Origin of the sequence: Mesorhizobium captivum (assembly GCF_033977165.1) — a bacterium.
Taxonomy (GTDB): domain Bacteria; phylum Pseudomonadota; class Alphaproteobacteria; order Rhizobiales; family Rhizobiaceae; genus Mesorhizobium; species Mesorhizobium captivum.
Window position 1 is genome coordinate 114,894 of the sequence record NZ_JAVIJB010000013.1, and the last position, 44,187, is coordinate 159,080.

General features: G+C 63.6%; 38 protein-coding genes (1 of these 38 cut by a window edge). 22 read left to right on the plus strand and 16 right to left on the minus strand.

The features are described 5' to 3' along the window. The 5 genes from RFM40_RS13830 to RFM40_RS13850 form a co-directional block, all read left to right on the plus strand. Positions 1-575, plus strand: partial view of an ABC transporter permease gene (locus RFM40_RS13830; protein WP_320277699.1) — the 3' portion only. 367 nt of this gene lie to the left of the window's left edge; 575 of the gene's 942 nt are visible here — the last part of the coding sequence; its start codon lies off the left edge, out of view; its stop codon occupies positions 573-575. 13 nt (positions 576-588) lie between these two features. Continuing rightward, complete coding sequence (locus RFM40_RS13835; protein ID WP_320277683.1) at positions 589-1,785, plus strand: amidohydrolase family protein; 1,197 nt, start codon at positions 589-591, stop codon at positions 1,783-1,785. 7 nt (positions 1,786-1,792) lie between these two features. Then, positions 1,793-2,812, plus strand: a complete 1,020-nt coding sequence (locus RFM40_RS13840; RefSeq protein WP_320271690.1) for an ABC transporter ATP-binding protein — start codon at positions 1,793-1,795, stop codon at positions 2,810-2,812. After that, positions 2,809-3,783 carry an ABC transporter ATP-binding protein gene (locus RFM40_RS13845; protein ID WP_320226146.1) on the plus strand — a complete coding sequence of 325 codons (975 nt, stop codon included), beginning with the start codon at positions 2,809-2,811 and terminating at the stop codon, positions 3,781-3,783. The genes RFM40_RS13840 and RFM40_RS13845 overlap by 4 nt, the downstream gene beginning before the upstream one ends. A 277-nt stretch (positions 3,784-4,060) precedes the next feature. Continuing rightward, a complete protein-coding gene (locus RFM40_RS13850) occupies positions 4,061-5,344 on the plus strand; it encodes an O-antigen ligase family protein (protein WP_320226147.1) in 1,284 nt (427 codons plus the stop codon). A 276-nt stretch (positions 5,345-5,620) separates the two neighbouring features. Here the strand turns inward: RFM40_RS13850 and RFM40_RS13855 are convergent, their stop codons facing one another. The 3 genes from RFM40_RS13855 to RFM40_RS13865 all read right to left on the minus strand — a co-directional run bounded on the left by RFM40_RS13855 (position 5,621) and on the right by RFM40_RS13865 (position 8,871). Then, entirely contained in the window at positions 5,621-6,712 is a 1,092-nt protein-coding gene (locus tag RFM40_RS13855; RefSeq protein WP_320277684.1) for an acyltransferase family protein, read from the minus strand. 118 nt (positions 6,713-6,830) lie between these two features. After that, positions 6,831-8,021 (minus strand): polysaccharide biosynthesis/export family protein, encoded by a 1,191-nt coding sequence (locus RFM40_RS13860; RefSeq protein WP_320277685.1) that lies wholly within the window; start codon positions 8,019-8,021, stop codon positions 6,831-6,833. Positions 8,022-8,193: 172 nt separating this feature from the next. Further along, the gene (locus RFM40_RS13865) at positions 8,194-8,871 is read right to left on the minus strand and encodes a sugar transferase (RefSeq protein ID WP_320226150.1); all 678 of its coding nucleotides are present in this window, start codon (positions 8,869-8,871) and stop codon (positions 8,194-8,196) included. A gap of 607 nt (positions 8,872-9,478) precedes the next feature. Between RFM40_RS13865 and RFM40_RS13870 the strand changes: the two genes are divergently transcribed. Further along, entirely contained in the window at positions 9,479-9,745 is a 267-nt protein-coding gene (locus RFM40_RS13870) for an exopolysaccharide production repressor protein (RefSeq protein ID WP_320226204.1), read from the plus strand. On the opposite strand, the gene RFM40_RS13875 is transcribed toward RFM40_RS13870, so the two are convergent. The 6 genes from RFM40_RS13875 to RFM40_RS13900 all read right to left on the minus strand — a co-directional run bounded on the left by RFM40_RS13875 (position 9,716) and on the right by RFM40_RS13900 (position 15,608). Beyond that, positions 9,716-11,629 carry an ABC transporter ATP-binding protein gene (locus RFM40_RS13875; protein ID WP_320226151.1) on the minus strand — a complete coding sequence of 638 codons (1,914 nt, stop codon included), beginning with the start codon at positions 11,627-11,629 and terminating at the stop codon, positions 9,716-9,718. The genes RFM40_RS13870 and RFM40_RS13875 overlap by 30 nt on opposite strands. 8 nt (positions 11,630-11,637) lie before the next feature. Then, positions 11,638-12,510: a serine kinase gene (locus RFM40_RS13880; RefSeq protein ID WP_320226152.1), complete on the minus strand. Its 873-nt coding sequence runs from the start codon at positions 12,508-12,510 to the stop codon at positions 11,638-11,640. A gap of 101 nt (positions 12,511-12,611) precedes the next feature. After that, positions 12,612-14,531: a lasso peptide isopeptide bond-forming cyclase gene (locus RFM40_RS13885; protein ID WP_320277686.1), complete on the minus strand. Its 1,920-nt coding sequence runs from the start codon at positions 14,529-14,531 to the stop codon at positions 12,612-12,614. Between the two features lie 3 nt (positions 14,532-14,534). Beyond that, on the minus strand, positions 14,535-14,897 hold the full coding sequence (locus RFM40_RS13890; protein WP_320226154.1) for a lasso peptide biosynthesis B2 protein: 363 nt from the start codon (positions 14,895-14,897) through the stop codon (positions 14,535-14,537). A 100-nt stretch (positions 14,898-14,997) separates the two neighbouring features. Beyond that, positions 14,998-15,297, minus strand: a complete 300-nt coding sequence (locus RFM40_RS13895; protein WP_320226155.1) for a PqqD family protein — start codon at positions 15,295-15,297, stop codon at positions 14,998-15,000. A 158-nt stretch (positions 15,298-15,455) separates the two neighbouring features. Next, positions 15,456-15,608, minus strand: coding sequence for a lasso peptide (locus RFM40_RS13900; protein ID WP_128088895.1), 153 nt, complete (start codon positions 15,606-15,608; stop codon positions 15,456-15,458). 498 nt (positions 15,609-16,106) lie between these two features. Between RFM40_RS13900 and RFM40_RS13905 the strand changes: the two genes are divergently transcribed. The 8 genes from RFM40_RS13905 to RFM40_RS13940 all read left to right on the plus strand — a co-directional run bounded on the left by RFM40_RS13905 (position 16,107) and on the right by RFM40_RS13940 (position 24,523). Beyond that, the gene (locus RFM40_RS13905; RefSeq protein ID WP_320277687.1) at positions 16,107-17,261 is read left to right on the plus strand and encodes a nucleotidyltransferase family protein; all 1,155 of its coding nucleotides are present in this window, start codon (positions 16,107-16,109) and stop codon (positions 17,259-17,261) included. A 61-nt stretch (positions 17,262-17,322) separates the two neighbouring features. Continuing rightward, positions 17,323-18,339, plus strand: coding sequence for a glycosyltransferase family 2 protein (locus RFM40_RS13910; protein WP_320226157.1), 1,017 nt, complete (start codon positions 17,323-17,325; stop codon positions 18,337-18,339). 127 nt (positions 18,340-18,466) lie between these two features. Beyond that, positions 18,467-18,859, plus strand: a complete 393-nt coding sequence (locus tag RFM40_RS13915) for a single stranded DNA-binding domain-containing protein (protein ID WP_320226158.1) — start codon at positions 18,467-18,469, stop codon at positions 18,857-18,859. A 134-nt stretch (positions 18,860-18,993) separates the two neighbouring features. Next, positions 18,994-19,860 carry an endo-1,3-1,4-beta-glycanase ExoK gene (gene exoK, locus RFM40_RS13920; RefSeq protein WP_430691668.1) on the plus strand — a complete coding sequence of 289 codons (867 nt, stop codon included), beginning with the start codon at positions 18,994-18,996 and terminating at the stop codon, positions 19,858-19,860. A 169-nt stretch (positions 19,861-20,029) separates the two neighbouring features. Further along, entirely contained in the window at positions 20,030-21,361 is a 1,332-nt protein-coding gene (locus RFM40_RS13925; RefSeq protein WP_320277688.1) for a UDP-glucose dehydrogenase family protein, read from the plus strand. Positions 21,362-21,470: 109 nt separating this feature from the next. Further along, entirely contained in the window at positions 21,471-22,916 is a 1,446-nt protein-coding gene (locus RFM40_RS13930; protein ID WP_320277689.1) for a GMC family oxidoreductase, read from the plus strand. 11 nt (positions 22,917-22,927) lie between these two features. Next, positions 22,928-23,371, plus strand: a complete 444-nt coding sequence (locus RFM40_RS13935; protein WP_320226161.1) for a hypothetical protein — start codon at positions 22,928-22,930, stop codon at positions 23,369-23,371. A gap of 72 nt (positions 23,372-23,443) precedes the next feature. After that, positions 23,444-24,523 (plus strand): glycosyltransferase, encoded by a 1,080-nt coding sequence (locus tag RFM40_RS13940; RefSeq protein ID WP_320277690.1) that lies wholly within the window; start codon positions 23,444-23,446, stop codon positions 24,521-24,523. A gap of 158 nt (positions 24,524-24,681) precedes the next feature. Here the strand turns inward: RFM40_RS13940 and RFM40_RS13945 are convergent, their stop codons facing one another. Continuing rightward, positions 24,682-25,704 carry a phosphoribosyltransferase gene (locus RFM40_RS13945; protein WP_320271680.1) on the minus strand — a complete coding sequence of 341 codons (1,023 nt, stop codon included), beginning with the start codon at positions 25,702-25,704 and terminating at the stop codon, positions 24,682-24,684. An 81-nt stretch (positions 25,705-25,785) separates the two neighbouring features. After that, the gene (locus RFM40_RS13950; protein ID WP_320277691.1) at positions 25,786-27,282 is read right to left on the minus strand and encodes a lipopolysaccharide biosynthesis protein; all 1,497 of its coding nucleotides are present in this window, start codon (positions 27,280-27,282) and stop codon (positions 25,786-25,788) included. A 199-nt stretch (positions 27,283-27,481) separates the two neighbouring features. On the opposite strand from RFM40_RS13950, the gene RFM40_RS13955 reads away from it, so the two are divergent. The 7 genes from RFM40_RS13955 to RFM40_RS13985 all read left to right on the plus strand — a co-directional run bounded on the left by RFM40_RS13955 (position 27,482) and on the right by RFM40_RS13985 (position 37,330). Continuing rightward, the gene (locus RFM40_RS13955) at positions 27,482-28,654 is read left to right on the plus strand and encodes a glycosyltransferase family protein (protein WP_320277692.1); all 1,173 of its coding nucleotides are present in this window, start codon (positions 27,482-27,484) and stop codon (positions 28,652-28,654) included. Positions 28,655-28,679: 25 nt separating this feature from the next. Next, positions 28,680-29,669, plus strand: a complete 990-nt coding sequence (locus RFM40_RS13960; protein ID WP_320277693.1) for a glycosyltransferase family 2 protein — start codon at positions 28,680-28,682, stop codon at positions 29,667-29,669. Beyond that, a complete protein-coding gene (locus RFM40_RS13965; RefSeq protein WP_320277694.1) occupies positions 29,666-30,604 on the plus strand; it encodes a glycosyltransferase family 2 protein in 939 nt (312 codons plus the stop codon). Before RFM40_RS13960 ends, RFM40_RS13965 begins: the two co-directional genes overlap by 4 nt. After that, the gene (locus RFM40_RS13970) at positions 30,594-31,544 is read left to right on the plus strand and encodes a glycosyltransferase family 2 protein (protein ID WP_320277695.1); all 951 of its coding nucleotides are present in this window, start codon (positions 30,594-30,596) and stop codon (positions 31,542-31,544) included. Before RFM40_RS13965 ends, RFM40_RS13970 begins: the two co-directional genes overlap by 11 nt. A gap of 74 nt (positions 31,545-31,618) precedes the next feature. Continuing rightward, positions 31,619-32,515 (plus strand): UTP--glucose-1-phosphate uridylyltransferase GalU, encoded by an 897-nt coding sequence (gene galU / locus RFM40_RS13975; RefSeq protein WP_292298496.1) that lies wholly within the window; start codon positions 31,619-31,621, stop codon positions 32,513-32,515. A gap of 167 nt (positions 32,516-32,682) precedes the next feature. After that, entirely contained in the window at positions 32,683-35,064 is a 2,382-nt protein-coding gene (locus tag RFM40_RS13980) for a polysaccharide biosynthesis tyrosine autokinase (protein WP_320226169.1), read from the plus strand. A gap of 400 nt (positions 35,065-35,464) precedes the next feature. Next, complete coding sequence (locus tag RFM40_RS13985) at positions 35,465-37,330, plus strand: adenylate/guanylate cyclase domain-containing protein (RefSeq protein WP_320226170.1); 1,866 nt, start codon at positions 35,465-35,467, stop codon at positions 37,328-37,330. Positions 37,331-37,364: 34 nt separating this feature from the next. Here RFM40_RS13985 and RFM40_RS13990 read toward each other — a convergent pair whose 3' ends face one another. Continuing rightward, a complete protein-coding gene (locus RFM40_RS13990) occupies positions 37,365-37,703 on the minus strand; it encodes a hypothetical protein (RefSeq protein WP_320277696.1) in 339 nt (112 codons plus the stop codon). Positions 37,704-37,801: 98 nt separating this feature from the next. Further along, complete coding sequence (locus tag RFM40_RS13995; RefSeq protein WP_320226171.1) at positions 37,802-38,734, minus strand: LysR family transcriptional regulator; 933 nt, start codon at positions 38,732-38,734, stop codon at positions 37,802-37,804. 152 nt (positions 38,735-38,886) lie between these two features. Here RFM40_RS13995 and RFM40_RS14000 point away from each other — a divergent pair, with 152 nt between their 5' ends. Further along, positions 38,887-39,879: an NmrA/HSCARG family protein gene (locus tag RFM40_RS14000; RefSeq protein ID WP_320277697.1), complete on the plus strand. Its 993-nt coding sequence runs from the start codon at positions 38,887-38,889 to the stop codon at positions 39,877-39,879. A gap of 104 nt (positions 39,880-39,983) precedes the next feature. Here RFM40_RS14000 and RFM40_RS14005 read toward each other — a convergent pair whose 3' ends face one another. The 3 genes from RFM40_RS14005 to RFM40_RS14015 form a co-directional block, all read right to left on the minus strand. Then, positions 39,984-40,697 carry a metallophosphoesterase family protein gene (locus RFM40_RS14005; protein WP_430691669.1) on the minus strand — a complete coding sequence of 238 codons (714 nt, stop codon included), beginning with the start codon at positions 40,695-40,697 and terminating at the stop codon, positions 39,984-39,986. Between the two features lie 263 nt (positions 40,698-40,960). Continuing rightward, positions 40,961-42,040, minus strand: coding sequence for an acyltransferase family protein (locus RFM40_RS14010; protein WP_320226174.1), 1,080 nt, complete (start codon positions 42,038-42,040; stop codon positions 40,961-40,963). Between the two features lie 131 nt (positions 42,041-42,171). Continuing rightward, a complete protein-coding gene (locus RFM40_RS14015; RefSeq protein WP_320226175.1) occupies positions 42,172-44,079 on the minus strand; it encodes a propionyl-CoA synthetase in 1,908 nt (635 codons plus the stop codon). Positions 44,080-44,187 lie beyond the last annotated feature (108 nt).

Genomic DNA, 44,187 nt, shown 5'->3' on the forward strand with positions numbered 1-44,187 from the left:
GCCTGATCGCCGGCTATATCGGCCGCTGGGTCGACAATTTTCTCATGCGCGTCGGCGACCTCGTGCTGTCGATCCCGACCCTTTTGGTGGCGATCCTGGTCAGCGCGATCTTCCGCCATCTGCTGCCGATGTCGCTTCGCGACGCGTTCACGCCGGTCATCCTGATCATATCGATCTCCATCACGTCATGGGTGCAATATGCGCGCTTGGTGCGGGCCTCGGCGATGGTCGAGGCGAGGAAGGAATATGTGCTTGCCGCGCGCGTGCTCCGGGTCTCTTCGGCGCGCATCATGCTGTCGCATATCCTGCCGAACGTCATGACGCCGGTCCTGGTGACCGCGACCCTCAACCTCGGCCTCGCCATCCTGGCAGAGGCCACGCTGTCCTTCCTCGGCGTCGGCATGCCCGCCACCCAGCCTTCGCTCGGCACGCTGATCCGCATCGGCAACCAGTACTTCTTCTCGGGAAGCTGGTGGGTCGTGCTGTTTCCCGCGCTGCAGCTCAGCTTGATCATCCTCGCAGTCAATCTGCTGGGTGACTGGCTGCGCGACGCGCTCAATCCCAAACTTCACTGATCAGGAACCGATCATGGACCAGACCGTCATCCTTAAGAACGTTCGCCCCTGGGGAGAATCCGCCACCGATGTCCTCATCCGCGAAGGCCGCATCGCAGCAGTAGGCCCCGCTGCCGCTACGATGGAAGCTCAATCCGTCGACGGTCGCGGCGCGATCCTGCTTCCCGGGCTTGTCGAAGCCCATACGCATCTCGACAAGACCCTTTACGGAATGCCCTGGAACCGCAACAGCGTGCCCTCCAACCTGGTCGCCAAGATCACCAACGAGCGCAATTCCAAGAAACGCATCGGCCTCGATCCGGCACGGCAATCGGCAAGACAGGTGGCGCTTTCGGTGGGTCATGGCACCACCCACATCCGCAGCCATGTCGACGTCGATACCGAGCATGGCCTTGCCGGCGTCCACGGCGTCATGGCGACACGCGAGAAATACGCCGACGTGGTGGACATCGAGATCGTCGCCTTTCCGCAGTCGGGAATGCTGATCCGTGAAGGCACCAAGGAGCTGATGGACGAAGCGCTGAGCCTTGGCGCCGACGTCGTCGGCGGCCTCGACCCGTCCTCGATGGATCTCGATCCGAAGGGCCACCTCGACGTGGTCTTCGCGCTGGCGGAGAAGCATGGCAAGCCGATCGACATCCACGTGCACGAACCTGGCGAGCTCGGCATCTTCACCACGCGGCTCATCATCGAGCGGACGCGGGCTCATGCGATGGGCGGCAAGGTGACCATCAGCCACGCCTTCTGCCTTGGCCACAACGACTATCTGGCGATAGGCAGGCTGCTGGAGCAGCTTGCCGAGACCGGCATCGCCATCATGACTACCGGCCCGGCCGACTACGCCTGCCCGCCCCTGATCCGCACGCTCGACGCCGGGGTGAGGGTCTGCTCCGGTTCGGACGGCATCAGAGACTGCTGGGGACCGTATGGCAACGCCGACATGCTCGAGCGTGCCGTGTTCCTCGGCATGCGCAACGACCTCGATCGCGACGACGACATTCTTCGAGCGGTCGAGGTGGTCACCACCGGCGGCGCGACGGTGCTCGGCCTGGAAGGCTATGGCGTCAAAGTAGGCGACGTGGCCGACCTCGTGCTGATCGACGGAGAAACGCTCACGGAGGCCGTGGTGTCGCGGCGCCCGCGGCCGCTGGTGATGAAACGCGGCAGGGTCGTGGCCCGCGACGGCGCTCCGCTGTTCACGACGGAGTAGCGGACCCATGGCGCCCAAGCCCGCACCGGATCACGTCACGCAGGCCGAACCTGTCCTGGATATCCGCGACCTCGTCGTCGAGTTCCCGACACGCCGCGGCGTTCTGACCGCCATCCGGGGCATTTCCCTGACGATAGCGCGCGGCGAGATACTCGGCATCGTCGGTGAATCCGGCGCCGGAAAGTCCCTGACCGGCGCTGCGGTCATCGGCCTGCTCGAGCCGCCCGGCCGTGTCGCCGGCGGCCAGATCCTTGTCGGACAGAAGCGTATCGACACGCTGTCCAGGAGAGCGATGGCGGCGCTGCGCGGAAAGGTGATCGGTGCGATCTTCCAGGATCCTCTTACCTCGCTCAATCCGCTGCTCACGATCGGTGATCAGCTCGTCGAGACGATCCGCCGTCATCTTCCGCTCTCGTCGGCTCAGGCGGCCAGGCGCGCCGTCGACCTTCTGGCCGAGGTCGGCATTCCTTCTCCGGAACTGCGCGTCCAGCAATATCCGCATCAGTTCTCGGGCGGAATGCGGCAGCGCGTGGTGATCGCGCTGGCCCTTGCCGGCGAGCCCGATCTGGTCATAGCGGACGAGCCGACCACCGCGCTCGACGTGTCCATCCAGGCCCAGATCACCGCGCTTGTGAAGCGCATATGCCGGGATCGCGGAACGGCGGTCATGCTCGTCACGCATGACATGGGCGTGATCGCCGAGACGGCCGATCGCGTGGCGGTGATGTATGCCGGTCGCATCGTCGAGGTTGGTCCGGTCGAGGACATCATCCGGCGGCCGAAACACCCCTACACGCAAGGGCTGATCGGATCGATACCGAGCATTGCCGGGCACCGGGACAGACTCTCGCAGATCGACGGCGCCATGCCGCGCCTGAATGCCATGCCTGAAGGTTGCGCCTTCAGTCCGCGCTGCGCCTTGGCCGACGCGCGCTGCCGCAGCGCTCAGCCGACGCTGGCCGCCATCGGACGCGGCCTGGCGGCATGCTGGAAGGCGCCCAGCGCCAAGACCGTGGAGGCCGCATGACAGATCTAGCCGTGGATCAAGCCGCGCTCGACGTCGACAACGTCGCCTGCTGGTTCGACATCCCGCCGCCCTGGTTCGAGCGCGCAGTCCTGCGCAAACCCGTGGTCAGGCTCAAAGCCGTCGACGGCCTCTCCTTTTCGATCAGGCGCGGTTCCACACTGTCGATCGTCGGGGAGTCCGGCTGCGGAAAATCGACCCTGGCCCGGCTGGTGGTCGGGCTCTACCGGCCGACACATGGTTCGCTGTCCTTCGCCGCGGGCAACGGGAGCGACGGCAAGGTCCGCACCCAGATGATCTTCCAGGATCCCTTCGCCAGCCTCAACCCTCGCTGGCGTGTGGGTGCGATCATCGCCGAACCGATCCGCCAGATGAGGTTGCGGGAACCCGGCATCGAGACCGACCGCCGCGTGCGCGAGCTGCTGGAAACGGTCGGCCTGTCAGGACGCGATGCGAGCCGGTTTCCGCATGCGTTTTCCGGTGGCCAGCGCCAGCGTATCTCGATCGCCCGCGCATTGGCGGCCGAGCCGGAATTTCTCGTCTGCGACGAGCCGACTTCTGCGCTCGACGTTTCCGTGCAGGCACAGATACTCAACCTGCTCAAGGATCTGCAGCGCGATCTCGGCCTTACCTACCTGTTCATCAGCCACAATCTGGCCGCGGTGCGCCACGTCTCGGATCGTGTCGCGGTGATGTACCTGGGACGCATCGTGGAAGAGGGTGCGGTCGACGAAGTGTTCGACAGGCCGAAACATCCCTATACGCGCTTCCTCCTCGACACGGTGCCCAATCTCGACCAGCCGAAGCGCGACCGCGTCTCGGCGGCGATCGACCTGCCGAGCCCGATCAACCCGCCGCCCGGCTGCAGCTACAATCCCCGCTGTCCGCTCGTCACCAGCCTGTGCCGGACGCAGGCGCCCGAGGTTCGCCCGATCGGCGGCGCCCTGGTGCGCTGCCACAACACGTCGGCCTAGCGCAATTCCAGGCAAAGTGCGCAGCGGTTTTCCGTCTGGAATTGACCGTCCCTGTCTTTGAGCGATGGCCGGACTCCCGCCCCATTCCGGCCTTTTCGCCATGCGACAAGCCTCCGATGGCCGTCCCTTCTGCCCGTGACAACATTTCCGGTTGAGCCACCGGCGATAGGGCGATAGGTTATGCTGCAGTGCACAATGGGACTGCTGGGCCGAACAATGGCTTGCGCCGGCTACCAACAGTGAACCGCTCCAAGGCTGAACGGACGAAAAATCCGGTATGAAGATTCCGAAATCCATTCTGATCGATCCGGAGGCAAACAAGGCCTACGGCGCCTTTGCCGTGGCGGTGTCCGTGCTTGCCTTCGCCTATTCCAGCAATTTCGGCCAGGTCATGATCCTTGGCTACTACGCGGTCTGGCTGCCGCTGCTCTTCGTCGACTACCGGCGCTTCACGTGGAATCTGTCGAGCGCCTGGCTGCCGATACTCTTCGCGGCCTATGTCTGCCTGTCGGTCTTCTGGTCGCAGGCGGCCGGCATCAGCGCGCGGGCCGCCGTGCAATATTCCTCGCACATCGTCTGCGCCTATATCGCGGCCCGCACCATCAGCGTCCGGACGCTGGTGCTGGGTTCGTTGATCGGCATCTTTTTCGTCCTGCTCTACTCACTGAAAGTCAACGCTTACGCGCTCGACATCATCGACGGCACCTTCAATTTCGTCGGCGCTTTCACCTCCAAGAACCTGGTCGGTTTCTTTTCGTCGCTGGGAATCTTTTTGTCCTTCGTCTTCCTGATGTTTTACCGGCGCAACTGGCTGAGCTTCTTCTGGACCGCGCCGATCATCCTGATGTCGGCATACATGCTGGCGATCTGCCATTCGGCGACGTCCGTCGCCTCGCTGCCGGCGGTGCTCGGCATCGTCGTCTTGCTCACCATGAGCAGGGTGCTGTCGCGGCGCTACCGCCGCGTGCTGTTCGTGGTCGGCGGCGGCGCGCTGGTGGGCGGCGTCGTGGCCGCGCTGAACCTTGGCCTGCTGGACGTCGTGCTCGGCATCTTCGGCAAGGATTCGACGTTGACCGGCCGCACCTATCTCTGGCAGCAGGGCTGGGAGGCAGCGCAGTTGCACCCACTGCTCGGCTACGGCTATGCCGCCTACTGGGTGCAAGGCTTCGCCGATCCGGAACGGTTGTGGGCGGAGTTCTACATCACCACCCGCACCGGCTTCCACTTCCACAACACCTATATCGAGACCCTGGTCGAGATCGGCTTCGTCGGTGTCACCATGCTGGCGCTGGTCATCTTGCGCGCCTTCTACGGCCATATATCGAAGGTGGTGTTCGGCGCATGGAACGCCGATTCGGTGGTGCTCGCCGGCGCCGTCGGGCTGATGCTGATCCGCTCCTTCTTCGAGGTCGAGATCCTCGGCCCCTACTTCATGGCCTCCTTCATCGTCTATTTCGGCCTGTTCAAGCTGAGCCCGATGCCGGTTGCCCGGCGACGGCGGGTCGTCATCCCGGTCCAGGATGAAAAGCCGGCCGCCGGCCACATGCCGGCCCCGGTCTGACCGGCTGCAACAAATTCCAAGGAAAAGTGTGGGGCAGTCTTCCGTTCGGAAAAGCTGAACCGCTTGTAAGGTCTGTTGAGATTCAGGTCAGGCCGAGCCGAGAAAGGTGGCTTCCGAGAACCGGAGCGGAGCGTACTTGAAGTACGTGAGCACCGGCCTACGCCGGCCGTAGCCTTAATTAACTGCCACGCCACTCGTCAGCGCTTCGGCCGGCGAAGGCCGAAAGCGGAGGAAGTCGCCGTTCGCAGGCCGGCATCACCTGAATATCGAAAGACCTTAGGCCACCGCCCGCGCGCGCTGCATTTGCCGCTGCAGGAAGCGGCGCAGCGGCTCGTCATAGATGCGGGTGGCGATGTGGGCGATGGCGATAACCGCCGCAGCCATCAAGAGGCCGAACCAGGGATGGTGCGCGAACGGGTCGACCGATACCGCCTTGCCGGCTCCGGCGATGATCATCAGCATCGGCGTGTGGATTATGTAGATCGGGTAGGAGATACGCCCCAGCCAACCATAGAAACCCGCCAGCTGCGGAGCGGTCGGCGCCACGGCGCCGGTCACCACCATGACCGGGAAGACGATGGCGACAGAGGCGAGATCATAGGCGACGCGCGCGCCGCCCGCCGGTGCAATCGCAAAGACGATCAGCGTCAGCAGAATCGCGGCCTCGACCCGCCAGCCGCGCCGCAGGAAACCGAGGCTGTCCTGGTAACGCGCCATCGACCGGCACAAGAGCACCCCCAGGAAGAAGGAGAACGACACGCGCGGCAGCCCGCTGATGATGGTCTTGCCGGTCATGCCGAAATCGAGTGTGCCGGCGAATGCCGAGGCGACGATCAGCAGCACGAGGCTGACGGCGATCAGTCCCGTCAGCACGCGTCTCGACAGTAGGAAGAAAACGGCGACATAGGCGATGTTGACGATCAGCTCGAAGAACAGCGACCACGAGGCGGGATTGAGCGGAAAGATCGTGTGGTAGGCCTCGCCGACCAGCGGAATGAAGAGCATGCCTGTGGTGAGCTGCGTGCCGATCTCCGACAAGGGCATGTATTCCGCCGGAATCAGCCTGTTCTTGACCAGCAGGTAGAAGAAGCCGAGCAGCGTGCCGGCGAGATAGAGCGGATAGAGGCGTATCAGGCGGATGGCCAGGAACGTGCCGAAGCCCATGCCGTTCTCGATCTTGCGGTCATAGGCATGGGCGATGACGAAGCCGCTGAGCAGGAAGAACAGGTCGACCGCGAGATAGCTCGACGGCAGCACCTTGCCGTCGGCCAGGAACGGCGAGAAGTGGTAGAGCATCACGCTGATCGCCGCCACGCCGCGGATGGCGTCGAGGTTGAGGTAGACGTGACGCGGAGCGGCGGGCTGCATTCTATGCCTTCAAGCGGTACAGACAGATCGCTCGCCCGCGCCTTGGCGCGAACGAGCCCGGCTTGTTCCTCCCGCCTCCGTGCCGGGCCGCGCTGAGGCGAGGCCCGAGCTCGTGGCGCTATTGGCTGGCCGTCGGCGCCAGCTTGACCTTGATCACGTCGCCCGGCAGCACCGGCGTGTCTTCCTTGGCGTCGATCTCGCTGGTCTTGCCGTCGGCAACGCGCAGCAGCGAATAAAGCAGGGTCGGTTCCTCGCTGCCGGTCATGGAAGCCATCGTCGCGGGATCCGACGCCTGTGCGATCAGGCCCTTCTGCATGGCTGTCCTCAGCGTCGCCTCGTTGAGGTCCGCCTCGGCCTGCTGCCGGCTGGCGGCCAGGTTGGAGTTGAGCGTGTTGCGGGCATCGATGGCGTCCTGCTCGGCCTTGCTGATCGACTGCTTGGCGGTGAGGACCGCCGTTTCATAGTCCAGGATCTTGCCCTGCAGGTCGGCCACCGACTGTTTCGAATCGAGCAGCCGCGCATTGGCGACCAGGCCCTTCTGCGCCAGCGGACCGATGCTGGTGAGCTGCTGCTGCGCCAGGTCCACCTGCTGCTGTTGGTTGGCGATCTTCTTCTCCAGCGATTCGATTTCGCCCTGCAGAACCCCTTTCAGGTCGTCGAGCGCGTCGAGCTTCAGCTTCAGCGCCTTCTGGTCGGCCGTCAGAATCTGCATTTCGTCGGCGACGATCGCCTGCACTCTCGGATCGCCCTCGACCTCCTTCGGCACGTTGAAGCTCGCCTTGCCGGCGAGGTCCGCATCGATGCGGGCGCGCTTGATGATCAGCCGCAGCCGCTGGTCGTCATAAATATCGAAACTGCCCTTGGCGGTGACCAGGTCCTTGCCGAGCTGAGGGCCGTAATCGGCGCTGCGCCGGATGCCGCCGGCGATGCTCAGCGCCTTCAGCACGGTCAGGTCGGGCACATAGGGAAACTGGCCGGGGTTCTGCACTTCGCCCGAAATGTAGAACGGCCGGAACTGGGCCATTTCGACCGAGGCTTCAGGCTTGTCGGGCAGGGCCAGCTTGCGCTGCAGCGCAAGCCCGATCGCGGTAGCGACCTCCGACGTCGTCTTGCCGGCCGCCTGCATCTCGCCCACGAAAGGCACCGAAAGCGTCCCGGCGGGGCCGACCGAGTAGTCGCCGTTGATCGCCGACCAGTCGCGGAACGTGCCGTCGACGGTCTGCCATTCGGCGACGCGGATGTTGAGCTTGTCCTGCGGGCCGAGCCGATAATCCTCGGCCGCCGCCATCTGCGGCGTAAGCAGAGACATCGCAAGCGCCGCGGCCGTGAATCGACCGGGCGCCCTGGAAAGAAGACTGCAGGCGAAAGACAGTCCGAAGGGGTGTTTTTTCAAATGAACGTTTCCGATCCGCTTTGGCCCCATCCGCCCGATGAGATCACTGCCGGATGCCTGCCCCGAGTTCGGCGGGGAGGCCCGTCGGTCAATAGCTGCCGCGCGACATCCACACGGCTGGCACGGTCTTGACGATGATGCGAATGTCCTCGACCATCGACCAGTTCTCGACATAGTGGCGATCGAAGGCGACGCGCGTGTCGTAGGACACGTCGTTGCGTCCGCTCACCTGCCACAGCCCGGTAAGGCCGGGGCGCGACTTCAGATAGTAGACGGCGGCGCTGCCGTAGATCTCGAGCTCGTCGCGCACGACCGGGCGCGGTCCGACCAGGCTCATGTCGCCCTGCAGGATGTTGATGATCTGCGGCAGCTCGTCGAGGCTGAGCTTCCGCAGTACCTGGCCGACCCGCGTCACACGCGGATCGTTCTTCAGCTTGCGCGTCGCCAGCCATTCGGCATTGGCGTCCGGATTGGCGGCCAGATGCGCCGCGAGCACCTTCTCGCCATCCTGGACCATTGTGCGGAATTTGAGGCAGGCGAAGATCCGTCCACCGCGACCGATCCGCTTGTGGCCATAGAAGATCGGGCCGCGGTCGGAAAGCTTGACCAGCAGCGCGACCATCAGGAAGAGCGGGCTGAGCAGAATCAGACCGGCGAGCGAACCGACGATATCGAAACTGCGTTTGAGCAGACCGCCGATGGGGGGTGGAAAATCAATGCCGGCCTGCGAAAAACCCGCATTGGCCGACTTGGCGACGTCCCTCATGCAAAAGCTCCATACGTTGAACGGATGGTTTACGGCACGATACCAAAAAAATGTTGCAGCGCAACACACAATTTCCCATCAGCGTGAAATGTTCGCGTCATGAATTGACTAAATAATAAACCTGCCGTGCCCAAATTTTGGCCTTTGTGGCATGTTTATGACAAGGTGAGAGAAATTTCGGGAAATGTAGTGCGGGTTTTGGGCGGTTTCTGGGCAGTCCGTTCTTTGCTGCAGACGAACGACGGTTGCGAAGCCGCCGAATCACTCGTTCTGGTAAGTTATTCGCGTAAAATACTATTTAATGTTTTGAGTTCTATTATCAGGGATTTGGCTATGGTGAATAGGTGGCGGTGCCGGAATGTGCGCCGCAGCATGGCAGAGTCGATCTCGCAAAACCGTTGGAAATCACTTGCGCGTGCCCTTGCTGCAAAGGTCTCGCCTTAATAGAGTCGCAAACTGTTTCTGTCATAGTTTGGATGGGTCAGAAAGGCCGGAAGCAACCGGCCGAGTTGGGCAGCCAGAAATAGCTCTTTGGCGCAACGGGGAGTCACGCGGGTGGGTAAGTCACAGCTTTTGCATGCTTGTGTCGGTTGACGGGCCGACGAGCATGTCTTTACCAAAATTCATCGTCGGGATGATATTCGCGCTCGCGATCGTGGTCGGCTGGTCTTACTTCGACGGCGCATCGCTTGGCACCATCATCATGCGTGCCGTCATTTGCGCCGTGGTCATTCAGGTGGGTTATTTCCTTCTGATCTACGCCATGATTGCCAGGAGCGGGCCAGTGCCCGCCGACAAGAGCCGAGAGGCCGACCGCGGCATCAAGGTGGCCGAGGGCGAAAAGCTAAGCGCCAGGCGCGGCAGCCTCCGCTGATCGTTCACCCGGCGCCGGGAGCGGCGCATTGTCGGCCAATACCTTGTCGGCCGGCGTTGCGGTTTCCCGTTCGGCTCGCTCGCCGGAGAGCATTCTGGCCAGCCGGCTGCCGGACTTTGCCTTCAGCCTTTGATATTGCCCGACCTCGACGATGCGCCCGCTCTCGATGGCCACGACCCAGTCGGCGAAAGCGATCATCGACGGTCGGTGCGCGATGGTGAGGATCGTCATCTGGCCGCGCAGGTCTTCGATCGATTGGGCGATCAGCGACTGATTTTGCCAGTCGAGCGCGCTTGTCGCCTCGTCGAGGATGAGCAGCAAGGGTTTGCGCAACAGCGCCCGCGCCAGCGCGATGCGCTGGCGTTCGCCGCCCGAGAGCCGGACGCCGCGGTCGCCCACTACCGTCTCCAGCCTCCGGTCGAGCCGCTCGACGAAATCGGCCGCATGCGCCTTGCGCAGCGCAGCCCAAAGCTCCTCGTCGCTAGCCTGCGGCGCAGCCAGGCGCAGATTGGCGGCGATCGTGTCGTGCAGCAGGAACACGTCCTGCGGCACATAGGCCACCTGGTCGCGCCAGGCCCTGCGGTTCTTGGCAGTGATCTCGACGCCATCGGCAAGGATCGTGCCCTCGGTCGGCTCGAGCAGTCCAAGCAGCATGTCGGCGATCGTGCTCTTTCCCGAGCCGGACGGACCGATCAGCGCCGTCACCTTGCCGGCGGGAAGGCCGAAGGTGATGCCTTCGACCACCGGTTTTCCGTCGCCGTCGCCATAGGCAAACAAGACGTCGCGGACGTTGAGGCCGGTGTCGAGCGACAGCCTGGCGCCATGTCCGGCATCGCCCGGCAGCGTCTCGCGCTCGGCGTCGAAGCGCGCCTTGAGGGCCTGCATGGCGGTATATGCCGGCAGGTTGATCAGCATTTGCTGCGCCTGCACTTGCATATCCATGAAGCGCGGCGCGACCCGCATGAAGACCAAGAGCAGCACGACGATCTCGGCGAGCGACAGGTGAAAGCGCACGAGCGCGATATAGATGAATAAGCTGAGCCCGATGACGCTCGTCACCTGGAACAGCGCGGTACCGATGGTGCTGTTGCGGACATAAGCGATGTTGTCCGCCTTCATCTTCTCGAGCGTCGCGCGGAGCTGCGTGAAATAGCCCGCCTCGACGTTCATGCTCTTGGCCACCTTGATGCCGCTGAGGAATTCCGAAACCGTGCGGTACTGGTCCTGGCGGCTGCCGGTCAGCACGCGGCCATAGGCGGTGGCGCGCGCACGGAAGGGCTGCAGCGCGACGAACAAGAGTACGCCGATGAGGATGGCGAAGGATGTCATCACCGGTGAGATGAACAGCGAAACCACGAGATAGCCGGCAAGCAGCAGCGCCGTCTGGGCGAGCATCAGCAGCGAGAAGGCGGCCGCCTGCACCCTGTCGATGTCGCCGGTCAGCGCATGGTCGAGGTCGGAGCTGCGCATGCGCGTAAAGACGCCCCAGCGCGCCTTGCCGATGCTCTCGAACAGGTTCATGCGCACGCGGTTGACGAAGTCATAGAGCAGCCGCGCCATGTAGAGCGACTTGAAGCGGTTGAACATCGCCTGCAGCGCCACCAGGGCGACGAGCAGGGCGAGCACCGTCGCCAGCGACAGCGTGCCGCCGGGCGCCACCCAGCGTAGTGCGTTCGGCATCCGCACAGCGAAATCCTGATCGGCATTGCCGATCAGGTGCAAGAGCGGGATCAACAGCAGGATCGAGAGCCCCTCGGTCAGGCTTCCCAGGATCAGGAAGGCCACCGCCGTCGCCGTGCGCCGCCCGCCGATATGCGCCATCACGCCGCCGAAGCCGGCGACATCCCGCAAAAGCGACAGGCGAAGTTTTGAGGACCGGGCCATGCCTCTCATCACCTTGTTTGCGCGCCGGCCGCCAGATCGCGCTCGATCAGGTCGACGGCTTCATCGATCCGCTCCAGCCCTGCCGGCACTTCAAGCCGGCAGACGCCGATCCGAGCGGCAAGCTGCGCGCATTGACTGAGATGCGTGGACGCGAAATCGCCGACCAGCGCCTGTCGGCCAAACCGGGTGACGTAGGAGAACTTGATGATCGCCGGCAGGGCGCCGGCGCCCGGCAGCGGCGTAATCGCCGCCCGCTCGCCGCGCTCCAGCACATAGATCCGGGAGGCCTTCACGGCTTTGGCGGTAAATCCGTCATGCAGACGATGCTGCGCCTTCTCGATCTGCGGATGCACCTGCGGCCGCACCTCCGCTTGGCCTATGCGGATGGCGTCGGCAGCGTCCGCTGCAAGCTTGAGCTGCGGAAAACCGGGCAGAATCATCGGCCGTGACGGGTGGGACAGATCCAGCGCCACGACATCATCGGTAAGCAGAAGGTGACCGGCGCGGATCATCGCGCCCGCCGTGGTCGACTTGCCGGCGCCTTTGTCGCCCATGAAGATCACGCTTTGGTCACCCACCGCGACCGCGCTGGCGTGCAGGATGAGCAGACGGCGCTGATGCAGGGCAAGCGCCAGCACGGGCCCGAGAAGCGGGAAGGCAAGCAGCGGATCGTCGATCCCAGGCGCTGCATCGACATCGATTCGGCCGGCACCGCTGATCCTGAATGTCCCGATCGCCTGCCACGAAAGATATTGATGGCTTTGCTCGAAACGGAAGGCCGTGGCGTTCGGCAATGCGGCCTCCGGAAAATCGATCGGCCCGACAGCAATCTCGATGTCCGGCGTTGCCGGCGCAGTCGGTTCCAGTTCCGGTAGAGCCACTTCGGACCCAATCGTCAGACCGTACGCCTTGTAGAAGCGACGGACGCGTCCATTCGGAGCGGCCGCTTCGGGTCTTGTGGGAAGAGAAACGGCCCGAGGGTTCACGCAGGGTCTCCACCCTGCTGGACCTGCCGCAGCCACAGCGACAGCGAGGCCGAACGCCAGATATGTTGGACATCGGGCAGCGTCGCCTGCTCGGGCTCCCGAAGCATGCGGCCATAGGCGGCGTTCACCTCGGGCAGATTGACATAGGGGGCGATCAAGTCGCTGTCCGACACCAGCAGCCTGTCCAGGAGATCGCGATGATTGACGATCATGCCTTTGACGAGGTTTGCGGTAAAATCGATCTTGTCGCGCCGCCACTGCACTACGGGCGGCAGAATGCCGTGCATGGCTCGGCGCAGCACAAGACGGCCGAAGCCGTCCTTGAGCTTTTCCTCGCCAGGCAGCGCCAGGCAGAACTCAACGAGCGGCTTGTCCCAGAACGGGTAGCGGGGCTCGATGCCGAAATTGGCGGCGGCCTTGTCAAGAACTTCGAAAGCGTGCGGCACCAGCCCGGTGGACAGAAGCCAGCGGTGCGTCAGCGCTTCGCTGGCACTGACGTTGGCCGGCATGTAGCCGGCGCGGTGGAAACGTTCGGCGAGGTCGGTGCGCCTGGCTAGCTCCGGATTGACCAGTCCCGCCCAGGCCGAGCGCGGCGCTTGGAATGGTCTGTGCCGCAGCTTGCCGAGAAAGCGTTTGGCCATCGCCCTCATCCTGGCGATCCGCCAGGCCGGCCCGTAGATGCTCAGGAACCTGAAATACAGCGACAGCATGCCCTCACCATAGGTGTTGGCGGCGCTGTGCAGCTCGCGCCATAGCGCCAGCCATCGACCCGCCTTGGCGAGCTCATGCAGCAGCCCATGCCCGTGCGAAACGACTTCGTCGCCGCCATGGCCGTCGAGCAGCACCTTCACCCCTTTGGTCTCCGCGGTCCGGTAGATGCTGCGGGTCAGCGACAGGCCAGGCGCCAGGAAAGTCCCTTCCTGTTCCTCCAGGATGCGTTCGAACTCGGCGAAAGGCGCGTAGTTGCCGATGGAAATCATCGTGCCGTCGAGCCGGTGGTGACCCATCACTGCATCGATGAACGGCTTCTCGTCCATCGGTGAGCCCTTCTCGAAGACCAGCGAGAAGGTCTTGAGCTTCGGTTTCCGCGCCGCCGCGGCTTGCAGGCCTGCCAGGCAGGCGATCGAGGATGAATCGAGGCCGCCGCTCAGCATTGCGCCAATAGCAGGGGTGCCGCGCATCCGGTTTTGCACCGACCGGTAGAAGAGATGCCTGAATTCTTCGGCCGCGTCCGAGCGCAGTGGCTCTGGCGAAGGCTCGATGTGCCAGTACTGACGAAGCGTCACCTGGTTGTCCGTGACCGTCAGGGTATGGCGGGCCGGCAAACGGAAGATCTCGGCATAGTGGGTCGACTGTGGATCGTCGGGCAGCCCGGCAAGGAATCCGGAAATCTGATGCTCGCTGATGCGTGTGTTGACACCCTCCAGGGCCAGCAGCGGGCCGATCTCCGAGGCAAACGCGAAGCGCCTGGCGCCCGCGTGGTAGTAGAACGGCTTGATGCCGAAATGGTCGCGGGCGCAAAACAATGCGCGGCGCTCGGCATCCCAGATCGCGAAGGCGAAATCGCCTTGCAGATAGGTCGGGCAGGCCTCGCCCCATTTGAGATAGGCGCGCATCAAAAGCTTCGCGTCGGCGGCCGTCGGATCGCGTATGCCGAGCCGCGCCAAAAGCTCGTCGCGGTTGTCCAGCCGGCAATCCGCCGTGACGGCGAGCTTGCCGCCGGCCATGGTCAGCGGGCCGGGACCGTCCTCGCCCGTCGTGTCGAGCCAGGCATGGCCAAGCGCCACGCTTCTGTCCGTCCACCATGAGCTGCCGTCGCGGCCCCGGTGGCGCATGCGCGCCAGCATCTGCTGGATGTCGGCTGCCGCGGCGGGCCTGCCGTCTTGCCTCAGCAGAATTCCGGCGACCCCGCTCATGGCCTATTGCCCGTGATCGACGAGATGGGTGAAGCCGTGGATCGAGCCGCCGAGCACGATGTGGTTGCCGCTGACCAGCCAGGCATGCGCCTTGAGCTCCGCGCCGGTGTCGCGCCTCACGCCGATGCGGATTTTCGAGGCGCTGCCCTGGCGAGCAAGCAGATAGTGGCCGGACAGCGCTTGGGTGAGGCAGCTGGCGCCGGGTACAAACCGTGCGGCAGCGGCGACGCCCCATGCGATGCGCCGCAGTTCGGCGATATCGGCGTCATCTCTCGCCTCCAGCCGCGTCACCAGGCCACGCACATGGTTGTAGGACAAGATGGTCAGTCCCAGCCGCACGGCACTGACCACTGCCAGGCAGCGCATGAGAAACAGCACCTCCGCGCCGCTCAGCGAGAGGAGCCTGGAGCAATTCCAGGAAAAGTGTGTAACGGTTTTCCGTCCGGAATTGCGCAAAAACAAATAGTTACGCCAGTTCCTCATGGTGGAGCCTCGCAAGCCCGGCTTCGATCAGCCCGCTGAGCAAGCCCTCGACATCGGCCTTGCAGCGCTCCGTTTCGACGTCGTAGCGCGTCAGCACCGCGCTTCTTATGTCGAGGATCGATCGTGGCTCCTGGATCAGCTCCCAGATGTAGGCGCCGACGCCGTTCAGGCTGTAGTAGATGTTGGATTTGAGATGGAGCAGCGCCAGTCCGTTGCCGAATTCGCAAGCCACCGCATCGCCGGTCGCGACCACGCGGTCATGGTCCGATGGGTTCCAGTGCATCCTAAAACCTCATTGTTGAACGCTACGCGTCTTCCGACCTGGACCGGGATCGGTTGCCTGCGATCGCCCGGCCAGTAAGTCGGGGAACTGGTCCCCCGGCCCATCTAGCTAAAGAGGCGTCCGGAGCCCCAACTACGACATGCCGGACGCCTTAACCTTCAGGAGAAGGTGAGATCGCCGACCGGCGTATGCGCGGGAAATGCCGCGTCAAGAGCCGTCGTGCCTGAGGCACCCTGCGTGATCGTTTCGATCGAACCATGAACCGTCAGGCTGGGGGTCTCGTATTCCTGCTTTTCAACATTCTGTTCCATTCTACTCTCCGATTAAGACTGGAAGCGGCTTCAGAATGCCGCCAGCATATTGCTATGCTGCGTTGCAATTGCTGCATGGCAACATTTATGAGTCAAGCCTGATTTACCGGGTGTCAATCAATTCTAGGTTGCGGACATATTCTGCAGTGAACAAACCGTAGGCATCCCGTAATCGGGCGCGCCCCGCGCGAGAATTCAGCGACGGATATTTGCCGCATAAATAAGTCTATGATTTTATTGCGATAATTGTTCGCTCGCGAATGCCTATTTTATAGCCGGGAAGAAATTGCTGCAAAGAATGCGGCTTATTGCTGCACGTCGGCACAGCCGGGGCCTGTCTTCAAAAGTGATCGTTGCGCCTCTCATTTGAACGCTGTGGTTGCAGGAAGGGGCCGAGCGCAGCGAGTGACTAGACGGCCGCGGCGATTTTGGCGATGCTTTTCTTCGCAGCTGCAGTATAACAGCCGCGGGCGGTTTTTGCGGAGAACGACATCGGGCATGGCCGTGCAGGATGCTTCCTATGACAGGCTGCGTGCGGCCGGCTGCGCCGACGAAGTCGCCTATGTGCAGGCCTGTCTGCGGCTGTTCTTCAGTCCGGCCGCAGGGGCCGCCGACCTTGGCGGCACGCCGGCTCCGGCAATCTCCGTGGCCAACGTCGCCGACATTGCCAGGTTGAACAAGGTCGCGGTCTTCGTGCTCAAGGCTCTGGCGCGCGGGTCGACCGGCGTCGCGCCACCCGGATTGCCCTCATGGCTCGATGGCTATCGACGGCGCACCATGTCGATGAACGCCGCCTGCATCGGCGATTCGCTCGCCATCCATCAGGTGCTGCGGGGCAGGCAGATCGACTTCGTCTTCCTGAAAGGTCCGCTCCAGCAGCATGTGCTTTATGGCGATCATTTCATGAAGCCGTCCGGCGATGTCGACATACTGGTTCCGCCGGCGGGCTTTGCCGCCGCTCGCGAGGCCCTGCGTTCGGTCGGCTACGAGGTGGCAGGCAAGTCGCGCTCGGTCTGGTGGGTGCGCTTCCTCGGCGAGCAGCATATGGTGCGCGGCGACGGGGTTCGGGCTGTCACGGTTGATCTCCACCATCGGCTGCAGCAACCGGGTTCGCCGAGCCCGCGCGACATCGACGGCTTCCTGCGCCGCAAGCGCGAGGTCGAGGTTGCCGGAACCGCCATGCCGCTGATTTCGGCGTCCGACATGTTGCTCTTGTCCTGCATCAGCGTGGCCAAGGCCTTCTTCAACCGCGAGCCCTGCGCCGGCTATGTCTGCGACGTCAGAGCCGCGGCCAACCGGCTGAGCGAAGCCGAGCAGCAGAAGGTGCTCGACCACGCCGCCGAGCAGGGCCTGGCGGATACGCTGCTGCTTGGTCTGCGCGCGGCCGATGTCCTGCTTGGCGGCGCCGCCACGCTGCTTTCGGATCGCGCCACCCGCATCCTGGCGCGCATCGAAAACGCCGATCTCTTCCACATGGTGATCGCGCCCTGGCTGTCGTCGTTGCACTGGCCGCAGCGGCGAGCGGTGCTGTGGGAACTTTGCGGCCGCGAGCCGGTGCGCTATCTGGCCGAGGCCGGCTGGGCGGCCTCCGCCGATCTCAGCCGGCGCATCTTCGAGCGGCCGGCCGCCTTCGCGCCGCGAGGCAACGGATGAAGACCGGTTCGGCATTCAACATCATCGGCGGGCTGTCAATCATGCAATCGAAAGGTGAACCATGTCCGTGACGACCCCCCGGGTCTGCGTCATCATCGCCGCCCGCAATGCGGCGCGGACCATACCGGTCGCCATCGCTTCGGCTTTGCGCGAGGCGGAGGTGGCGGAAGTCGTCGTGGTCGACGACGCCTCCAGCGACGACACCCAACATGTTGCGCGCGCCGCCGATGACGGCAGCGGCAGGCTCAAGGTGATGCGCCTCGACGTCAACCGCGGCCCGTCTTCCGCCCGCAACGCCGCGATCAAGGCCTCCACTTCGCCCTTCATCAGCATCCTCGACGCCGACGATTTCTTCCTCGAGGGCCGCTTCCACCGGCTGTTTGCCAGCGCCGACTGGGATTTCGCGGCCGACAACATCATGCTGATCAGGGACGACGCCGCGGCCGATCCCACCAAGGTCGCGGCGCCATTCTTTGCGCCCGAGCCGCAATTCCTCGATTTCGAGCGTTTCATCGAAGGCAACATTTCGCGCCGCCGCGTGCTGCGCGGCGAACTGGGCTTCCTCAAGCCGGTGATCAGCCGGGCATTCCTCGAGCGTCACGGACTGAGCTATGACGAAAACCTGCGGCTCGGCGAGGATTACGAGCTCTATGCGCGCGCGGTCGCCTGCGGGGCGCGTTTCAAGATCATCAAATCCTGCGGCTACGGCGCGATCGTTCGCGCCGATTCGCTGAGCGGCCGCCACAGAACTCAGGATCTGAAGCGGCTTGCTGATGCCGATCTGGCGCTGCTTGCGCTAGGCAACCTGCCGGAAGGCTCGAGGGCCGCATTGCGGCGCCACGAGCGCCATGTGCGCGACAAATACCGGCTGCGTAATTTCCTCGACGTGAAGGCGGAGCGCGGGCTGGCGTCGGCCGCCGCCTATGCCTTCGCCAGCCAGTCCAATCTGATCCCGATCGTTCGCGGCGTGGCCGCCGACAAGCTGGACGCGCTGTTCCGCCGCGCCGGCATTGCTGCAAAGCAGCAAGTGCCGCCGATGCGCTTCCTGATGTCGGCAACAAGTGCCGCAAAGGAATGATCGGGCAAAGGCGCTGGAATCGGGACCGTTCCCAAAAAAATCCGCTTTCCGAAACTACGAGGTTGCCTACTTACGCTGAGAATGGCACTCTATGTTGCGGTGCAGCAATTTCGAAAAGGCCGATCGGATGGCTTCGATTTTTGGCTTCAGATCCAGGGACCCGGCCCGCGACCGGCAGACCGATCTCCAGCGTTTCGACCGTCTGGCGAAGCTCTTCGACCAGATCGGCGCCGAGATCGAGGCGGAAAAGGCCGGGCTGGAGAACCGCTATCGGTCGACGGCCACCAACGCCGCCTTCCTGGTCGAAGCAATGGAGAATGGCTCCGCGTCGACAGATAAGTCGTCGGACGTCAGCGCCATGACCGGCGCGATCCTGAACTACGAGCGGCGCATCGCCGAGCTCGCCCGCCAGAGAGGTTTGATGAAGGAACTGCGTCATTCGCTCGACGCGATCGTCGACGATGGTGACGATCGATCCGGCTCTCAGGTCGGACATGCGGGCTCCGCGGCAAGAAGCTGACGGCGCAGCGAAAGCGGCGCCGTCATCAGTAGAGACATTAGAGGAGTTCAACGGGCAGAGGATCAGAAGCGGCTCGCCGGAGGCGGGCCGGGAATGACTTTGGGTTGGGGCGGACAACACAAGGTGAGTTTGTTATGAACGCAGAGTCGAATAACACGATAACCGCGGCGGCTTGCGGCAGGCCGCGCGTGCGCTCGAATAGGCCGGGGAGCCCTTGGCTTGGCCTGGCAGGCGCGCTGTTTGCGGTTGCAGCTGCTTTTGTGGCAGCCCCGGCGCATGCCCAGGACATGCAGAGCGCGCCGTCCTTCGTCGACAATTTTTCGAGCTTCGATCGTTCGCGCTGGTACGTCTCCGATGGTTGGAACAACGGCAATCATCAGAATTGCACATGGTCGAAGGACCTTGTCCGGCTTTCCGACGGCGTGCTTTCGCTGAGCTTCGAAAAGCGCAAATTGAAGGACCGCGAGTTCGCCTGCGCCGAGATCCAGACCAAGCAGCGCTTCGGCTACGGCGTCTATGAGGCGCGTATGAAGACGGATACCGGCTCCGGCCTCAACGCCGCCTTCTTCACCTATATCGGGCCGCAGGACAAGAAGCCCTGGGACGAGATCGATTTCGAGGTGCTGACCAAGGATCCGTCGAAAGTCCAGGTCAACAGCTACATCCAGGGCAAGCCGAAGAACGGCAAGCTGGTCGATGTCGAGGGCGGCGCCGACAAGAGCTTCAACGACTATGGCTTCGTCTGGGAGAAGGACCGGTTGCGCTGGTATGTCAACGGCAAGCTGGTCAACGAGGTGACCAATCCGGACGAATTGCCGACCAATCCGCAGAAGATATTCTTTAGCCTGTGGGGCAGCGAAAAGCTGACCAACTGGATGGGCGCCTTCGCGGACCCTGGCCGCAAGGTGACCATGCAGGTCAAGCGCATCGCCTTCACCGCTTTGGGTCAACCGTGCCAATTCCCGGAATCGCTGGCATGCACCATGACCAACAGCAACTAGGCATGATCCCGAGCCGAAGGTCAGCGCGGCGAAAAGAACCGGTTTTTGCTGCACCGACCTTCGGTTCGGATAAGATCATGCGCAACATCTAGGTTCCGTGCAGGGCCTGGGGGACATCTGAACTGGCCGGGCCGTTTTGCGGCCCGGCCTTAAACAGGAATAGAACCAAATGAATTTGACGGTGTTTGGAATTGGTTATGTCGGTCTCGTCCAGGCCGCGGTGCTCGCCGAGGTCGGGCACGAAGTGGTGTGCGTCGACATCGACGAAGCGAAGGTGGAGCGGCTCAATCAAGGCCTCATCCCGATTTTCGAACCCGGGCTGGAAAGCCTCGTCAAGGAAAACCACGCCGCCGGCCGCATCCGCTTCACCACCGACGCGGCCGCCGCTGTCAAGCACGGTCAGATCCAGATGATCGCCGTCGGCACGCCGCCCGGCGAGGATGGCTCGGCCGACCTGAAATACGTGCTCGCCGTCGCCGAAGCCATCGGCCGCGAGATGGACGCGCCCAAGATCGTCGTCGGCAAATCGACCGTGCCGGTCGGCACCTGCGAGAAGATCAAGGCAAGGATCGCCGAGACGCTGAAGGCACGCGGCCGCGAGGACCTGGCATTCGACGTCGCCTCGAACCCGGAGTTCCTCAAGGAAGGCTCGGCGGTGGCCGATTGCATGAGGCCGGACCGCATCATCGTCGGCACGTCCAGCGAGGACACCGAGGCGGTGATGCGCGAGCTCTACGCGCCGTTCAACCGCAACCACGAGAAGATGATCGTGATGGACGTGCGCAGCGCCGAGTTCACCAAATATGCCGCCAATTGCATGCTGGCGACCAAGATCAGCTTCATGAACGAGATGGCCAATCTCGCCGAGCAATTGGGCGCCGACATCGAGGAGGTGCGCAAGGGCATCGGCAGCGATCCGCGCATCGGCTACCACTTCATCTATCCCGGCCTCGGCTATGGCGGCTCCTGCTTTCCCAAGGATGTGCGCGCGCTGATCAAGACCGCAGAGGGCGTCAAGTTCGACGCCAAGCTGCTGCGCGCCGTCGAGGAGCGCAACAACGCGCAGAAATCGGTGTTGTTCGAGAAGGTAGACCGATACTTCCATGGCAATCTCAAGGGCAAGACGTTTGCGCTCTGGGGGCTGGCCTTCAAGCCGAATACCGACGACATGCGCGAGGCGCCTTCGCGCACCCTGATGGAGGCGCTGTGGGCGGCCGGCGCCAAGGTGCAGGCCTACGATCCCGAGGCCATGCAGGAGTGCCAGGCCGTTTATGGCCAGCGCGAGGACCTTCTCTTGTGCGGCACCAAGGAAGCCGCCTTGCGCGGCGCCGACGCGCTTTTGATCTGCACGGAATGGAAGAACTTTAGGGCTCCCTCCTTCGACGCGCTCAAGGACGCGCTGACCACGCCGGTCATCTTCGACGGCCGCAACCTTTACGACCCGAAGGTCATCGCGCGCTACGGCATCGAATACCACTCGATCGGCAGGATGGCGGCATGACGTGTCCGCGGCCAGCTTCCCGCCAAGCGGCTCCGGCGAACGACAATGGGGCCGGCAATGATTGGGGGCCGACAATGATCGCGCGCGTTTCGGGAAAGGGTTCGATCTGATGGCGCTGGACGTTCAGCCCGAGCAAATCGCCAACGAGCATTTCGATCTCGTCGTCATCGGTTCCGGTTTCGGCTCAGCCTTTTTCCTGCATGAGTTCTTGAAGCGGCGCAAAGCCCGCGCCCTGGTGCTGGAATGGGGCCGCCACAACACGCATGAATGGCAGCTCGACCAGAACGCCAACACCGACATAGACGACGAGAGCACCTACAAGACCGACAACGCCGACAAGCCGTGGAACTACACGATCGGCCTTGGCGGCGGCACCAACTGCTGGTTCGCGCAGACGCCGCGCTTCCATCCCAACGACTTCAAGCTGAAGAGCACCTATGGCGTCGGCAACGACTGGCCGATCAGCTACGACGAACTGGAGCCGTTCTACAGCGACGCCGAGGAGGTCATGTCGATCTCCGGCGATCCCGACATGGCGCGGATGCTGCCGCGCTCGCGGCCGTTCCCGCAGCCGCCGCACCGCATGTCGACGCCGGACCGGATGATGAAAGCGGCGCAGCCGGAGCAGCATTTCGTCATGCCGACCGCCCGCGCCCGCGTGGCCACGGCGCAGCGTGCCTCGTGCTGCGCCAATCTCCGGTGCTGGCTGTGCCCGGCGGACGCCAAGTTCACCGTCAACAACGGCCTGATGCATGTCTTCCAGCACCCCGACGTGTCTGTGTGCCTCGGCGCGGAAGTGCGCCGGCTCGACCATGCCGGCGGCTCGGTCCGTTCGGTCACGTTCCTGCGCAACGGCAAGGAATATTCGGTCAGCGGCGACCTCGTGATCCTCGGCGCCAATGCCATCCAGAGCCCGGCGATCATGCTGCGCTCCGGGCTCGGCGGCGAGTTCGTCGGGCTCGGCCTGCACGAATCCTATGGCTGGAACTACGAGGTCTATCTCGACGGCGTCGACAATTTCGACGGCAGCACCATCACCACCGGCCTGAATTTCGGCCTTTATGACGGCCCGCATCGCGCCGAGCACGCGGCGGCGCTGGTCTATTTCGAGAACCGCTGGCAGCACGGCATGCGCGCCGAGAAAGGGCGGCTGCGGCAGGTGCTGCCGCTGGTCATCGTCACCGAAAATCTGCTCGACCCGGAAAACCGGGTGATCCTCGATCAAAACGAGAATGCCTTCGTCAGCTTCAAGGGCGCGTCCGACTATGCGACCAAAGGCATGGCCAAGGCGCTCGAGAGGCTGCCGTCGCTGCTCGAGCCACTGCCGGTCGAGCAGATTTTCGATCGCGGCATAAGGCCGACCGAATCGCATGTGCAGGGCACCTTGCGGATGGGCACCGGCCCGGCCGACTCGGTGGTCGACCGCGACATGATCCACCACCGGCTCCGCAACCTCGTCGTTGTCGGCACCAGCACCTATCCGAGCTGTTCCTGCGCCAACCCAAGCCTCACCGCCGCCGCACTTTCGCTGCGGGCCGCGGGCCGGCTGGCATGAAGGAGGGGCCGATGAAGATCACCCGACGCACCGTATTGGCCGTTGTTGCCGGCGGCATTGCCTCGACCGGCATTGCCGCTGCCGCCGTGTCGTCCTTCTCCGACGAGGATCTCGTCCGCCTCACGCTGGAGAAATACTTCGGGCCGCTCAATATGCGCATCGAGCATCTGCAGCAGTTCGTGCTCGAATTCCGCAACCGCAACCCGTGGGTGTTCCCGAGCGCGAAGCTGGCGGACGCGGTGACGCTCTTGGAGACCGTGAGGCTCGACAAGGCGCGCGAATTCCTGCCCAGGCAGAAGCAACAGGATGTCGGGAATTTCGAGCGCTGGGTCATCGCCGAATTCCACATGCTGACCGATTATGCGTGGCGCAGCTCGCCGAACGATCCGATCCGCTTCACCGGCTGGCACCCATGCACCAATCCGTTCGCCAATCTCGAGCCGCAGAATGCCTAAACCGCCCGGCGGACATGCTCGCCGGCAAGCCAGCGGCACTGGCCAAGAAAGATGTGACAAGGAGCCGAACCCATGAAAGTTCTCTTCGCAGGCGGCAATGGTTATCCGCCGCAGTTCAGCGGCGGCGTCCAGTCAAGCACGCATCATTTGGCGGAGCAGCTGATCGAACACGGCCATGAGGCGTCGGTGCTCGCCGCTTTGTTCGGCCAGGGCATGTTCGGCTACAAGGCGCGCGCCAAGATGAAGCTGCTCGGCCAACGCGCCGTCGTCGACAGCTTTCCCGGCTATCCGGTGGTGCGGGCCTGGTTTCCCTGGGAAGCGGCTGCTTTTGCCGTGAAGAAGCTGCAGCCGGACGTCGCGGTGGTGCAGTGTCACAAGTCGGTTCCGCTCGGCAAGGCGTTGCAGGCCGAAGGCGTGCCATTGGTCGTCTACCTCAGAAACGTGGAATTCCACGAGTTGGGCGGCGACCTGCGCGAGCTGAGTTCGGCATCCTACATCGCCAATTCCGAATTCACGGCGCGCACCTATAAACGGGAGTTCGGCATCGATTCCGCGGTGATCCCGCCGACCATCAATCCCGCCGCCTACAGCACGCCGACGACGGGCCAGTACGTCACCTTCATCAACCCCTATGAGGAAAAGGGTTTCGATCTGGCGGTGCGCATCGCAGCCGCCTGCCCGGAAATACCCTTCCTGTTCGTCGAGAGCTGGAAGCTGGAGGACGATCACCGCGCCCGCATCGCCGAGACGATCGCGCCGTTCTCCAACATCAAGCTGGAGAACCGCACCGACGACATGAAGACCCTCTATGGCCGCACCAAAATCCTGCTTGCGCCGAGCAAATGGGAAGAGGCCTGGGGCCGCGTCGCCTCTGAAGCCCATTGCAGCGGCATTCCCGTCGTCGGTTCGCGGCGCGGCGGCTTGCCGGAGGCGATCGGCTCGGGCGGCGTGGTGCTGGATTACGACGCGCCGCTCGAGGACTGGGTCGCGGCTGTCAGGCGGCTGTGGATCGACCGTGAGGCGTATGAACGGCTTTCAGAGGCGGCGCTCGCCTTCTCTCAGCGCCCGGAGCTCGATCCCGATCGTCAGTTCGCCACCTTCTTTGCCTTGCTCGACAGGGCGGCCCGGCAGCGCGCCCGGCGCGCTGCTTAGTGCATGTCGCGCAAAAGTGCGCAGCGGTTTTGCGAAAACGACATGCATAAAAACAAAGACGCCTGAATCCGTTTCAGCGCGACGCGCTTTTAAAGCAATTCCAGGTGTAACGGTTTTCCGTCCGGAATTGCGTGAAGACCAACCCCGTAAGATTCTACTTACGCTGGTCTTTTGACCCGGCTCTTAAGCATCTCGTAGGCGCGTTCGCCAAGCAGGGCGCGCGCGGCGGTCTTGACGACCTTCTTGCGCCCGTCGCGCGAATTGACCTGCCTGAGCCGCGCCGGCAGGTTGCGCGCCGCCTGCTCCAGCGCCGGCAGGGAAAGCGCATCGGGAAAGCTCACTATGTTGGTCTCGACGCACAGCACCGGCTTGCCGGACAGCTTGGCGATCTTGAGCGCCTGCTCATGCTCGCTCTCGATGAACAGGATGGCGTCCGACTTGCGGTAGAACTCGGCCTTGAAGCTGCCATGCGCCCCGAGCCGCTGTCGCTCCGCCTTGCTTGGCAGGTCGAGCATGATGAGATGGTCGTATTTGATCTCGTGCTTGGCAAGCCAAGCCTCGGTCAGCTTGCGGTACTTTTCCAGCCGGCTCGTCACCAGCCAGCCGATCTTGCGGGTCGGCCCGAGCAGCGGCCGCGCCTCGGCGAGGAATTTCTCGTAAGCCGGCCCGTCATCGTTCTCTTCCTCGGTCGGATCGAGGCAAAGCACCCCATCTATGTCGACACAGCATTGCTCGAGGAAGACGTGGTGCATGAAGTTCCACTGGAACATCCTGGGATGCGGCACGACCTCGAAGACGATGTCGGTTTCCTTATGCTGCGAGAGCAGTCCGAACACGGCGGCGAAGACGAAATCGCCCTGGATGCCGGCGGCGGCGATCTTGGCGCGCGCATCGCGCATGGCGTTGCCACCGCTGACGCTGTCGTCGATCACCAGGATCTTGCGCATTTCGGCATGCTGCCGGTCGAGCGCGGCGCGGCGCTTGGTGATCCCCGACGTATAGATCTTGCCGGCGAGGAAGCTGTCGAGATCGGTCATCGGGATGTTCGCCGTCAGGCTGACTAGCGTTGCGGCGAGGATGCCGCTTCTCGGCACGCCAACGACCAGGTCGATGTCCCGCGGCAGCCGGTGCAGGTTCCGCGCGATCGCGTCGTTCATGTCTGAAATCGATCGGTAATTCATGCTGTTGCCTTACCCTCAAATCAGCGGTTTCGCCGGCTGTCGGCCGGTGATCGAAGCGCAATTGCCGTTGCGCCGAGCAAGCTATTTCGCCTCGCTGGGTGCCGGCGAGAGCCCGCGCGCCGGGATCAGCCGCAAGGCCTCTCGAAGCGCCTCGCGGCCGGCGCCGAAGGCGCACGCGAGGATGATGGTGACGACATAGGACAGCACCGCGCCGCCTGCCAGGGCGATGACCGGCTGTGCAGGCAGCATCGGCTTGGCGAGCCAGACGAGCGCCAGCGCCAGATGCGCGCCGAGCACGAACGGGGTCGCTGCGTAGAGCACATGGCTCGCGCGCAACGGTCCGGCCTTGCCGACATAGAGCCAAAGGAAAGGCGTCCGTAGATATTCGCTGACCGCGTAGGCGATGGCGACACCGAGAGCGCCGTAGGGGAGGCCGACGGCAAACGCCATCACCGAGGTTATGGCCGTGACAATGCCCCAGCGCATGAAGTCGCCCGAACGGCCCTGGCTGACGAACAGCCATCCGGCCGGATTGTTGAGCGGCTGCAGCAGGCCGGCGAAACCCAGCGCCAGGAAGATACTGGCGCTCTCGCGCCACTGCTGGCCGAGCACGAACGGGATGAGCGTGTCGGACATGGCGGTGGCGAAGGCCACGCCCGGCAGCGCCACCAGGAGGATCAGCGGCATGACGCGCAGATAGGCACTGCGGTAACGATCCGGCTCGTCCTTCAGACGCGAGAGCGCCGGCACCATCACCTTCGACAGCGGATTGGTGATCTGGCTGAGCGGGAAAAGCAGCAGCTTGTAGGCGCGGTCGTAGAGGCCGAGCTGTGCCTCGCCCCAGTATTTGCCGATCAGCACGTTGTCGAGGTTGCGGGCGAAGAAATTGGCGAAGTTGAAGCCGGTGATGCCCGCGCCGAAATGGATCAGCTGGCCGATACCTTCGACCTTGTGCGGCAGTCCGGGACGCCAGCGCGAGGACACCCAGTAGCAAAGCGTCGGCAGCACGGCGCCGGTCAGCGTGCCGGCAAAAAGCGCCCAGTAGGAGCGGTCGACGAAGGTCCAGGCGATCGAGACGACGAGGCCGGAAACGGCGCTGGCGACATCGATGACGGCGAGCCGGGTGAATTCCATGCGGCGCGTCAGCAGCGCCAGATGCTGGGCGCCAAGGCCGTAGGCCATGATCTGCAGGCCGAACGCGGCGACCAGGCCCGCCACGCGCGGCTCGGCGTAGAAGGCGGCCACCAACGGGGCCGCCGCGGCAAGCACGCAGGCGAGGATCGCGCTCACCGCCGTGTTGATCCAGAAGAGGTAGTTGACCTCCTCGTGCCGTATGCCGGTTTTCTGGATCGTCGCCTGGGTCAGGCCGAAATCCTGGAACAGCGCGATGAAGGCGAGCACCGGCGCGCACATCGCCACCACGCCGAAATCCTGCGGCGACAGCAGCCGCGACAGCACGATGACGGAGACGATCTGGGTGGCGACCCGCACGCCCTGCGCCATCGCGGTGACGACGGCGCCGCGTCCGACCGATCTGCGCAGTGAGCCCTCGGGCGGATCGAATGCACTGGTTTCCAAATTCAGGATCCCTGATTTTTACGCCGGTCCGACATCGTCGCGACCGGCGCCCGCCGCCATGAACAAGTTACCGCAAGAGGTTTTTGCAGCGCAACAAAAAATTGCGCAGCATTTGCTACGCTGCACCAAAAATGTTGCGATGCAGCAAAAGCTGTACTAGCATTCCCTCGGGTGGCGGGCCCAACAGCGGTCGAATTTCATGCTGCATGTCTTGTACCTTGTGCATGACATCTCCGATCCGGCGGTACGCCGGAGGGTCAAAATGCTCAAGGCAGGCGGTGCCAGGATCACCCTGGCGGGCTTCCGCCGCACCTCCAGTCCGATCGCCGAGGTCGAAGGTCTCGAGCCGGTCGATCTCGGCCCGACGCGCGATGGCCGATTCGCACAGCGCCTCGGCGCGGTGGCCAAGGCCGCGATGTCGATCGGTGCCAAGCTTGGCGTCGTGCCGCGACCCGATCTGATCATCGCGCGCAACCTGGAAATGCTGGCGCTTGCCCGCCGCGCCAAGCAGGTTTTCGGCGCGAGCGTGCCGATCGTCTACGAATGCCTGGACATCCATCGGCTGGTGCTGCGCAACGACCTGATCGGCAGGCTGCTGCGCGGCGCCGAGCGCCATCTCGCCCGCGATGTGAAGCTTCTGGTCACCAGTTCCCCCGCCTTCATCGCCAATTATTTCAAGCCGTTCGGGCAAATCGCCGCACCGGTCGAGCTGATCGAGAACAAATATTTCGACACCTTGCCGGTGCCGGCGGAGCATCGGCGCGAAGATGACAGCCCGGTGGCGCCGCCCTGGCGCATCGGTTGGTTCGGCGCGCTCAGATGCCGCCGCTCGCTGGAGCTGCTGGCAGAATTCACCCGCCGGCAGAACGGACGCTTCGAAGTGGTGCTAAGGGGCCGTCCCGCGCTGTCCGAATTCCCGGATTTTCATGCCTTCGTCGAAGCCGAGCCCTGGCTCTCCTTTCGCGGTCCCTACCGCAATCCGGAGGACATGGCGGCGATCTACCGCGAGGTGCATTTCTCCTGGGCGATCGATTTCTTCGAGCAGGGCCAGAATTCCGAATGGCTGCTTCCCAACCGCCTCTACGAAGGCTGCCGCTTCGGCGCCGTGCCGGTCTCGATGGCGAGCACCGAAACCGGCCGGTTCCTCAAGCGGCAGGACATCGGCGTGCTTCTATCGGAAGCCACGCCCGCGGAACTCGAAACCGCGCTCGGCGGGATGGGGCAGGAGCGCTTCGGCAAGCTGAAGTCGCGTGTGCTGGCCCGCAATCCGAGGACCTGGAGCTACGACCGCAGCGATTGCCTGGCTTTCGTCGACAAGCTGCGCGGCCTGACGGCCGTTCGCGGAACCTTCGCGACGGAGGCCCTGGCATAGGATGGCTGAGAATGGACAAAAGCCGATGACGCAGAGCACGCCATCGAGCCTCATCGTTGTTCCGTGCCTCAACGAGGCTGCTCATATCGGCGCACTGCTCGAGCAATTGCGGCCGGCAGCGGCGCGGCTCGGCGCGCGCATCGTCGTGGTCGACGGCGGCAGCGCCGACGGCACGCAAGCCATCGTCGAAAAGGTCGCTGCCGAAGATCCGCGAGTCATCCTGCTCGCCAACCCCAAGCGCATCCAGAGCGCCGCAATCAACCTGGCGGTGGCGACATTCGGCGACGGCGCCGACTTTCTTATCCGCATCGACGCGCATGGCGGCTATCCGGCCGACTATTGCGACAGGCTGGTCAAGGAAGCGCTTGCCACAGGCGCGGATTCGGTCGTCGTCTCGATGCTGACCAGCGGCACCGGCGCGGTGCAGAAGGCGGTGGCCGCGGCGCAGAACTCCAAGCTCGGCACCGGTGGCTCGAAGCATCGCCACAGTTCGGCCGGCGAATGGGTCGATCATGGCCACCATGCATTGATGCGCATCGCCGCCTTCCGGGCGGTTGGCGGCTATGACGAGAGCTTCAGCCACAACGAGGATGCCGAGCTCGACCATCGCCTCCGTTTGGCCGGCTGCCGCATCTGGATGAGCGGCAGGACGCAGATGGTCTATTATCCGCGCTCGACGCTGAAGGGCCTGTTTTTCCAGTATCTGGGCTATGGCCGCGGCCGCGCCAAGAACGTGCTGAAGCACCGGATGATGCCGAAGCTGCGGCAGATGATCCCGCTGCTGGTATTCCCGGTGGTGCTGCTCACCGTTTTTGCTCCGCTGTTCGTGCTGGCGGCGGTGCCGTTTCTTACATGGGCGGCGGTTTGTCTCGGCTATGGCGTCGTGACCGCGATCGGCCAGCGCAATCCGGCCATCGCGCTGGCCGGCGTATCGGCGATGGTCATGCATTTGGGCTGGTCGACGGGTTTCTGGCTGCAGCTCCTCAGCCCGCAGCCCGCGCGCGAGTTGGCATGATGGCAGGCCGTTCCATCGACATCTGCATCTGCACCTTCCGCCGGCCGGAGCTTGCCGACACTCTGCGCTCCATTGCCGCGCTGGAAAAACCCACCGGCTTTGAGATCGGCGTCGTCGTTGCCGACAATGACGACCAGCCGGCGGCGCAGTCGTTGGTGAAGGCATTGGCGCAGGAGTTGAAGCTGCCGATCCGCTATCGCCATGCGCCGGCGCGCAACATTTCGATCGCCCGCAATGCCTGCCTCGATGCCAGCGTATCGGACCTTGTCGCCTTCATCGACGACGACGAGACGGCTTCGCCGGGCTGGCTCGTCGAGCTCGTCGCAACCATGGAGGCGACCGGCGCGATCGCCGTGCTCGGGCCGGTTCGCGCAACCTATCATCCGGATGCGCCGGGCTGGATGCGCAAGGGCGATTTCCATTCGACCTTGCCCGTCTGGGTGCGCGGCGAGATCCGCACCGGCTATACCTGTAACGTCCTGCTCAAGATGACCGAGGATAGCCTCCGCAACCGGCGCTTCAGCCTGGCGCGCGGCCAGACCGGCGGCGAGGACACGGAATTCTTCGATCAGATGGTCAAGGCCGGTGGACGCATCGCCTTTGCCCCGCAGGCCTTTGTCGACGAGGTGGTGCCGCGCTCGAGGGCAGCTTTCGACTGGCTGCGCCGCCGCCGCTTCCGCTTCGGTCAGACGCATGGCCACCTCATCGGGCGTGACACCGGCGGCCTGCGCCGTGTCGGCCAGGTCGTCCTCGCTTCCGCCAAGGCGGCCTATTGCTTCGGCACGGCGCTTTTGACGGCGGTTAGCCCGGTGCGACGGAACCGCAGCGCGCTCCGCGGCATTATGCACGTTGGTGTGATCAGCGGTCTGCTCGGCGGCCGCGAAATCCGCCAATACGGCCTCACTCCGCAGGAAGGGGACAAGCGTGCAGCCTGACGTCAGCTTCGTCATCGCCGCCTACAATGCCGGAGCCACCCTCGACCGGGCGATCGCCGGCGCGATGGCGCAGCGCGACGTCTCCGTGGAGATAATCGTCGTCGACGACCGGTCGAGCGACCGCACGCTCGATGTCGCGCGCGCCTATCCCGAAGACATCGTGAAAATTGTCGCGCTTCCCGCCAACCGGGGTCCGGGCGGCGCCAGGAATGCCGGGCTCGATCTCGCCCGCGGCCGCTGGGTGGCCGTGCTCGATTCCGACGATGCCGTCCTGCCCGGCCGGCTGGCGGCAATGATCGCGCGGGCGGAAAAGGTGGGCGCCGAGATCGCGGTCGACAATGTCCAGGTCGTGCGCGAGGACGGCACGCCCGACGACATCATGTTCCCGGCCAGCTATCTCGAAGCGCTCGGCGAGATATCGCTTGCCGGCTACATCGCCGGCAATGTGGTCTTCGAATCGCGCTTCAACCTCGGCTATTTGAAGCCGATCTTCCTGCGTCGGTTCCTGGACGAAAACCGGCTTCGCTACGACGAGACGCTGCGCATCGGCGAAGACTACATTCTTCTGGCGAGCGCGCTGGCCAAGGGCGGCCGCTGCGTGGTCGAGCCGACCACCGGCTATGTCTACCACATCCGCACCGGTTCGATCTCGCGGGTGCTCGAATTGCATCATGTCGAGGCGATGGCCAAGGCCGATGCCGCCTTCGCGGCGGCGCACTCCATGGACGACAGCGCCAGAACGGCCTTCGCGAGACGAAGCCGCAGCCTGCGCAAGGCGGCGTCGTTCCTGTCATTGGTTCAGCACATCAAGGCGCGTGCGCCGCTCAAGGCGATACGCACGGCGCTCAGCGATCCGGCCGCGGTCAGGCATATGAGCATGCCGATCGCGGTCCGGCTGAGAAGGGTTGCGGCACAATTTGCCGTGGGGGCGGGGAGGTGAAGCATGCGGGCGGATGGAATGAATTTTCATAGCCAGCGATAGGTAAAAATCGATCTCCTCAGAAGGAATAAGCGATGCAGAAAGTCAGGAAGGCAGTCATACCGGTGGCGGGGCTCGGAACACGGTTCCTGCCGGCGACCAAGTCGATGCCGAAGGAAATGCTGCCCGTCGTCGACAAGCCTGTCGTGCAATATGCAGTGGACGAGGCGTTCGAGGCCGGCATCGAGCACATCGTCTTCGTCACCGGCCGCAACAAGGCGGTCATCGAGGACTATTTCGACCTGCATCCTGAACTGATCGGGACGCTCGAGCAAACCGGCAAGAAGGCGCAGCTCCAATCGCTGGAAAGCCTGCTGCCGGTGGCCGGCGCCACCAGCTTCATCCGCCAACAGTCGCCGCAGGGCCTCGGCCATGCCGTATGGTGCGCGCGCGACGTGATCGGCAACGAGCCCTTCGCCCTGCTGCTCCCCGACATGGTGTCCTTCGGCGCGCGCGGCTGCCTCGCCGAAACCGTCGACCTCTATCGGCGCACCGGCGGCAACGTCATCGCCGTCGAGCGCTGCGATCCTTCGGAAACCAGCAAATACGGCATTGTCGGCCGCGGCGCCGAGGTGGCCTCCGGCTTCGAAGTGACCGCCATGGTCGAGAAGCCCGCACCCGCCAACGCGCCGTCGAACTTCTACATCAACGGCCGCTACGTCCTGCAGCCGGAGATCTTCGCGCTGCTCGGCAACCAGCAGCGCGGCGCCGGCAACGAGATCCAGCTCACCGATGCCATGGTTCGCCTGGCCGAGAGCCAGTCTTTCTATGCCCAGCCCTTCGACGGCCGCATGTTCGACTGCGGCTCCAAGGAGGGCTTCATCGAGGCCACCATCGCCTTTGCTCTGGCGCGCGACGACATGAAAGGACCTGTCTTTGAGATGCTGCAGCAATTCGTCCGGTCGCATGAGCGCCGGGAAGTAGCCGCATAATGCCCAAATTTTGGGTGCATATGCGAAATCGCGATGGCGCGACAGCCGCGCAAGCGCCTGGCCTTCCTGGCCGGGCGCCCCGTGGCACGGATGTTGCGTGGTCTTTTCTGGTAACGACGCCACTCTTCGAAGGCCGGTAGCGCCTGCAACCTGGAATTGGACCGAAGATGAATTATGCCAACTTTCCTCTCGACAAGAGGATGCCATTGCCCAGCACCGAACCGGAAAAGGGTGAAGACTTCATCGACGTCGAGCGTCTGCTTGGCATGGCGGCCCGGCAGGTCAAGGTGGTGGCGGTCTGCGCCGTCATCGGCCTGTTCCTGGGCGTGATCTATCTGCAGACCACGCCCAAGCAATACACGTCCTTTGCGAGCGTGTTGATCGACGAGGGCCTGAACAAAGTCGTGGACGATATCTCGGCGGTCAGTGCTACGCAGCAGACGGATGCGACGATCCTCAGTCAGATAGAAATTCTCAGCTCCGCGCGACTGGCGTCGGAGGTGGTCGACAAGCTGAAGCTCGATCAGAACCAGGAGTTCATGAACCCGCCGCAATCGGCTTTGGCCAAGGGTGTCGGGTTCCTGCGCGGTATCGTCGCCTATTTCCGCGGCAGCGCGGTCAGCGAACTCCCTGGGATCGAGAACGTGGATGCCGCAACGCGCGAAGCCATGATGAAGGCCGCGACCCATGACTATGCGGTCCTCGTTCTGCAGACCGGATTGATGGCGGATCGCAACGGCCGCAGCAACGTCATTACGTTGGGCTATCAGTCGACGAATCCGGCTCTCGCCACGGCCATCACCAAGGCCTATGCCGAGGCCTATCTCGCGGATCAGCTCAATGCCAGCTTCGACGCCACCGAGCGCGCGGCGGTCTGGCTGCAGGGTAGGCTGACCGAGCTTCGCCAAAGCTCGCAACAGGCCGCGATGGAAGTCGAGAAATTCAGGGCCGAGCACGGCCTGTCCGCAAACAGCGACGGCCAGTTGATCAGCGGCAAGCAGCTGTCCGACCTCAACGCCCAGCTCATCATCGCGCAGGCCGATACGGCTCGTGCTAGTGCTCGCTACCAGCAGTACAAGGCCATCGTCGACAGCGGTTCCGAAAATGCTTTCAACGATTCTGCGATTGCATCCGATCAGCCGAGCAGCTCGGTGATCATCGGGCTCAAGACCCGTTATCTCGCCGTCTCCAAGCGGCTGCAGGATGTCGAGGCGAATTTCGGCAAGGATCACCCCCAGGCGGTGGCGCTCGCCAGGGAAAAGGCCGACGTGTCGGCGCAGATCTTCGGGCAGTTGAAGCAGATCACTGAAAGCTACCGCAACGACTTCCAGGTGGCGCAGGCGCGCGAGGCCGAGCTCAGGCAGAAGATCACCACCGCTGCCGGCCAGAGCTCGGCCGACAATGAGTCGCAGGTGAGGCTGAGGGAACTCGACCAGCAGGCGCAGGCGCTCTCCACGCTCTACCAGACCTTCCTCAGCCGCTATCAGGAAGCCTCGCAGCAGCAATCCTTCCCTGTCGGCAAGGTGCGCATCATCTCGGACGCGAACATGCCCCTTGCCGCGTCGAGCCCGCGCACCATCAAGGTGCTGGCGCTCTCGCTCGTGCTTGGCCTTATGCTTGGCGCAGGTTTCGGCGGCCTGAACGAATTCAACGAGCGCTTCTTCCGCACGGGTGAGGACGTTCGCGACCGCGTTGGCCTGAAGTTCCTCGGCTATCTGCCGACGATCGGCGGCGGCAAGGCCAAGGAGGCGAAGCCGGACGACTTGCCGGCCGACGGCAAGGTCACCAGCCTGTCGGCCGCCGAGAGAAGGGCGCGCATGCGGGTGAGCCTCGATGCGCCGGCCTCGATGTTCGCCGAAACGCTCCGCAACGCCAAGATCGCGTTCGATGTGGTGATGGAAGACAAGGGCAGCCGGGTGATCGGCGTCATCTCGGTCCTGCCCGGCGAAGGCAAGTCGACGGTTGCGGCAAACCTCGCAGGGCTGCTCGCCGCCAACGGCGCCAGGACCTTGCTGATCGACGGCGACCTGCGCAATCCCGGCCTCAGCCGCAGCCTCGGCATGGAGTCCGAGCAAGGGCTGATGGAAGCGGTGGTCAACGGGCAGACCTGGCAGTCGGTCGGCAAGGTCGACCGCCAGACCAAGCTGGCGATCATCCCCGCCGTGCTCCGCGGCCAGTTCTCGCACACCAGCGAGCTTCTGGGCTCGGCCGGCATGCGGCGCTTCATCGAGAACGCCAGGGAGACCTTCGAATACATCATCGTCGACCTGCCGCCGCTCGGCCCGGTGGTCGACGCCAAGGCTTTCGCGCCGCTGGTCGACGGTTTCGTGCTCGTCACCGAATGGGGCCGCACGCCGCGCGCCATGGTGCGCTCGATGCTGGAATCGGAGTCCTATGTCGCCGACAAGATCGTCGGCGCGGTGCTCAACAAGGTCGAGCTGAAGAAATTGGCCAAATACGGCTCGCTCGGCGGTTCGGAAAAATTCTTCGACCGCTATTCGAGCTACTATCTGGAGAAGTCGGAATCGCGCGCCAAGCAGGCTGCCTAAAGCAATTCCAGGAAAAACAAAGACTTACAGCGCGTCGCCTGATTCCGCTTCAGCGCGACGCGCTTTAGCGGCAAAACCCAACCAGCTTCGCTGCGCCAATAGCCAAGATGGGGTGGACCCCTGCCGTTCGATCCAGCTACCGGAAGGAGCAAGTAGCGCCAGTTCTGGACCTACTCGGATCGCGGCGCCAATGTCGGTTTAGCGCCAATTCGGACATCGGTTTGGGTGCGGGCTGGGTGGCTTGGCAGAAGTGCCAAGCGGTTCCCGCAGAGGTCCGGTTGATCGAATCTTTCCGAGCCGCAATCCCGCTGATGCTCAGGCGGCGCCACTGGGATTTACATATGGCACGTAGCGCCGAACCTGATATTTTAGGCTTCTTCGAAAAATCCGGGTTGCACACATGGAGCGCCGGCTCACGGCGATATTCGCAGCCGACGTGGTTGGCTACAGCAGGCTGATGGGCCTCGACGAGGTGGGAACGCTGGCCGCTCTCAAAGCGCACCGCCGCGAGATGGCGGACGGCAGGATCGCCGAGCATCACGGGCGGATCGTCAAGCTCACCGGCGACGGCATGCTGGTCGAGTTCCCGAGCGTCGTAAACGCCGTCGCCTGCGCCGCCGAGATCCAGCGGGCGATGCGCGAGCGCAATGCCGGCGTGCCGGCAGAGAGCCGCATCGAGTTCCGCATCGGCATCCATCTCGGCGACATCATCGTCGAGGACAATGACATTTACGGCGACGGCGTCAACGTTGCCGCGCGCATAGAATCGATAGCCAGGCCGGGCGGCGTCGCGGTGTCCGGCTCCGTCCGCGACAATGTCGGCAACCGGCTGGACCTCGCCTTCGAGGACGCCGGCGAGCAGGTGCTGAAGAACATCGACCGCCCCGTCAGGGTCTATCATGTCGATCTCTTCGCCGGGATCGGGCAGCCGCGATCCTCGACCGTCTCGGTCGAGCTCGAGGCCGAACCCGCCGCTGGGGAAAAGCCGTCGATTGCCGTGCTGCCCTTCAACAACATGAGCGGCGACCCCGAGCAGGAATATTTTGCTGACGGCATCACAGAGGACATCATAACCGATCTGTCCAAGATATCGGGCCTGTTCGTGATCGGCCGCAACAACGTGTTCACCTACAAGGGCAGAGTGGTGAAGCTGCAACAGGTGGCCGCCGAGTTGGGCGTGAGGTACCTACTTGAGGGCAGCGTCCGCAAGGCTGCGCAACGGGTTCGCGTCACCGGTCAGTTGATCGACGGCAAGAGCGGCGGCCATGTCTGGGCCGACCGTTACGACCGCGACCTGACCGATATCTTCGCCATCCAGGACGAGATCACGCACACGATCGTCGATCAGCTTAAGGTCAGGCTGTTGCCGGAGGAAAAGCAGGCGATCCGGCAGGCGCCGACCGAGAACGTCGAGGCCTATACCTATTACCTGCGCGGACGCGAGTTCGTCCACCGCGGCTCCAAATCCTACTACCTGCTGGCAAGGCGCATGTTCGCCAAGGCGATCGAGCTCGATCCGCTCTATGCGCGCGCCTACGCAGGCATCGCCGACTGCGATTCGTTTTTGTTCCTGCACTATGACGTAAAGGTCTCGCTCGAGGCCATTCTGGCCAACAGCGCCAGGGCCCTCGACATTGACCCCAGTCTTGGCGAAGCGCACGCCTCGCGCGGTCTGGCCCTCTCGGTCGGGGAACGATATCAGGAAGCCGAGGCCGAGTACGAGAAGGCGATCGCCCGCAACCCCAATCTGTTCGAGGCGCATTATTTCTACGCGCGCACATGCCAGGCGCAGGGAAAGTTCGAGAAGGCTGCCGAGCATTTTGCGCGCGCCGCTGAGCTCAACCCCACCGACTATCAGTCGATGCTTCTGCTCGTGCAGATCTATCGATCCCTCGCGTTGCGGGACAAGGAACTGTGGGCTGCCCGCGAGGGACTGGAACGGGCCAAGCGGGTGCTTGAAAAGCACCCCGAGAATCCGCGGCCTGCCTATATGGGCGCCAACGCTCTGGTCGTGCTCGGCGACCGCGAGCGGGCGCGGGAATGGGCGGCGCGCGCGCTCGCCATCGACCCCGACGACATTCTGACGCGCTACAACATCGCCTGCGTCCGCTGCCTGCTGGGCGACTTCGACGAAGCCTTCGCGCTGCTGGAGGACCTTCTGCCGCACGCCAATCACGAGACGAAAGCGTGGGTCAGGTACGATTCTGACTTCGCAACCCTGCACGGCCTGCCGCGCTGGCAGAAGGTGCTGGAGCTGGCGCGATAGCGCACCCGGCTGCCGCCAGGCGGCGCTGTTCTTTCTACGCATTGAGAAGGATGCTCGCCGATCGCTCGGAATAGCGGGCATCGGGCTCGAGGCCCGGCACGTCGGGATAGAGTTCCGACTGTTCCGCCATCATCGCCGGCGCCTTCTTCGGCCGCGTCGCCCACCAAGAAATAGAGCGTCGAGTTGAGGTGAACTGCTCGGCCAGTCCGATCGCGCCATCGACCTGCTGGAACCCTACTTGCAGAAGGTGGGACGTGACATGAGAGCGTGGTTCAAGAACGGATTCGGATTTCGATCCCATCGGGACCAGGGCAGCGAAATGACAGCTCGTCACCCGAATCCGGATCTTTGAGGTGACGGGACGGAACGGCAAGAATGGGTCAACTTGCGCCGTCCCAGCTCTCCGCCTCAGAATGTCCGAGAAGGGTCCGAACTCGGTCGTTCAAATTGGCAACCGATTGGGTTTTGACTCTAGTCCGGATTGTTACGCGCCTGGGGCGAGGATTGATGCGCGACAAGTGAGACGACGGCTTCGCGAATCCAGCGTTGGCCGACGTGTCCGTGATTGCGCTCATGCCACACCATTCCCACTGCAAAGCCTTCAACGGGGAATGGACAGTCCATCACTTCAAGCTGGTCCGCAGAGTCGCGCACCAACCGTTCCGGGACCAGCGCCACGAAGTCCGAGTGGGACACGATCTCCGGGACAAACAGGAACGACGCCGCGGAGAGCACCACGTTACGCTTGTGTCCGAGAGCAGCCAAAGCGCTGTCCAACGGCGTCACGAAGCTGCCCCCGTCCAAGGACACGATCACTTGCTCCAGCTCAGCAAATTCAGCGACCGTGATTCCGTCCCGGAGCCGCGGATGCTTCCGGCGGCCGATCAGCACATAGCGTTCATCGAACAGATGGCGCGTGCGAAGACTTGGCGAGGCCGCCTGCGGCGTCATCAGCGCCAGATCCACATCGCCGCGCGCCATCTGCGCTTCCAACTGTGGCATGTCCAGATTGCGGATCGCGACGCGAACACCGGGCGCTCGCGTCCTGAGTTCCACAACGAGCGGCTTGACCACTGCCGCTTGCAGATAGTCCGTGCAGGCGATTGCGAAGGTCAGGTTGGCCTTCGCCGGATCGAAGTTCCTGTGCGAGGCGACCGTGGCGCGAACCTGATCAAGGGCTTGGCGCAACGGATCGAGCAATTCCATTGCTTTGACCGTCGGCGTCATACCTCGCTGGGCAGGAATTAGCAGCGGGTCATCGAACTCGCGCCGGAGACGGTTTAGCTGGGCGCTTACCGCTGGCTGGCTGAGGTTCAATCGGGCAGCCGCCTTCGTGACGTTCCGCTCGATCAGCAGCGTCTCCAGGGTGACCAACAGATTGAGATCCAGGCGCTTGGTATCCATGAAATGAATAGTAGCGGAATAATTCTATGATTTCAAAAATAGTTCGGAGCAGCCGAGACTTCGTGGTCGGCACGCAGCGCGCCCGTTGACGGGCCGTGGTGACCGTCGATCGCGGCGGAAGCGGTTTCCGCCCTCTAACCGGGACAATTAGCATGAGCCAAGCCGATACTTCCAAACCTCTGATCGCCGTTGTCGGTGCATCGAGCAAACAAGGCCGCAGCGTCGCCGAGTCCCTGCTCGACAGTGGGCGCTACCGGGTACGCGCCCTAACGCGGCGCCTCGACAGCCAACCGGCGCAAGCCTTGGCGAAGAAGGGTGCCGAAGTCGTGGTCGCACCTCTTGAACTTGGCGGGCAGGCCGAACTGACCGAAGCACTGAAAGGCTCGGCCGGGGCATTCTTGATGACGCCGCCCATCGTCAAGGTGCCGCCGGCGGAAACCGAACTCAACCTCGGCAAGGAGTTGGCCGATGCGGCGGTGGCTGCTGGCGTCGAACACGTGGTGTTCAGCGGGCTCGAAAATGTCGAAGCGATCACCCGCGGCACCAAATGGGCGCCGCATTTCACGGACAAGGCAAAGATAGAGGATTATATTCGCGGCTTACCTGTCCGCAACTCGTTTGTTTACCTGGCGTTTTACTACACCAACTTCCTTGAGTACTACGTGCCGCAGGGCGGGGAGGATGGCATAACGTTCGCCATATACTTGCCGCCCGACATCCCCATGCCGTTCTGTGATCCGCTCACTGCGGCCGGCCCGGCGGTGCGCGAGATCTTTGACCACCCGGCGCGATACACTGGCGAAGTCCTGCCTGTGATCGGCGAGTTTATCTCGGCGCAGCAAATGGTGGACACGTTTGTGCGGGTCACCGGAAAGCGCGCGCGCTATGCCTCTGCCTATTCGCGTGAAGACTTGTTACGCCATTTTCCGAGCTTCGCCGGCAACGAGCATCTCGTGCGCGAGTTGGTGGGTATGGTCGAATACGCGGTCGAATATGGCTACTACGCCCCTGGGCGCGATCTGACCTGGAGTCGGAAAGTCGATCCGAATGCTCTGACTTGGGAACAGTTCCTCAAGCGCAGCAAATGGCAAGGCGATCTGCTGTCCTATGGCGCCGTCGCTGAGGCCGAGCTTGCGCCGACCTGAGAGTGGCGATGCTGTGCTCGCGCCGTGATGGCGTTGCAGGTGTTTCGCCTTCCGGAATTGCATAAAAGATCTGGAGGGGTCCGAACGCTCCAAGGCGCTCTCCCTCAATCCGCGGACGATAGCAGCCGTCCATATTTGCCGACGACCCTGAGGGCGGTCAGCCGGCCGCTCTGGAAGGCGCCGGTGTCGATGCCGAGCCGGCGCCCGTCGAGCGTTGGGACGTCCACGATCGTATGTCCGTGCACGACCCAGCGGTCGAGGCGATGCGCCGCCGCGAGGAAATCGGATCGGATGTTGAGCAGGTCGGCCTCGTCCTGGGCCTCGAGCGCGATGCCTGGCCGGATGCCGGCATGCACGAACACGAACTCATCCGAGCAGACCATCACCGGCAGCGAGCGCAGGAAGCCGATATGGCCGGCAGGTATAGCCTCGCGAATGCGTTCGTCGACCTCATCGCTTGAAGCGTAGAGATTGGCGAGGTGCGCCGGATCGACGCCGTAGGAATAGAGGGTTTCCCGCCCGCCGACCGCGAGCCATGGCTCCCGCGACAGATAGCCGTCGAGATAGTTGAGCATAGCCACCTCGTGGTTTCCGGCCAGGCAGACGCGCAGGAAGCCTTTCGGCGGCGGCGCCATGAGGTGCTCGATCACGCGCCGCGACTGCGGCCCTCGGTCGATATAGTCGCCGAGCATGATGATGATCTTGCGGCCGCGGAACTTCGCCGCGTCGAGCTGGATCTTCTGCTCCAGCGCGCGCAGCTCGTCATAGCAGCCATGCACGTCGCCGACCGCGTAGACCACCGTGTCGCGCATGTCCATTACCAGCCGTTCGCGCGGCAAGGGGCGGGGTCGTCTCGATCGCTGGAACAGACTCACGGATTGCGGCTCGGTACTTAAACTAGGATCGCGCGGCGGAGCGCGGACCAAGTCTCGATATCAGCCGAATGCAAACAATTCCACACTGGGAACTGCTGCGGAGTTTAAAGCATGTCTCCCGAAAGTGGGACCGGTTTCGGGACAAAGACATGCGTAAAATCAAAACCTAAAGCGCACGGAGCGAATCTGAAAGATCGCGACGCGCTTTAGGCGGCTTTCAACCGGTAGCGGAAGAGCGTGTGGTCGAGCAGCAGGCGGATGCGCGGCTCGGCCTCGGCCGCCACCAGCCAGCTTGCCGCGATCATGGCCGCGCCGACGATCGGGATCGAGATGAGGTAAGGCACGCCCGCCCGGATCAGGGCGCCGAGCATCGCCGCGCCGACGACATCGTGGAGGAGGTAGAGCGGATAGGTCATCAGCCCGATCCGGCGCCAGCCGCGCCAGGAAAGATCGAGCCTGAGCGACCAGGCCATCAGCGCCACCGCCGCGAGGAAGACGATGATCGGCGGCGCGTAAGGCATCGCGGCTTCCACCTTGATGCTGTGCACGTCGACCGAGCTGACGATCTGCATCGCGCCGCCGGCGAGGAACAGCAGGCAGAAGCCAAGCCGCGGCATCGTCAGCGCCTTGAAGCGCATCAGCCACAGCAGCACGCCGACCGCGAAGAAGGCGCCATGATGCACGAGCGTCAGCTGCAGCCAGCGCGTCTCGGCGAGGTCGGTCCAGCCAAAGGCGAAGTACAGGCACCAGAACAGCGTGCTGACGAGGCCGATGACGACAGCGACGGCCTCCATCAAATCGAAGCGTCCAAGCCTGAGCAGGATCCAGACGATGGCGTAGAAGGCGATCTCGATGCCGAGCGTCCAGTAGACGCTATCCACCCATGGCTCGAAGGGCACGAACAGCGCGGTGCGGGCAAGCCGCACCACGGCATCCGTCGGCCAGGACAGGCCCACCAGCAACAGCACAATCGCGGAAATCGGCGCGCAGACCCAGACCGCCGGCGCCAGCCGCCTGACACGGGCCTCGAAGAATTTCAGCGGCGTCGAATTTTCCGCGCTGAAGGCGATGACGAAGCCGCTGATGACGAAGAACACCTGCACGCCGACCCAGCCGGAGCCGACAAAACCCATCTCGGGATGGGCCGCGATGCCGCCGGTGGCGCGTGCCGAGACGCCGTTTGGAAACGCCCATACCCAGAAGCCATAGTGATAGAACATCACCATGACGGCGGCCAGGAAACGCAATATGTCGACGCCGCCGAAAGTCGTCTTGTGCTGAGCCATGCCTTGCCTTGGGAATGGCCCCCCAAGACGAACTTTAGGGTCTGTTGCTGCATTGCACAACAGGCGATTGCAGTGCGGGACGAATTCGTGAAAGCGCCTGACGTCGCAATCGTAGGCGCTTGCGAAGTGGTTTAAAGCCCGATGCCTCGGTTCTCCAGCGCCGCCGCGATCTCGTCCAGGATGGCGGGATCGTCGATGGTCGCCGGCATGGTCCATTCCTCCTTGTCGGCGATCTTCTGCATCGTGCCGCGCAGGATCTTGCCGGAGCGCGTCTTCGGCAGCCGCTTGATCGTCACCACCGTCTTGAAGGCGGCGACCGGGCCGATCCGTTCGCGCACCAGGCCCACCACCTCGCTTTCGATGGCGCCGGTGTCGCGTGACACGCCGGCATTGAGCACGACGAAGCCGAGCGGCACCTGGCCCTTCATCGCGTCGGCAATGCCGATCACTGCGCATTCCGCTACGTCCGGATGCGCGGCCAGCACCTCCTCCATCGCGCCGGTCGAAAGCCGGTGGCCGGCCACATTGATGATGTCGTCGGTGCGGGCCATGACATAGAGATAGCCGTCCTCGTCGATCATGCCGGCGTCGGCCGTCTTGTAGAAACCGGGAAACTCCTCGAGGTAAGCTTGTCGGAAGCGGGCGTCCGCATTCCAGAGCGTCGGCAGGCAGCCTGCCGGCAGCGGCAGCTTGACCACGACATTGCCGAGCGTGCCGCGCGCCACCTCATGGCCGGCATCGTCGAGAATGCGGATGTCGTAGCCGGGCATCGGCACGCCAGGCGAGCCGTATTTCACCGGCAAAAGCCCGAGCCCGGCCGGGTTGATCGTCATCGGCGAGCCGGTCTCGGTCTGCCACCAATGGTCGATCACCGGACGGTTGAGCTTCTGCTCCGCCCATTTGATGGTTTCCGGGTCGGCGCGCTCGCCGGCGAGGAACAGCGTGCGGAATTTCGACAAATCGTATTTCGGCACGAACTCGCCGCGCGGATCCTGTCCCTTGATGGCGCGAAAAGCTGTTGGCGCCGTGAACAGCGCCACCACGCCATGCTCCGAGATCACCCGCCAGTAGGTGCCGGCGTCCGGCGTGCCGATCGGTTTGCCTTCGAAGAGCACGCTGGTGCAACCGTGCAGCAGCGGCCCGTAGACGATATAGGAATGGCCGACCACCCAGCCGACGTCGGAAGCCGCCCAGAACACCTCGCCCGGCTTGACGCCGAACTCATTGTCCATCGTCCACTTCAGCGCGACCATATGGCCGCCATTGTCGCGCACGATTCCCTTCGGCTGCCCGGTCGTGCCGGAGGTGTAGATGATGTAGAGCGGGTCGGTGGCCAAGACCGGCACGCAGTCGACATTGGCGCCCGCCGCCCGCTCGCGCGCGACCGCATCGGCATAGTCGAAATCGTAATTGTCCCTCATCTCGCAGCGCAGCTGCTCGCGCTGCAGGATGAGGCAGGCGTCGGGCTTGTGCCTCGACATCTCGATCGCCTTGTCGAGCAGCGGCTTGTAGGCGACGACGCGTCCGGGCTCCAGGCCGCAGGACGCGGTGACGATCAGCTTCGGCTTGGCGTCGTCGATGCGGGTGGCGAGCTCATGCGAGGCGAAGCCGCCGAATACCACCGAATGCACGGCGCCGATGCGGGAACAGGCGAGCATGGCAATGGCCGCCTCCGCCACCATCGGCATGTAGATGATGACGCGGTCGCCCTTGCCGATGCCGCGATGCCTCAGCACCGAGGCCAACGCGACGACCTCGCGCTTCAACTCCGCATAGGTGAATTTGCGTACCGTGCCGGTGATCGCGCTGTCGTGGATCAGCGCCAGCTGGTCGGCGCGGCCGCCCGCCACATGGCGGTCGATGGCGTTGAAGCACGTGTTGCAGGTGGCGCCGGTGAACCAGTGGCCATAGACGCCGGCCGTAGGATCGAAGACGCTTTCGGCCGGCGAATACCAGTCGATTGCCTTGGCCGCCTCGGCCCAGAACCCTACCGGGTCGCGTTTCCAGCCCTCATAGACCTCGTGGTAGCGTGACGCCATCAAGCTTCCTCCCCAGGAACGATTTGCCGTCTTGTAATAGACTAGAGCAATTCCAGGAAAAGTGTGTAACGGTTTTCCGTCCGGAATTGCGTAGAAACAAATAGTTAG

Coding starts and splice junctions, on each gene's coding strand:
- RFM40_RS13835 (WP_320277683.1), top strand. CDS start 589: ATGGACCAGACCGTCATCCTTAAGAACGTTCGCCCCTGGGGAGAATCC.
- RFM40_RS13840 (WP_320271690.1), top strand. CDS start 1,793: ATGGCGCCCAAGCCCGCACCGGATCACGTCACGCAGGCCGAACCTGTC.
- RFM40_RS13845 (WP_320226146.1), top strand. CDS start 2,809: ATGACAGATCTAGCCGTGGATCAAGCCGCGCTCGACGTCGACAACGTC.
- RFM40_RS13850 (WP_320226147.1), top strand. CDS start 4,061: ATGAAGATTCCGAAATCCATTCTGATCGATCCGGAGGCAAACAAGGCC.
- RFM40_RS13855 (WP_320277684.1), bottom strand. CDS start 6,712: ATGCAGCCCGCCGCTCCGCGTCACGTCTACCTCAACCTCGACGCCATC.
- RFM40_RS13860 (WP_320277685.1), bottom strand. CDS start 8,021: ATGTCTCTGCTTACGCCGCAGATGGCGGCGGCCGAGGATTATCGGCTC.
- RFM40_RS13865 (WP_320226150.1), bottom strand. CDS start 8,871: ATGAGGGACGTCGCCAAGTCGGCCAATGCGGGTTTTTCGCAGGCCGGC.
- RFM40_RS13870 (WP_320226204.1), top strand. CDS start 9,479: ATGTCTTTACCAAAATTCATCGTCGGGATGATATTCGCGCTCGCGATC.
- RFM40_RS13875 (WP_320226151.1), bottom strand. CDS start 11,629: ATGGCCCGGTCCTCAAAACTTCGCCTGTCGCTTTTGCGGGATGTCGCC.
- RFM40_RS13885 (WP_320277686.1), bottom strand. CDS start 14,531: ATGAGCGGGGTCGCCGGAATTCTGCTGAGGCAAGACGGCAGGCCCGCC.
- RFM40_RS13890 (WP_320226154.1), bottom strand. CDS start 14,897: ATGCGCTGCCTGGCAGTGGTCAGTGCCGTGCGGCTGGGACTGACCATC.
- RFM40_RS13895 (WP_320226155.1), bottom strand. CDS start 15,297: ATGCACTGGAACCCATCGGACCATGACCGCGTGGTCGCGACCGGCGAT.
- RFM40_RS13900 (WP_128088895.1), bottom strand. CDS start 15,608: ATGGAACAGAATGTTGAAAAGCAGGAATACGAGACCCCCAGCCTGACG.
- RFM40_RS13905 (WP_320277687.1), top strand. CDS start 16,107: ATGGCCGTGCAGGATGCTTCCTATGACAGGCTGCGTGCGGCCGGCTGC.
- RFM40_RS13910 (WP_320226157.1), top strand. CDS start 17,323: ATGTCCGTGACGACCCCCCGGGTCTGCGTCATCATCGCCGCCCGCAAT.
- RFM40_RS13915 (WP_320226158.1), top strand. CDS start 18,467: ATGGCTTCGATTTTTGGCTTCAGATCCAGGGACCCGGCCCGCGACCGG.
- exoK (WP_430691668.1), top strand. CDS start 18,994: ATGAACGCAGAGTCGAATAACACGATAACCGCGGCGGCTTGCGGCAGG.
- RFM40_RS13925 (WP_320277688.1), top strand. CDS start 20,030: ATGAATTTGACGGTGTTTGGAATTGGTTATGTCGGTCTCGTCCAGGCC.
- RFM40_RS13930 (WP_320277689.1), top strand. CDS start 21,471: ATGGCGCTGGACGTTCAGCCCGAGCAAATCGCCAACGAGCATTTCGAT.
- RFM40_RS13935 (WP_320226161.1), top strand. CDS start 22,928: ATGAAGATCACCCGACGCACCGTATTGGCCGTTGTTGCCGGCGGCATT.
- RFM40_RS13940 (WP_320277690.1), top strand. CDS start 23,444: ATGAAAGTTCTCTTCGCAGGCGGCAATGGTTATCCGCCGCAGTTCAGC.
- RFM40_RS13945 (WP_320271680.1), bottom strand. CDS start 25,704: ATGAATTACCGATCGATTTCAGACATGAACGACGCGATCGCGCGGAAC.
- RFM40_RS13955 (WP_320277692.1), top strand. CDS start 27,482: ATGCTGCATGTCTTGTACCTTGTGCATGACATCTCCGATCCGGCGGTA.
- RFM40_RS13960 (WP_320277693.1), top strand. CDS start 28,680: ATGACGCAGAGCACGCCATCGAGCCTCATCGTTGTTCCGTGCCTCAAC.
- RFM40_RS13965 (WP_320277694.1), top strand. CDS start 29,666: ATGATGGCAGGCCGTTCCATCGACATCTGCATCTGCACCTTCCGCCGG.
- galU (WP_292298496.1), top strand. CDS start 31,619: ATGCAGAAAGTCAGGAAGGCAGTCATACCGGTGGCGGGGCTCGGAACA.
- RFM40_RS13980 (WP_320226169.1), top strand. CDS start 32,683: ATGAATTATGCCAACTTTCCTCTCGACAAGAGGATGCCATTGCCCAGC.
- RFM40_RS13985 (WP_320226170.1), top strand. CDS start 35,465: ATGGAGCGCCGGCTCACGGCGATATTCGCAGCCGACGTGGTTGGCTAC.
- RFM40_RS13995 (WP_320226171.1), bottom strand. CDS start 38,734: ATGGATACCAAGCGCCTGGATCTCAATCTGTTGGTCACCCTGGAGACG.
- RFM40_RS14000 (WP_320277697.1), top strand. CDS start 38,887: ATGAGCCAAGCCGATACTTCCAAACCTCTGATCGCCGTTGTCGGTGCA.
- RFM40_RS14005 (WP_430691669.1), bottom strand. CDS start 40,697: ATGGACATGCGCGACACGGTGGTCTACGCGGTCGGCGACGTGCATGGC.
- RFM40_RS14010 (WP_320226174.1), bottom strand. CDS start 42,040: ATGGCTCAGCACAAGACGACTTTCGGCGGCGTCGACATATTGCGTTTC.
- RFM40_RS14015 (WP_320226175.1), bottom strand. CDS start 44,079: ATGGCGTCACGCTACCACGAGGTCTATGAGGGCTGGAAACGCGACCCG.